Raw genomic sequence first — 54201 nt, 5'->3', positions numbered from 1 at the left:
CAGGCCCATCACGGCGAGGTTCTTCCACTGCGCACCGGTGGGCGCCGGCACGCCGCGCCAGCGCAGGAAGGCGTACATCGCGCCGCCGGCGACCAGGAAGCGCGCGCCGGACACCGCCAGCAGCGGCGGCCAGCCGCCTTCCAGAGCGAAGCGGATCGCCAGGTAGGTCGAGCCCCACACCACGTAGACGATGGCCAGGGCGACGACGACGGCCAGGCCGGCGGCCTGCGCCGGAGCCTGTGCGGGTGCGGACATGGAATAGACGCCGGGGGACGGCCGCAGATTCTAATCCAGAGGACGGGCCGCCCCCGTGCCAGCGGTGGCGCTTCAGCGTTGCGGCGGTGCGCGCCGCGGCCGCCTGAAGGGCCGGCAACGGACGCCTGCGTCCGCTTCACCGCATGGCTTGGGCCGGCGCAGAATCGGGCACGGACCCACCGAGGAACGTGCCATGCGAACCCGTTACCTGCTGCCATTGCTGGCCGCGCTGGTCTTGGCGCCGACGCTGGCCGGCGCGCGCAGCGTGGTCACCGACCCGGCCCTGCCTCGCGCCCTGCCCGCCGACGGGCCGGTGAGCGTCGAGTGGACCGATCCGGCCCAGTTCTCCGACATCCGCTTCAGCAACAACCGCTGGGAAGCACAGCAGGGCAGCTGGGTGGCCGAACTGGCCCGCCACCTCCAGCAACAGGCGGCGCGGCGCCTGCCCGCCGGGCAGCAGATGGAGGTGACCATCACCGACATCCAGCGCGCCGGCCGCTACGAGCCCTGGATGGGCATCAACTACGGCCACGTGCGGGTGATGCGCGACATCTATCCGCCGCGGATGACGCTCAACGTGCGCATCACCGGCGCCGACGGCCAGGTCCTGGCCGAGGGCGAGCGCAAGCTGTCGGACATGAGCTACCTGCAGAATTCCACGCCGGTCGATACCGACAACCTGCGCTTCGAGAAGCGCATGATCGACGACTGGCTGCGGCGCGAACTGCCGGCGCCGCAGGCCTGACCGCCGCGGCCCGCCGGCCTCAGAACTCCGGCGCCAGCGCGCGCTCGATCTGCTCGCGCGGGGCGTTGGTGTAGTTCTTGGGAAGTTCGGCCAGCAGCCGGCTGCGCGCGCCCTCGTGCAGGTGCGGCCGGATCTGGCCCAGCGTCTGCGGATCGGCGGCCAGCACCAGGTGCGCGTAGCGGCCCTCCAGTGCATCCTGGTTGAGCCGGTGCGCCAGCTGCCGGGCGAAGGAGGCCTCGTCGATCTCGCGCGCCGGCACGTCCGCCGGCAGCACCGATGGCATCACGCCTTCGGCCGGGTCGAGGGCCAGGGCCTCCTCCTGGTGCAGCTTCACCGCGCCGTTCTCGCCGCCGAGGTTGCGGAACAGCCGGGCCGACGCACCGTCGGCCACCAGCACCCAGGTTTCGCGTGGGATCCTGCGCATGGCATCTCCTGCCTCCAAGTGAGCGTTGAACCTAGGCGGCCGGGTGTTAGGGCCGCGCGCAGGGATCGTCACGATTCCGTAGACGGGCGGCGCACCCCCGGCCCGGAAGGTGCGCGGGCTTGCAGCGGCCGGCCGTTGCCTCCATCTGTGACCTCATGCCGGCCACGGTCGTGCATCATCCCCGCTGCAACCCAGGAGACGCCATGAGCCGCTTCGACCTCAGCCCGCCCACCCCGCAGCAGCGCGATGCGCTGGTCGCCGGACTCTCCGCCGAGGAAGCGCGGGTGCTGCTCCAGCACGGGACCGAGGCCCCGTTCTGCGGGGTGTTCCTCGACAACAAGCGCGAAGGCACCTACTGCTGCCGGCTGTGCGGACTGCCGCTGTTCCGCTCCAGCACCAAGTTCGATTCGGGGACCGGCTGGCCCAGCTTCTTCGCCCCGTACGACGAGGCCCACCTGGGCCGCATCCGCGATACCAGCCACGGCATGGTCCGCACCGAGATCGTCTGCGCGCGCTGCGGCAGCCACCTGGGCCACGTGTTTCCCGACGGTCCGCCACCGACCGGCGAGCGCCATTGCCTGAACTCGGTATCGCTGGCCTTCGTCGACGCCGCCGACCCGCTCCCCGATCCGCTGCGCCGCGGCGGTGCCGAAGCCGGGCCCGCCTGAACGCAGGGCCGCCTGCACGCGGTTACCATGCACCCTCCGTGTCTGTCCCAGGTGCGTCGCGCATGAAATACCTGCTGCTGGTCTACATCGATCCGGAACTGCTCGACCAGGCCACCGCCGAGCAATACGACGGCGAGATGCGCCACTGCATCCGCCATGCCGACACGCTCGCGTCGCAGGGCACGCTGCTGGGCTTCAACAAGCTCGAGGCGCCGACCCAGGCGCGCACGGTACGGATCCGCGAGGGCCGCACCGCGGTGTTCGACGGGCCGTTCGCCGAGACCAAGGAAGTACTGGCCGGCTACAACCTGGTCGAGGCCGATTCGCTGGAGCAGGCGGTCGAGCTGGCCCGCCAGTTCCCTTGGGCCCGCTACGGCAGCATGGAGGTGCGGCCGGTGGCGGACATGGACGCCGAGCGGGTGCGCGTCGGCGCCTGAGCGTCTGCGGCGACGGCTTCCGCACGGGCGATCCACGCCACCGCGTCGGCGGCCGCACGCCGGCGAGCCGGCTTCACGCCACCTGCGCGCACCGCGCTGCTAGCGTGCGCGCTGGTCCGCACCCCGATGGAGCAACCCGATGCGCGTTGTGGTCCTGCTGTTCGCCCTGGCGATGCCGGTGGTGTCCTGGTGGTCGCAGTCCGGCGCGTTCGGCCCGGACAACGGCACGGTTTCCGACCGCTATCCCACGCTGCTGGTCGCGGCCGGGTACGCGTTCTCGATCTGGGGCGTGATCTTCCTGCTCGGCGTGGTGTACGCGGCATGACAGGCGACGGGGCGGCGTCGCGACGACGCCCTGCTCGGCCGGATCGCGCCGGCCGCTGCCGCCGGTTTCGCCCTGACCGCGGTATGGATGCCGCTGTTCTCGCAGGGGCTGTTCTGGTTGTGCCTGCTGGTGATCTTCGGCGCCCTGGGCTGCCTGGCCTGGGCCGCGCTGCAGCTGTCGCGCGCGCGCGCCGAGGACGGCCGCACCTGGGCCTGGTTGCCACTGTCGCTGCACGCCGGCTGGCTCTCGCTGGCGGCGTTCCTCAACCTGGCGCAGTCGGCGCTGGCCTTCGGATGGACCCGGGAGGATGCGCAGCTGGTGCCGAGCCTGCTGCTGTTCGCGGCCGCGGCCGCGCTGCTGCTCGAGCTCAACCGGCGCATGCGCGGCAACTTCGCCTACGCCGCCGCCGCGCTCTGGGGCCTGGTCGCCGTGGTGGCCGAGCAGTCGCGCTCCGCCCTGCCCGGCGCCGGCGTCGCCACCTGGGTGGCCGCGGCGATCGCGGCGCTGCTGGCGGCGCAGACCTTGTGGCTGCGCGCGCGGCAGACCCGCCGGGCCTGACACCCTCGCCGCGGCAGCCTCAGCCGCAACCGGACGCGTCGTCCTCGCCCACGCACAACCGGAACGCCATGGGCAGGCCTTCGACCTGGCGGCGCTTGCCCACGGTCAGCGCGAACGCGTCCAGCGTCTTGCGCGTGCACGCGCCTGCCTCGTTCGCGGCACCGGCCGCGTCTTCGCAGCGCTCCTCGTAGATGCGGTAGTGGCAACCCCCGCTGCGGCTGGCGAAGCACTCGAAGGTGGCGACGCCGTCCACCGTCGTGGTCTTGCTGAAGAGGGTCTCGGTGCCCTGGTCGACGACGCGGGTGATGCTGGTGGTGCTCGGGCGCGTATCGCAGCCGAACAGCGAGAGCAGGCAGGACAGCAGGGTGGTCAGCAGTCGCATTTCACACCTCGGGAAGCGGGAGGGCCGGCCCCCGCCGGGGGGCGGGACAGGCCGGCGATGGCGGATACGGCGGTCCGGCTCACATGCCCTTGAACAGCGCCATGAACGGCACGCTGACCGGCAACGTTTCGCTGCGCCCCTTCAGCCGCAACGTGCCCTTGCCGCTGTCGTCGCGGACCACCGACGCCACGGCCTTGAGGTTGACGATGGTCGAGCGGTGGACCTGGCGGAACTGGCGCGGGTCCAGCGCCTCGAGCAGTTCCTTCAGCGGCGTGCGCAACAGGGCCTCGCCCTCGGCGGTCACGACCACCGTGTACTTGCTGTCGGCGCGGAAGTAGGCGACCTCGTCGAGCATGATCAGCCTGGTTTCGCGGCCGCTGTTGGCGGTGATCCAGGCCAGCGGCGGCGCGGCTTCCGGCTCGGCCGGCCGCTTGGCGAGGTGCTGCAGCAGCGCCTCGAGCGTGGCCGGGTCCGGCCGTCCGGCGGCCACCCGCGCCTGCAGGCGCTGCACCGTCGCCTGCAGGCGGTCGCGCGCCACCGGCTTGAGCAGGTAGTCGACCGCGCCTTGCTCGAAGGCGTCGATCGCATACTGGTCGTAGGCGGTGACGAACACGACCTGGGTGCGCGGGCTCACCTCCGACAGCGCCGCGGCGACCTCGATCCCGGTCAGGCCCGGCATGCGGATGTCGAGGAAGGCCACGTCCGGCTTGTGCTCGGCGATGGCTTCCAGCGCGCTGGCGCCATCCTCGCATTCGGCCACGATCCGCAGGCCCGGCCAGACCTCGCCCAGCTGCAGCAGCAGCGAGGTGCGCAGCAGCTCCTCGTCCTCGGCGACGACACACTCAAACATCGCGACGCTCCTCGGTGCCGGTGCCGGTGCCGGCGGGCAGCGGCAGGGTCAGGGTGGCGGCCACGCCACTGGGGAAGTTGGACACGATCGAGAACGAGGCGCGCTCGTCGTAGGTCAGGCGCAGGCGTTCGCGCAGGTTCTTCAGGCCGATGCCGGTGCCCGCGGTCGCGCTGCCGAAGCCCTGGCCATCGTCGGCCACGGTCACGGTGGCGTGGTCCTCGAAGCGGCGCGCCAGGATCCAGACGGTGCCGCCGCCGGGCTTGGGCTCGAGCCCGTGCTTGATCGCGTTCTCCACCAGCGTCTGCAGCATCATCGACGGCAGCTGCAGGGCCTTGAGCGATTCGGGCACCTCGACCTTCAGTTCCAGCCGCGCGCCCATCCGGATCTTGAGGATCTCCAGGTAGGCGCGGGTGCGCTCCAGTTCCTCGCCCAGGGTGGACAGGGTGTCGTGCTCGCGCGGCAGCGAACGGCGCAGGTACTGGATCAGGTGGCCGAGCATCTCGTCGGCGCGCGGCGGGTCGGTGCGCGCCAGCACCTGGGCGTTGGCCAGGGTGTTGTAGAGGAAGTGCGGCTCGACCTGTGCCTGCAGCAGGTTCAGCCGGGCCACGGTCAGCGCGTTGTCGGTGGCGCTGCGCTCGGCCTGCGCCTGTTCGTCGCGGCGCTGCTCGGCGACGCGGCGGGTGACCGAGCGCTGCAGCGCCTCGGCGTTCTCGTAGCTGGTGCCCTCGTCCAGGGCGAACAGGTCGACCCAGTGCGGCGCGTCGGGCTCGCACAGCAGGGTGGCGCTGCTGGTGCCCTCGCCCGGCACCACCGTGGCCAGGACGCGGTCGCGGGTGATGGCGAAGCGCGCCAGCACGTTCCATTTCGAGGGCTGGTTGCCGCCGAACGGATCGCTGCGGCGCACCTTCGCCCGCACCTGCAGGCTGCCGCGCGAGGCCTCGATGTCCTCCACCCGCGGCAGCTCGCGCACCGCCGCCTCGACCAGGTCGAAGGCCGCGCCGGCGTCCAGCGGCAGTTCGATCCGCCGTTGCTGGTGGTTGCTCAGCACCGCCGCATCCAGGCGGCCGGCGGCCAGGCGTACCCGGCGCAGGTGGGTGACCGCGCCCAGCACCGCCAGGCCCATCGAACCCCAGGCCAGCAGCCAGAAGATCGCGCCGACATCGCCGAACAGCCCGCCCCAGACGAAACCGGCCAGCAGGATCGCCACGGCCCAGGCGAAGAGGATGCGCAGGATCAGGAACAGGCTGGCGGACACGTGGCACCGGGAAGCGTTTCAGGTGCCGCGGAGCATAGCCGCCGCCCGCGCCGGCGGAAGCCCGCATGCGACGAAGCCGGGAATCGGGCGACGAAACCCCGCCAGGGACCGCTCCGGTTCCGGCCCGCCCGGGCGGGAAGGTCGGGATCGCGCGGCTAGGCGCTGTCTGTGTTCTCGGTGTTGCCGGTCGCGCCGGCCACTTCGTCCAGGCGCGACCAGGCGCGCTCGAACACGGTGCGCGCCTCCTCCTCGGTCAGCAGGCTGGCGCTGACGTCCTCGCGCTGCAGGTACAGGCGCGCCGCTTCGGCCCGCGGCGCGCGCGGATGGTTGAGGAACACGTCGTAGGCCGCGCACACCACCGGCCAGTAGCGGGCGAAGCTGCGCATGGCACGCGCCCGCGGCAGCGCGTGGTAGCGCTGGCGCCAGTGCTCGCGCTCGCGGTCGAGGTCGATCATGACCACCTTCCGTGGTGGTGGTTGCGCGTTGTCCATGGTTGCTGCCCGCTGAGACCGGCGTCGCCGGCATTGGCCACCCTGCGGCGCGAGCATTCCATCGCCGGCGTCGGGAGCGGGTGAAAGCGGGCGCGCGCCTCTGAAGCGTTCAGTCCTCGCGCGTGATCAGGGTGATTTCGCCGCTGGTTTCCAGCACGGCGATCTCGATCCGGCGATCGTCGTCGCAATGGGCCTTGCGCTTAGCCGACTCGAAATCGGCGCGACTCACGTTCTGGCGGCGCAGCGCCTCCCAGAACACTTCGCCCTTGCGCGCCAGCACCACCGGTTCGCCCTCCACCATCCGGTCGGCGGCCTGGCTGCGCGCGGTGACGAAACCCACGCCCCAGTTCAGCCCCAGCAGGGTCGCCGCCAGGATCAGTCCACCGAGGAGCGAGGTGTCCTCGCCGATCAGCGAGTTCTGCACCGCGGTGCCGAGCAGGACCACCAGCAGCAGGTCGAACGGGGTGAACTGCCCGACCGTGCGCTTGCCGGTCAGCCGCACCAGCACCAGGACCACGACATAGACCGCCACCGCGCGCAGGACGAACTCCCACCACGGCATCGCCAGCTCGAACAGGCTGTCCAGCATCGGAACACTCCGCCGTCGCGCCACCGCGACCGTGCGCCATTGGCGTCCCCGCCGCGTAAAACGGCGGTGAATTCGTCCGCGGCGGCCGTGGAGCAGACCGGACCCACGGCCGTCCCCCGTAGAGCGGGGCTTGCCCCGCTACAGGCGCGGCGGCATGGCCGGAAGCAGCGGGGCGAGCCCCGCTCTACGCGGCCAGGGCCATGCCGGCGGCGTGGCCCGATGCCCAGGCCCACTGGAAGTTGTAACCGCCCAGCCAGCCGGTCACGTCCAGCACTTCGCCGACGAAGTACAGGCCGGGCACGTGGCGCGACTGCATGGTGCTGGACGAGACGCCGTCGGTGTCCACGCCGCCCAGGGTGACCTCGGCCGTGCGGTAGCCTTCGGTACCGCTGGCCACCAGGGGCCAGTCGGCCAGCACCGCGGCGACCTCGCGCAGTTGCGGCGGATCGAACTGGCGCATCGGCCGGTTCGGCAACCAGAACTCGCACAGGCGCTGGGCGAAGCGCCGCGGCAGCGCATCGGCCAGCACCGTCTTCAGCTCCGCATCCGGGCGCTGCTTCTGCTGCGCCCGCAGCCACTCGTGCGCGTCGCGCCCCGGCAGCAGGTCCAGCCGCAGTTCGTCGCCGGGCTGCCAGTAGGACGAGATCTGCAGGATCGCCGGACCGCTGACGCCGCGGTGGGTGAACAGCAACGCTTCGGCAAAGGATTGCCCGTTGCAGCGCGCCTCCACCGGCAGCGCCACGCCGGACAGGTCCGCCAGCCGCTCCTGGTGCTTGCCGCTGAGCGTCAGCGGCACCAGCCCGGCGCGCGTGGGCAGCACCGCGTGTCCGAACCGGCGCGCCAGCTCGTAGCCGAACCCGGTGGCGCCCAGGCTGGGAATCGACAGGCCACCGCTGGCCACCACCAGCGCCGGCGCGGCGAACGTGCCCTGCGCGGTGCGCACGCGGAAGCCACCGCCGTCGGCCTGCTCCACCGACTCGATCGCGCAATGGGTGCGGATCTCCACCCCGGCCGTGGCGCATTCGTCCAGCAGCATCTTCACCACCAGCTTGGACGACACGTCGCAGAACAGCTGGCCCAGGGTCTTCTCGTGCCAGGCGATACGGTGCCGGTCGACCAGCTCGATGAAGTGCCACGGCGTGTAGCGGGCCAGTGCCGACTTGCAGAAATGCGGGTTCGCCGACAGGTAGTTGGCCGGCGTGGTCCCGGTGTTGGTGAAGTTGCAGCGTCCGCCGCCGGACATCAGGATCTTCTTGCCGACCTTGTTGGCGTGCTCGACCACCAGCACGCGCAGGCCGCGGCCGCCGGCGGTGAGCGCGGCCATCAGGCCGGCGGCGCCGGCACCGACGACGATCGCGTCGTAGTGCTGCAAGGTCAGGCCGCCGCGGTACCGGTGCGCAGGACCGGGCGCACGACCAGCTCCCTGCCCTCGGCATCGAGCAGGCTGACCTCGCCGTCCTGGACCATCACCGTCCAGCGCAGGCCGCGCGAGTAGAGGGCGGCCAGCGCCTGGACCTGGTCGTCCGGCAGGTCGAGCACCACCAGGTTGTCGTGGCGGGCCAGCGCGCGCGCGTTCTTCTCCCACCACAGGTCGGCGGCGCGGCCGCCGTAGTTGAGCACCACCACCTCGCGCGCACGGCCGCAGGCCTTGCGCACCCGCGACTCGTCCGGCTGGCCCAGCTCGATCCAGCGTTCGACCTCGCCGATGTAGTCGCGCTGCCACAGGTCCGGGTCTTCGTCGGTGCTCAGGCCGCGGCCGAACTCCAGGCGCTCGTCGGCGTACAGCGCGAACGCCAGCAGGCGCACGACCAGGCGCTCGTCGGTCTCGGACGGATGCTGGGCCAGGGTCAGCGGGTGGGTCGCGTAGTAATGGCGATCCATGTCGCTGATCTGCAGTTCGGCACGCACGACGGTGGCTTTCAGTGCCATGGACAGTCCTGGGGTGGCCAGCTCCGGTCGGAGGCGGCGCAGTGGCGGAGGGGAAGCTGCATGATACCGCCCCCGCCCGTCGCTCCCGGCTTCAAGGACCACGCACGGGCATGCCTGCGCCGCGCCGGGCAGGTATGCTTGCGGCCCCGCCGGCGCTGCCGGCACGCCGTGCGGCATTGCGAATGAGCGACACCCCTCCCGATCGACTGGCCCTGGATCCGCGCAGCCCGTTCCACGACGCGGCGATCATCGAGCGCGGCGTGGGCATCCGCTTCAACGGCCAGGAACGCGACAACGTCGAGGAATACTCGGTCAGCGAGGGCTGGATCCGGGTCCAGGTCGGCCGCTCGCGAGACCGCCGCGGCAATCCGATGACGATCAAGGTCAAGGGCACGGTCGAACCGTACTTCATCGAACCGGCCTGACCGGTCCGCACCCGCTCCTCAGCCGGCGCAGGCGGCCGCCATGCGGTCGTCGGCATGCCATAGCGCGCGGCGGGCCAGGTCGTAGGCGCTATTGGCCGCATTGGGCAGCACGTGCTCGGCGCGCACCGGATCGGCGCCGGCCGCCTTGGCGGCCTCGACCTTCTGCAGTTCGTCCAGGTGCAGCAGCAGCGGCTGCATGAGTTTTTCCAGGCGCCCTCGATCGCAACGCCCGTACGCGGCCTCGAGCGCGGCCACCTGTTCGCGGATGCGGCGGCTCGCCGTGCCGTCCAGGCCGGGCGCGGGCTGGTAGCTGATCGGCGCGGCCTTGTACGCATCGCCGGTGGCCTCGCTGCCCAGGTCGGTGCCGCGCTCGTGCCGGGCCGGATTGAAGCGCACGGCGGGCGACGGGCGCGCGGTGGCGTGCTTGATGTCCTTGCCGAACAGGAATTCGGCGATCTTGCGCTGCGCACGCTGGATCTGCTGCTGGACCACGTCGGCCGCATCGCCGTCGCTGATCCAGTCCTTGGCGAATCGGGTCGACCGCACTTCCACCGGGTTGCGTGGTTGCAGCAGGCGCGTGGCGGCGTCCTCGGCCGCTGGCGTCGCCACCCCATCGGCGGCGCTCCACCGGTCGTCCGCCGGCAGGCGCACGCGACCGTCGGCGTCGTACAGCGGCCCGCCGGTCGCCGGCCGCGTCGCTGCCGGCCGCGCGCGGTCCGGCGTACCGGGGCTTGCCGCGGCTTCGGGCACGCGTGGCGGGGGCGAGGCGCCGATGTCGCGCACGGCGGGCACCGGCGGCGAAGCCTCGGGCGGCAAGGCAGACCCTGCCGCGGGTGGGCGCGCGACGAACACCAGCTGCACCCGGGACGGGTCGGCGGGCGCGGCACGCAGCGCACGCGGTGGTCCGAGCAGGAGCTTCGCCGCCAGCACCAGCAACGCGAGCGTGGCCGCGGCCGCCACCAGGCGCGGCAGGAGGTCGTCATCCCGGCGTAGGGTCCACGGGCCGTGCACGGGGGAATGGCGTCTCCGCTTGTCGTAGGCCCCGATGACCGCGGGTGGGTCGCGCGAGTTCCCCGGCGTCCATGACATCGTGCACGCCGTTCATGCACGGGATATGCCAGCATCCCGTCTGCTTCCCCCTCCGCAGTCTTGCATGCCCGATACCGCCACCACCTCGTTCGACGGCATCGAGTTCCTTCGCGGCGGAGGCCTGGTAGCCGGGCGGATCGCCCGCCACGACTGGTCCGCGCATCCGCTGGGCCCGCCGGCCCAGTGGCCTCCCGAATTGAAGACGGTGCTGTCGATCATGCTCGGCTCGCGCTTCGCCATGTGCGTGGGCTGGGGCCCGGACCTGCTGCTCTTCTACAACGATCCGTACATGCAGGTGCTCGGCGCCAAGGAGCCGTCCGCGCTCGGCGAACCGATCCGCGAAGTGTGGTCCGAACTGTGGGAGGACATCCGCCCGCTGGCGGAGACCGCCATGGCCGGCACCGCCACCTGGGTCGAAGACATGTACCTGCGCATGCAGCGGCATGGCTTTGCCGAGGACACCTGGTGGACGTTCACCTACACCCCGGTCCGCGATCCGGACGGGCGCGTGGTGGCGATGCTCAATGTCACCCACGAGACCACCCGCCGGGTGCTCACCGAGCAGCGGCTGGCCGACGAGAACAACCGCCTGGCGCGCATGTTCGAACTCTCGCCGGCGTTCATGGCCCTGCTGAGCGGACCCGGGCACCGCTTCGAGTTCGCCAACTCCAGCTACCTGCGCGTGGTCGGCGACCGCGACGTGATCGGCAGGACCGTGGCCGAGGCGCTGCCGGACGCGACCGCCCAGGGCTGGGTGGACGTGCTCGACCGGGTCTACGCCTCCGGCGTGCCGTTCGTGGCCCAGGGCGCGGTGTTCCGCGAGCAGGCCGAGCCGGACGGACCGGTGACCGAGCGGCAGCTGGATTTCGTCTACCAGCCCATGCGCGCGCCCGACGGCAGCATCGACGGCATCTTCGTCACCGGCATGGACGTGAGCGCGCGCGCGCTCAGCGAAGCCCGGCTGCAGGCGCTCAACCAGGACCTGGAGCGCCAGGTCGCCGAACATGCGCAGGAGCGTTCGCTGACCTGGCAGGTCACGCCGGACATGCTCGGCGTGCTCAATGGCGACGGCGTACTGGAGAAGACCAACCCGGCCTGGGAACGCACGCTCGGCTGGACCAGCGCCGAGCTGGCCCGGCACCCGGTGCGCGAACTGGTCCACCCCGAGGACATGCCGGCGGCGATGGAGGCGCGGGCCCGGCTGCACGCCGGCGAGCCGATGCTCGGCTTCGAGTGCCGGCTGCGCACGCGCGACGGCGACTACCGCACGCTGTCGTGGGTGGCCTCGCCGGAGGGCGGCAAGTTCTACTGCAGCGCACGCGACGTGACCGAGCTCAACGCGGACGCGCGCGCGCTGGCCGATTCGCAGGCGCTGCTGCGCAGCCTGTTCGAGACCAGCCACCAGCTGCAGGGCCGCTGCGCGCTGGACGGCACCCTCGAGGACGCCAACCGGACTGCGCTGGACGCGATCGGGCGCGGGCTCGAGGAGGTGGTCGGCCTGCCGATGTGGGAGACGCCCTGGTTCGCCGGCACGCCCGGCATGGGCGAGCGCATGCGCCAGGCGTTCGCGCGCGCGCGCGCCGGCGAGGTGGTGCGCGAGGAAATCACCCTGAGCCTGCCGGCCGGCCAGCGCACCTTCGACCTGTCGCTGCGGCCGCTGTACGACGCCTCGGGCAGGATCAGCGCGGTGGTGCCGGAGGCGCTGGACATCACCGAGCGCCGCGCGACCGAGGAGGCGCTGCGCCAGTCGCAGAAGCTCGAGGCGATGGGCCAGCTCACCGGTGGCGTGGCCCACGACTTCAACAACCTGCTCACCCCGATCATGGCGGCGCTGGAGCTGGCCGACGACCCGGACGCGCGCCCCGAGCGGCGCGCGCGCACCCTGGCGGTGGCGCGGCAGTCGGCCGAGCGCGCGGCCATGCTGGTGCAGCGCCTGCTGGCCTTCGCCCGGCGGCAGCCGCTGCAGGCGGTGGCGGTGGACATCGGCCTGCTGGTCGACGGCATCGCCGAGCTGCTGCGCAGCAGCTTCGATCCGCGCATCCGCATCGTCGTGGAACGGGGGTCGGCGCCGCTGCGCGCCCATGCCGACGGCAACCAGCTGGAGATGGCGCTGCTCAACCTCGGGGTGAACGCGCGCGACGCGATGCCCGACGGCGGCACGCTCACGCTGTCGGCACGCGGGCTGGCGCTAGAGTCTGGCCGCGACGCTGCGTTGCCGGCCGGGGACTATGTGGTGATCGCCGTGGCCGATACCGGCCGGGGCATGGACGAGGCCACCCGCAGGCGGGCGGTCGAGCCCTTCTTCACCACCAAGGGCCTGGGCAAGGGCACCGGCCTCGGGCTGTCGATGGTCCATGGCCTGGCGTCGCAGCTGGGCGGGGAACTGCGGATCGACAGCCTGCCCGGGCGCGGCACGACGATGGAGCTGTGGCTTCCGGCCACGGCGGCATGATTCCCTTATTCCACCAAGACGACGAACGACAGGAACTCCCGATGGCGACGAGCGAACCGCACAAGGCGGTGGCCCTGGTGGTGGACGACGAGGCGGGAGTGCGGATGTGCACGGCCGACGTCCTGCTCGACATGGGCTACGAGGTGGTGGAGGCCGATTCGGCCGAGGACGCCCTGCGCGAACTGGAACGCGGGCTGGTGCCGTCGCTGCTGATCACCGACCACCTGATGCCGGGCATGTCCGGTTCGGACCTGGCGCGGGAGGTGCGCGGCCGCCATCCGCAGGCGGCGGTGATCGTCGTATCCGGCTACACCGACGTGCAACTGGAGCCGGGCCTGGTGCTGCTCGGCAAGCCGTTCCGGCTGAAGGAGCTGCGCGACTGCGTGGAAGCGGCGACCGCGCGCGGCTGAACTTATCCGGGAGCCGGGCGACGGCGTAATGCATTCCGTCGCCCGGCCCGCCCGTAGAGCGGGGCTTGCCCCGCTGCCGTGGCCTTGCGGTAAAAGGATCAGCGGGGCAAGCCCCGCTCTACGCGATGGCCTCGCGAGGAGGAGCAGGAGCGGGGCGAGCCCCGCTCTACGAGGCGCGACGGGTTATTCGCCGGTCAGGTCGACCACGTCGAACGGGGTGACCGGATCGACGTCGGCGTCGTAGTCCACGTCGTCGCGCTCGAAGCCGAACAGCTTCAGGAAGTCGTGCTTGTAGGTCGCGTAGTCGGTGACCTCGAACAGGTTCTCCGTCGTCACCGTCGGCCACAGGTCGCGGCAGGCCTGCTGCACGTCGTCGCGCAGCTCGCGGTCGTCCAGGCGCAGGCGGTTGGAGTCGTCGGTCGGCGGCGGGTCGGTCGCGTACAGGTGCTCGCGGAAGGTGCGCTCGAGCTGCTCGATCGTGCCTTCGTGCAGGCCCTTGGCCTTCATGATCCGGTAGACGATGGCGATGTACAGCGGCATCACCGGGATGGCGGCGCTGGCCTGGGTCACCACCGACTTGAGCACGGCGACGTTGGCCTGGCCGCCGCCCGGCTTGAGCGCCGCGTCGATCGCGTGCGCGGCGCGGTCCAGGTCTTCCTTGGCCTTGCCCAGCGCGCCGTGCCAGTAGATCGGCCAGGTGATCTCGGTGCCGATGTAGCTGAAGGCCACGGTCTTGGCGTCGGCGGCCAGCACCCCGGCCTTCGACAGCGCATCGATCCACAGCTCCCAGTCCTCGCCGCCCATCACCCGGATGGTGTCGGCGATCTCCTGCTCGCTGGCCGGCTCGACCGTGGCGTGGATGACCTGGTCGCGGTTGGTGTCCACCGCGGTGGCCTCGTACGGCTGGCCGATCGGCTTGAGCGCCGAGCGCTTGAGCTCGCCGGTATCGGGCAGGCGGCGCACCGGCGAGGCCAGCGAATAGACCACCAGGTCGATCGGCCCGCCCATCTCGCGGGCCAGCTCGATCGCCTTCTCCCGCACTTCGTCGGAGAACGCGTCGCCGTTGATCGAGCGGCTCCACAGCCCGGCCTGCTTGGCCAGCTTGTCGAACGCGGCCGAGTTGTACCAGCCGGCGTTGCCGGTCTTCTTCTCGGTGCCGGGCTTCTCGAAGAACACGCCCAGGGTGGCGGCGCCGTAGCCGAACGCGGCGGTGATGCGCGCGGCCAGCCCGTAGCCGGTCGAGGAACCGATCACCAGCACCCGCTTGGGGCCGTCGTGGCGGATGCCCTTCGACTGCACGTACAGGACCTGGTCCAGCACGTTCTTCTCGCAGCCCACGGGATGGGCGGTGGTGCAGATGAAGCCTCGGACCTTGGGATGGATGACCACGCGGACTCTCTCGGATGCGGAGGGGAGCGCGGGCGCGGGGGCGCCTGCGGAGCGGCACAGTCTAATTCCACCGGCCGAAAAACGACCCTTCTGCGGCGTATGGCGGCAATGCGACGGCGACCGCGTCGCGGCCGAACGCGTAGAGCGGGGCTCTGCCCCGCTGCCCTGGCGTGGCGACGGGCGGACCGGCGAGCAGCGGGTCACGGACCCGCTCTACGGGAGCGACACGGCGTCCGGGCATGTGGACACCGTTGCGGCGACCGCCTGGGGCTGCGGACGGATCCGTCTTCCTACACGGTGGGGCAGGTCCGCTGGCGGCGCGACAGGCTGCGCGCGGCCCAGGCATAGATCGCCAGGCCCGCCACCGCGGTGGCGGCGCCGACGTAGCCGGTGGAGGTCCAGCCGAATCCGGCGGTGATCGCCATGCCGCCCAGCCAGGGACCCAGCGCGTTGGCGGTGTTGAACGCGGCGTGGTGCGAGGCCGCGGCCAGGGTCTGCGCGCCATCGGCCACGTCCATCAGGTGCGACTGCAGGATCGGCCCGAGCGCGCCCATCATGCCGATGCACACCGTGGCCAGCAGCAGGCTCCACGGCCAGTGCGCGGCCAGCGGGAACAGCAGCAGCATCGCCACCGCCCAGCCCAGCACCACCGGCACCGCGCGGAACTGCAGCCGGTCGAACAGCCAGCCGCCGAGGATGTTGCCGATGACCCCGCCGAGGCCGAAGCCGGCCACGCCCAGCGGAATCCAGGCCGGGGCCACGCCGGTGACCTGGACCATGGTCGGCGCCAGATAGCTGAAGACCGAGAACATGCCGGCGAAACCGATCGCGCCGATCAGCAGCGCGTGCCATACCGGCAACCGGTTGAAGGCGCGCAGTTCGTCCAGCGGGCGTTCGCGCGCGCCGGTGTCCACCGCATGCGGCAGGGCGAAGGCGATCAGCGAGACGGTCACCAGCGAGACCAGCGACACCGCCGCGAAGGTCCAGCGCCAGCTGGCCAGCTGCCCCATCCAGGTCGCCAGCGGCGTGCCGACCAGGATCGCCAGGGTCAGGCCGAGCATCACCAGGCTCACCGCGCGGCCGCGGGCCTCCGGCCGGCTGATCGATACCGCCGTCAGCGCGGCCACGCCGAAGTAGGCGCCATGCGGCAGGCCGGCGATGAAGCGGAACAGCAGCAGGCTGCCGTAGTCCGGCCCCAGCGCGCTGGCCAGGTTGCCCAGCGCGTAGAAGCCCATCAGCGCCAGCAGCAGGGTCTTGCGCTTCATCGCCCCGCCCAGCACCGCCAGCAGTGGCGCGCCGACCACCACGCCCAGCGCATAGGCGCTGATCAGGTGGCCGACCTGCGGCTCGCTCACGCCCAGCTCGGCGGCCATGTTCGGCATCAGGCCCATGCCGGCGAACTCGCTCGTGCCGATCGCGAAGCCGCCCAGGGTCAGGGCGGCGAGGATCAGCGTGTAGCGGCCACGGCTGATCGGCAACGGCGGCGCGGCCGCGGGCGCGGCAGGGAGGGAAACGGACATGGCCGCCATTATGCTGCGTTGCAGCAAGATCGCCTAGGCCGGCGGGCAGCACGCTGGCGTCCTGTTCATGCAACGACGAGGACCGCCACGCCGGCCTGACGCGCTTCCCGTGGGTGCTCACGACCCTGCGGGCATCGCGGCGTCGCCTCAACCGCATCGGCCATCCATCGCTGTCGGCATCCGCGTCGGAGACCGGTGTGTCGATCGCCTGGCGGCCCGGGCGTCGTCCATGTAGAGGCCGGCGACAAGCAGGCCGACCTGGACTGCATGGGAGCGCCGGATGGGCAGGGTGATCGTCGAACAGATCGTCAGCATCGATGGCTGCGTCGAGGATGCGCAGGGTGGCATCGGCTTCTTCTTCGATGCGCAGGAGCTCCAGGCGACCGACAGGAGCAGCTGCGGATGCTGCGCTCGGTCGGCGCCATCGTCTTCGGCGCGCGTACCTACCGCATGTTCGCCGACTACTGGCCGCAGGCCGACCCGGTGGCCGAACCGGTAGCGGTGCCGATCCGCGAACTGCCCAAGTTCGTGGTCTCCTCCACCCTCGCCGCCGCGCCCTGGGATGCGGACCAGTCGGCCACCGTGCTCCGGGGCGACGGCGTGGCCGCGGTGCGCGGGCTGCGCGAACGCATCGACGGCGACCTCGTCATATGGGGCAGCCTCACCCTGGTCGATGCGCTGCTGGGTGCCGGCGAAGTGGACATGCTGCGCCTGCGTGTCGTGCCGGTGCTGCTGGGCGGGGGGCGTCCGCTCGCGCCGCCGGGCACGGCCACCCGGCGCTGGCGGCTGGCGCGCGTGGAGAGCTTCGGTGGCGGCGTGGCGGTGCTGGAGTACCACGCCTTGGCATGAACGGCCGGGCTGGCGGCGTCGGGGCGTGGCTGCCCTGCGTGCGCCAGATCGCGCCGCGGCTCCTATTCGTACAACCGCTGGCAGCGCTCGCAGAAGAACGCCCGGCGCCTGGCCAGGCCCAGGTGCTTGCGGTACGCCAGGCGCTGGCCGTCACGCGGGCAGACCGTGCGGGTATGCACCTGGTAGTGCTTGCGCAGGACATGGGCCTTCTTCCAGCGCAGGAAGTCGAAACTGTACTCGCGCGCCTGGGCCACCAGTTCGCCGAGCTTGCGCGCCGACAGGGCGCCGACGCGGCTTTCCGGGTGCACGCGGATCCGGTGCAGCACCTCGTTCTTGATGATGTTGCCGACGCCGGAAAACACCTGCTGGTCCAGCAGCGCGTCGGCGGCCAGCGCCTGCGGCCGCGCACGCAGCTTGCGCCGCGCCCGGGCCGGATCCCAGGCGTCGTTCATCACGTCGGCGCTCCAGTCGTAGACCTCGTCCAGCGGCTGATCGATGAATTTCACCGAGCAGGCGTAGAAGTTCAGCTCGCCGCCGCCGTCGAAGCCCAGCGCCAGGCGCGGCGCGGCCTCCCTGCGTTCGTCGATGCGGTAGCTGCCGAACAGCATGAAGTGGAGGCGCACGCTGAAGCCATCGAACTCCAGCAGGAAGTGCTTGCCCCAGCTGCGCAGCGCGCGCAGCCGGCAGCCGGCCATGCGCTGGATCGGCTCGCGGCTGTTGCCGCGCACGTGGACGACGCGCCGGCCCGCGAAACCGGCCGCTTCTTCCCTGAGGATGACGATGGACGGACCTTCGGGCACCGCCCCAGTATCGGCGCCAGCGGTGAGCCCGCCGTCAAGCCGGCCTTGCGCGGCCGGGCACGGCGGACGTGACAGACTGTGCCCGCAACCGCGCCACGCCGCCGCCTGCTGCCATGAACTACCTCGCCCACGTCTATCTCGCCCGCCCGGATCACGAAGCCATGCTCGGCGCGCTGCTGGGCGACTTCGTGTTCGGCACCGCCGCGCTGGCGGACTGGAGCCCGGTGGTGCGCCGCGAGATCCTCGTCCACCGCAGGGTCGACCGCTACACCGACGACCACCCTCAGGTGGTGCAGGCCCGTTCGCTGTTCGGCGAAGGCCGGCGCCGCTACGCCGGCATCGCCCTGGACGTGTACTACGACCACTGCCTGGCCCGCGACTGGGATCGCTGGAGCGAGCTGGCGCTGGACGATTTCACCGCGCCGTTCTACCGCTACCTGCTCTCGCGCCTGGACGAGCTGCCCGGTCGCCTGCACGCGATCGCCCCGCGGATCGCCGCGCACGACTGGCTGGGTTCGTACCGGGACCGGGCCAACGTCGACCTGGCGGTGACCCGGATCGCCACGCGCCTGTCGCGCAACGGCGAACGCCTGGTCGACTGCCTCGACGACCTGCGCACGCACGAAGCGGCCATCGCCGCCGGCTTCGAGGCCTTCTTCCCGCAGCTGGTCGGGCATGTCCAGGCGCTGCGGCGCGAAGGGCCGCTCGCGGGCGGATGACCGCGGCCGCTCGATTCCGCGTTTGTTTCCGCGTCGCCATCAGATCCTGCCGAGCCGGCCATGACCCTCGCCCTCTACGCCCACCCGTTCTCCTCCTACTCGCAGAAGGCGCTGGTCGCCCTCTACGCCAACCACACCGCGTTCGAGTACCGCAGCCTGGAGGAAGCGGCCCACCGCCACGACCTGGAGGTGTTGTGGCCGATCAAGCGCTTCCCGGTGCTGGTCGACGGCGAGCGGACGGTGGTCGAGGCGACCACGATCATCGAATACCTGCAGGTGCGCCGGCCCGGTCCGCTCCAGCTGCTGCCGGAAGACCCGATGGCGGCCGTCGGCGTGCGCATGCTCGATCGCTTCTTCGACAACTACGTCGCCCGGCCGCAGCAGAAGATCGTGTTCGATGCGCTGCGCCCGTCGCACGAGCGCGACGCCTACGGCGTGGTCGAAGCCCGGCGCCTGCTCGACACCGCCTATGCCTGGCTGGAACGGCACCTGGCCGACGGCCGCCGCTGGGCTGCCGGCGATGCGCCCAGCCTGGCCGACTGCGGCGCGGTGCCCTTCCTGTTCTACGCCGACTGGACCCATCGCATCCCGGACGGATTCCGGCGCGTGCACGGCTATCGTGCGCGCCTGCTCGCCTGGCCGCTGTTCGCGCGCGCGGTCGACGAGGCCCGCCCGTTCCGCGGCTACTTCCCGCTGGGCGCCCCCGACCGCGACTGAGCCGCGGCAACGATGGCAAGCGAGCGTGAGAGGCGCGGCGGCATCCGGGGCCCGGGCCGCCGTCGCACCTCGGCGGCGGCCGCCCGATAAGCGTGCGCCGATCACCGGGGCCGCTTCCATCGCGCGCCGGCGCCGGTCCCGCCTCCCACCTGGACCACCGGTCGGGTGATGGCCCACGGACCCGCATCCGTGGTGCGCCCAGCGCCTCCGCCCGTCGTGCTGCACCGCAAGCTGGACCTCGCCGCGTCGGATGTTAGCGTTAACACTGACCACGGGGGATCCAATGAACCGACCGAACCGGCGCAGCCGCCGCATCCGCCACACCGTCCTCGCCGCCGCGCTCCTGTGCGCCGGCCTGACCGCCCACGCCGGCACCGGCCTGCGCCTGGGCGAGGCCGGGTACTTCAGCAAGCCGGGGCTGGACGTGCTGGCCTTCAGCAACGTCTATGACGGCAACTTCAGCGACGCCAAGATCGCCGGCGTCGAACTGATCCACCATGGCGTGCGCACCGCCACCAACGGCGACGTGCGGCTGGCGCCCACGCCGGAACAGTGGGACGCGGCGGCCACCCTGATCGAGCGCAAGGTGGATCCCGCCAGCGGCGCGGTGACCACGCGCATGCGCTTCGACGCGGAGGATTTCGAGTATTCGGTGCGGGTCGCCCCGCGCGGCGACGGGGTCGCGATCCAGGTGCTGCTGGACCGGCCGCTGCCGCAGGCGCTGGCCGGCAAGGCCGGCTTCAACCTCGAGTTCCTGCCCTCGGCCTACTTTGGCAAGGCCTGGCTGGCGGACGGCCGCAGCGGCCAGTTGCCGCTGTACCCGTCCGGCCCGAGCGGACGGGCCCAGGACGGCGGCACCGTGCGCCTGCCGATGGCCAGCGGCCGCCGCCTGGTGCTGGCACCGGAGGATGTGCAGCGGCGGGTGTCGATCGAGTCGCCCGGTGCCGAGCTGCGCCTGTACGACGGCCGCAACCAGGCGCAGAACGGCTGGTACGTGGTGCGCTCGCTGCTGCCTTCGGGGAAGACCGGCACGGTGCTGGAGTGGACCCTGTCGGCCAGCACCGAACCGGGCTGGACGCGGCAGACGGTGATCGGCCACTCGCAGGTGGGCTACCACCCGGCGCAGCGCAAGGTCGCGGTGCTGGAGACCGACCGCAACGCTCCGGCCCCCGGCAGCGCCCGCCTGCTGCGGGTGGACGGCGACGGCGGCGCCCGCGAGGCGCTCGCGGCGGTCCCGCGGCGCTGGGGCCAGTACCTGCGCTACGACTATTACACCTTCGACTTCAGCGACGTGCGCGAGCCTGGCCTGTACCAGATCGAGGCCGCCGGCCAGCGCACCGCGCCTTTCCGCATCGCGGATGACGCCTACGCCACGGCCTGGCACCTGACCCTGGACGTGTTCTTCCCGGTGCAGATGGACCACATGTTCGTCAACGAGGCCTACCGGGTCTGGCACGGCCGCTCGCACATGGACGACGCCCGCCAGGTGGCGCCGGGCAAGGAGCACTTCGACCTGTACGGACAGGGCCCGGAACTGGACTCGCCGTTCCAGCCTGGCGAGCACATCCCGGGCCTGGCGATCGGCGGCTGGTTCGATGCCGGCGACTTCGACCTGCGCACCCAGACCCACTACTCCACGGTGATGTCGCTGGTCGACACCTGGGAGCTGTTCGGGCCGCGGCGCGACGAGACCACGATCGACCAGAAGCGCAGGCACGTGGAGATCCACCGGCCCGACGGCGTGCCCGACCTGCTGCAGCAGATCGAGCACGGCACGCTGATGCTGATCGCCCAGCACCGTGTGTTCGGCCACGCCATCCCCGGGATCGTCGAGCCGGACCTGGGCCAGTACACCCACCTGGGCGACGCGGTGACCAAGACCGACGGCCGGGTCGACGATCCGTCCGACCCGGATTCGCCCCACGACGACCGCCTGGCCTTCACCAGCAATACCACCGCGCTCAACTACGGCTCGGCGGCGGCGCTGGCCGCGGCCAGCCGCGTGCTCGGCGGGCATGACGCCGCGCTGGCGGCCGAGAGCCTGGCCACCGCGCGGAAGGTGTGGGCGTTCGAGCAGGGCCGCGAGCCGAACCTGTTCAAGGTCGGCAACACCACCGGCGGCGACCCGCAGGACGAGCAGCTGCGCGCGGCCGTGCAGCTGCTGCTGGCCACCGGCGAGGCCCAGTACGCGCAGGCCATCGCCGCGCTGTGGCCGGCGATCGACGCGCGCTTCGGCTTCAATGCCGGCGCGGTGGTGCGCGTGCTGCCGGAGATGGACGATGCGTTCCGGGCGAAGTTCCGCGAGCGCGCGGTGAAGTTCAAGGAGGAACGCGCGGCGATGGTCGCCGACAATCCCTATGGCGTCCTGATCACCCGCGGCGGCTGGGCCGGCAACAGCGCGGTGGTGGGCATGGCCACCACCAACTACTGGCTGCATACCGCGTTCCCCGACCTGTTCGACATCGAGGACACGCTGCAGGGGCTCAACTACCTCTACGGCACCCACCCGGACTCGAACCTCTCGTTCGTCTCCGCGGTCGGCGCGCAGTCCAAGACCGTGGCCTACGGCAGCAACCGCGCCGACTTCAGCTTCATCGCCGGCGGCGTGGTCCCGGGCGTGCTGGTGCTCAAGCCCGACTTCCCCGAGAACAAGAACGACTGGCCGTTCCTGTGGGGGCAGAACGAGTACGTGATCGACCTGGGCGCGCGCTACCTGTTCCTGGTGCACGCCGCGCAGGCGCTGCTGCAGGAGCGCTAGCACAAGGCCGCACGGGCGGGCGCGACGCGGGTGCCGCCCCTACGCCACCCGCCGCCGTGGATCGTCCGGCCGCTGGAACAACACCCGCTGCGGCCGGTGCAGCACGAAGCCCTGGCCGTAGTCCACGCCCAGCTCGCGCAGCACCGCCAGGGTGTGCTCGCCATCGACCCACTCGGCCACCACCTTCAGCCCGCGCTGGTGGCCGATCTGGGCCACCGCGTTGACGATCGCGCGGCTCATCGGGTCGCTGCCGAGGTCGCGGACGAAACTGCCGTCGATCTTGATCACGTCCACCGGCAGGTTCTTGAGGTAGCCGAACGAGGACATGCCGGCGCCGAAATCGTCCAGCGCGATGCGGCAGCCGGCCGCACGCAGGCGCTCGATCACCCGTACCACCCGCAGCAGGTTGCGCACCGCCACGGTCTCGGTGATCTCCAGGCAGATCCTCGCGGCAGGTACCTCGAACTCTTCGATGGTGTCGAGGATGAAGTCGGCCAGGCCCTCGTCCTCGATGCTCGCCCCGGACAGGTTGATCGCGCAGGTGCGCAGCGCATCGCCGCAGGGATGCAGCCGGGCGAAGCTCGACACCGCGGTGCGGATCACCCAGCGGTCCACCAGCGGCATCAGCCCGTAGCGCTCGGCCGCCGGGATGAAGGCGCCGGGCAGGAACACGGTGCCGTCCTCCTCGCGCAGGCGCAGCAGCAGCTCGATGTGGATCGCGCCATCCGGCGCAGGCACCAGCGGCACCACCTCCTGGTAGTCGAGCAGCAGGCGGTCCTGCTCCAGCGCCCAGCGCAGCCGGTTGGCCCACTCCATCTCGCTGCGGCGGCGGCTGGTGTCCTCGTCCTCGCGGTACGTGCAGACGCGGTTGCGGCCGCTTTCCTTGGCCTGGTAGCAGGCGCTGTCGGCCCACGCCAGCAGGTCCTTGAGCGTGCAGCCGTCGCGGTCGACCATGACCATGCCGATGCTCGCGCTGACCGCGTAGGTCCGTTCCTGCCAGACGAACATCACCCCTTCGATGCACTGGCGCAGGCCCTCGGCCAATGCCAGCGCCTGCGCGGCATCGACGTCGAACGCCAGCAGCCCGAACTCGTCGCCGCCCAGCCGCGCCAGCAGGTCGCCGGGACGCAGGCGCGCACGCATCGCATGCACCAGCTGCACCAGCAGCTGGTCGCCGGCCATGTGCCCGGAGACGTCGTTGATCAGCTTGAACTGGTCCAGGTCGATGTACAGCAGCGCGAACGGCGCCGCGTCGGCGCGCCCCTGGCGCAGCTCCAGCGCCTCCTGCAGGCGGCGCTCGAACTCGCGCCGGTTGCACAGCTCGGTCAGTCCGTCGTGCGCGGCCTGGTAGCGCAGCCGCTCGGTGAGTTCGCGCTGTTCGCTGGTGTCGCTCGCCACCATCAGCAGGTACGGCGCGCCGTCGACCTCGACCTGCGCCAGCGACGCGCTGGCCCAGAACGCCTCGCCGTCGGCTGCCAGCACCAGTGCCTCCTGGCTGGCCCAGGTGCCGCCGGTGGTGGCTTCGGCCATCGCCTGGCCACCGAGCAGCGGATTGGCGAACAGCGACACCAGCGGCGTACCGGCGACCCGGCCCAGGCGTTCGCGTGCGACCTGGTTGGCGTAGGCGATGCGCCCGTCGCGGGCATCGGCCAGCAGTACCAGCGCCGGCAGCAGTTCGTTGAGCACGCGGAAGCGCGCCTCGCTCTCGCCGAAGCGCGCATACATGCGCCGGCCCAGCTCGACCGCGCGGCGATGCGTGGTGGCCTGCGACAGCAACAGCAGCGACAGCAGCACGCTGATCGCGATGCCGGTGGCGACGATCAGCTGCAACCGGGCGGTGTCGACCGCCGCCGAACGCGGCCAGGTCGTCAGTTCCCAGCGGCGGCCGCCGAAGTCGACCCGGCGGACCTGCAAGGCGCCGCCGGCCGCCGGCACCGGCGCGGTGGCGAACATCTCGTCCTGCCCGGGTTCGGCCCCGAGGTCGCGGATGTGCACGTGCAGGTGGTCGAGGATCCGGCCATGCAACGCCTGCCGCAGCATCGGCTCCAACCGCAGGCTGATCGCCAAGGCGCCTATTTCCCGCGCGCGGCGCTGTTCCAGCGTCAGCGGGCTCGGTCCGCGCGAGTACACCGGCAGGCGCACGGTGACGCCGCGGGCGGCATCAGCACCGCCGCTGAACTGCAGCAGGGGAAAGGGCGCGGAGATCGAGGGCGCATCGGCATCGCGTGCGCGGTGCAGGGCGACCAGGTTGCGGGGCTGGGTGGCGATGTCCAGCCCGACCAGCATCTCGTTGCCGCGCAGCGGCGCGGCGAACTCGTAGCGGTAGCCGACATGGCCGCGCGCGCCGGCCGCCGGGTCGCGCCGCGCGAACACCACGGCCACCAGCCCCGGCACCCGCTCGCGGGTGCGCAGGTTGGCCTGGTACTGGGCGAACAGCGCCTGGTCCATGTGGTCGTTGGACAGGAACACGGTCTGCATGGCCCGCAACGCCTGCGCGGCCGCATCCAGTGGCGCTTGCGCGCGCGCCTGGGCGGCGTCGGCCAGCGACTGCTGCATCACCTCGGCGCGATGCTGCGCGGCGCGCCATTCGCGCCGGGCGAGCTCGGCGGTGAACAGCAGGCCGACCACCAGCACCAGCAACGCCCAGGCCGGGGACGCACGCAGGCGATCGCCGGGGCTTGCCTCCGGCGCGGCCTGGATGTGGTCCTGGAAAGGCATGCGGATCCTCTACGGCCGGGCGGCCGGTGCCGGTCGCACGGGGAGCATCGGCCCCGCGTCGGTCCGGGCGGCTGGCGCCCATTCTGTTACAAGGTCGGTCGCTCCGCTGGATTCTTGAACCGGGCGGGGTTATCGGGCCGGGCCGCGGCGCCACGCGCCACGGTCGCAGCGGGCCTGGCACGGCGAAGCCGGCCCGCCCGCCGCCCCGCCAGCCGGGCACGCCTGCGCGCTCACATGCCGTCCGGGCGGTGGAACGACACGGCCGCGCTCAGGGCGACGACGGCTCGTAGCGGTAGTGCCAGGGCTCGTCCGGCGAACGCAGCGGGCCGCTGAGGCTGGCGCCGGACTCGCGTACCGCCGCGGCCAGGCGCGCGGCCCAGCCGTCGGCGATCCAGCGCGACTGCACGCTGCGGCTGTCGGTGCCGGCGACCAGGGCGTCGCCCTGCACCACCTGGAAATCGTAGGCCAGCGCCTGGCCATGCGACGACAGTCCCGGCGCGGCCAGGTTGACCGCGGCCGGCGGCCGCCAGCTGCGCAGCCAGCGCTCGAACAGCGCTTCGCGGCCAGGCCTGCAGGCGCGGGTCGCGGCCCGCAGCAGCGCGTCGGCGGCAGCGCCCACGGAGGCGTTGCCGTTCCACTTGCGCACCTGCTCGTCCAGGCTGCGCACCTGGAGGTTCACGTGCAGCGCATAGCCGGGATTGGCCGCGGCGAACGCCGCCTGCACCCGGGCCACGTCGGCATGGGCGGCGCGTTGCGCGGCCGATCCCTCGTACGCCTCGATCCGTTCCTGGCTCCAGCTCCACTGCCCGGCGAGGTCGGCGGCACGCAGGTAGCTGCGCACCGCCAGCAACTGGCGGCCCTGCCCGTCGATGCGGGCCAGGGCTTCGCCAGCCTGCACCGGCAGGCTCGCCGCCGCCGCGTCGAAGCAGGCGCCGGGGACGGCGGGCGCGGCATGCGACCACTGCGAGGCCAGCAGCAGGACGATGCCCGCGGTGCCGGGGAGGAATTCCATCGCCACGCCAGCTCCATCGATCCGGTTGCGGCAGCGTAGGCCGGGCGGGATGAAGGCCGCCTCACGGCAGGAGGCGGAGACCGGTCGGTTACGATGCCCGGCCCTGGTTGCCGCCCGCCCCCCGTGCCCCACTACTCCGGCCCACTGCTACTGCGCGAAAGCGCCCGCGCGCTGCTGGCCGCGCGCGAGTCCGGACATCCCGAGCGGACCGGCTCGCTCGACCTGGGCCGCAGCCTGGACACGGCCGCCCTGGGGCCGGACCACTGGCGCTGGCGCGGCGCGACCTATCCGTGGCCGGGCGCGCTCAAGGACCGCACGATCTACTGGTTCGACGGCGAGGACTGGGCGCCGGCTGCCCGCTACGCCGGTTCGCTGATCAAGCTGGTGCCGACGGAATGGGACGTGCCCACGTTCGAGATCGACGGCATCAAGATGCTGCCGACCTCCAGGGAATCGCCGCTGGACGATGCCCGGCGCAAGGTCGCGCTGGTGGAGCCGCGCGGCAAGGTCGTGCTCGATACCTGCGGCGGCCTGGGATACTTCGCCGCCTGCTGCCTGGAGGCGGGCGCGGCGCGGATCGTCTCGTTCGAGAAGAACCCCAGCGTCCTGTGGCTGCGCACGCTCAACCCGTGGTCGCCCGATCCGGACGCGGCGTCGTCGGGCGGACGCCTGGAGTTGCGGCACGGCGATGTCTCCCGGGAGATCGCCGCGCTCGGCGACGGCACGGTCGATGCGCTGCTGCACGACCCACCGCGCTTCGGCATCGCCGGCGAGCTGTACTCGCAGGCCTTCTATGACCAGCTGGCGCGGGTCCTGCGACGCGGCGGCAGGCTGTTCCACTACACCGGCAGCCCCAACCGCCTGACCAGCGGACGCGACGTGCCGCGCGAGGTCGCCCGGCGGCTGGAGAAGGCGGGGTTCCGGGTGCAGCTTGCGCTGGACGGCGTGCTGGGCGTGCGCCGCTGAGCGGCAGGCACTGCGGACCGCCCACGCCACCCGCGCCCGCGCCCCGCCGCGTCGCGACGGGGGCGGACGGCCAGCCCGCTAGAGTTTCAGTTCGCCGTTCTCGACGATCGGCTTGTCGTCCAGGGTCACCGTGCTGCCGGGCAGGAACACGGTCTGGCCGATGCCGGAGTGGTTGTCGCCACCGGCCCAGGCATTGGCGCCGGTGCCCACGGTCACCGCGCCGGCCGGCACCCAGCTGCCGGCACTGCCCTGCCCCAGCTTCACCGCCGGGTTGATGCCGAGGTTGAGGAACGAGAACTCGGCCTTGCGCGGATCGTCGGAGGCGTCGTACATCGCCTTCAGGTCCGCATAGCCCGGGCCGCTGCCTTCCATCGCGGTGACCTTGCCGTCGGCGATGGTGAGGGCGAGCCTGTCGATCTTCTTGCCGCGGAAGCTGCCGCCGGTGTCGACCAGGGTGCCCTGCGCGCTGCCGGGCACCGGCGTGGTGTACACGTCGCCGGCGGGCAGGTAGACCGACACGGCCGCCCCGCCCTCCCTGACGTCCTCCTCGGAAATGATGCCGTCGCTCACGCCGACCTTGCGCCCCTGGATGCGGAACGTCAGGTCGGTGCCGTTGGGATTGGTCACGTGGACCACGTTGCCGGCGGCGAGCGCGGCGCGGATCTGGGCACCACGCTTCTGCAGCTCGGTGTAGTCCATGCTCACGCCCTCCCAGAACATGCGCGCCAGCGCATCCTGGTCCATGCCGAAGCGCTCGGCGCGCCAGGCCGTGGGATAGAGGTTGTTGCCCAGCTCGACCAGGCGCACGCCGCGCTTGAACATCGCCTCGGCCACCGCTTCGTTCGCCTTGGCGCGCGCGGCCACGCGCTTGGGGTCGGCGCCCTCGAACAGGTTCTCGCTGGTGCCGTTGCCGAGGCTGATGACGACGTCGACCGCGTCGACCAGCCTGGCGACGAGCGCGTCCTGGCGCGCGTCGTACTTCTCTGGGACATCGAAGAACAGCCGCTTGCTCAGCCGGTCGCTGCCGTACTCGATCATCGGGAAGCCGCCGACCCTGGCCACTTCCACCGCCAGGTCCTCCATCAGCTCGGCATCCTGCAGGCGCCCGGTGATCAGCACCGAATCGCCCTCCTTCACCCCCGCGCTCTGGGTGACGATGCGCCGGGCCAATGCCTCCAGGTCGACCGGCGGCGTGGCCGCCGTGCTGGCGGGCGCGGCGGCGGCCGCCGGCGCGGTGGCGGTGGCCGCCGGCTCCTCAGCGGACGTCGCCGCCTCCTGCTCCGCGGGGCGCTGGCACGCGGCCAGCGAACAGAACGTCGCCGCCACCAGGGCGGCATGCAATGCGCGCTTCATCAGGGCTTCTCCGTCACTGCCGCGTTGGCAGGTGCCGATCCTACGGTCGCATCGACGGCACGGAACAACCGTTCATCGGCCGCCGTCCGGCAACGGAAGACGCGGAAATTCCGGCCATTCCGCGCCACCTGCGCTGCATCGGAACGGCGCGTCGACGCGCGCGTGGAACCCGCAACGGACGCTGGCAAGTGCCGCAAGCGCCCCGCCTGGGGCGTTCGCCAGGCTCAGTCCGGCACCGCGGGGAGCTCGGGAGCATCGAGCCCATGGAACGGGTCACGCCACGCCTGCAGCGACTCGATGCGCGCGTACCAGCGCGCGATCGCCGGCCAGGCGTCCAGTGGCAACCCTGCCAGCGGGTAGTGCGGCAGGAAACTGGCCATGCGGAAGTCCGCGTACGAGAGGGTGTCGCCCAGCAGCCAGGGCCGCGTGGCCAGTTCGGCGTCGAGCAGCGCGGCGCTGTCGGCGAAGCGCCGCAGGCCTTCGTCGACGTTGGCCGCGTCCACCGGGCCCAGCGCGTAACGCTGCTTGGTCACGCGCTCGAACTGGACCATCTCGCACGCGCGCACGAAATTCTCCTTGCCCCAGCTCAGCCACTGGATCATCGACGGCTCGGCGGCGCCGGTACGCCAGAAGTCCGACCCCGCCGCCTGCGACAACCGGCAGGCGATGGCATCGGCTTCCCACAGGCTGCCGCCGTCGGACAGCACCAGGATCGGCAGGCGCAGGCAGGGATTGAGCGGCCGGTAGCGCTCGGCCTGGCCCGGGGCTAGCGGCGCGGCGAACTCGAACTCCACCGGCGCCGAGACCTGGCGGGCGACGGCGACGGCCAGGCGCGGATTCGGGTTGCGGCTGTAGAGCAGCTTCACGCGACGCGATCGCGGGCGCGGTGGTAGGCCACCAGCGCGTTGGCATGGCCGTGGCCCAGGCCGTGCTCAGCCTTGAGCAGCGCGACCTGTTCGGCGTGCCTGAGTCCGGCCGCGCCGTCCAGCACGGCGAACCAGTGCGACACCGGGTGCCCGTAGGTCTTCTCGATCGAGGGGAAGTAGGAGGCGGGGCCCTTGGGCCTGGCGCTGGTGTCCATGAGCGGTAGTCCGTCGGGAATTCATGTCCACGACGTACCGCGGGCGCGGGTTTCGACATGCGGCCGCACCGCTTCGCGTACCGCGCTCCACGTACCGGCAGGGCCCCGGCCACCGCCGCAGCCGGGGCCCGCCCGCCAAGCCGCGGGTGTCAGTGCGGCCGGGCGACGCCGCGCAGCAGTTCCTGGGAGGCGGCCGGATCGCGGCTGTGGGCGAAGTTGGCCAGCGAAACGATGCCGACCAGGCGCTTGTCGCGATCGACCACCGGCAGCCGGCGCATCTCCAGCGCCGCCATGTTCGCGGCGACGTCGTCGATGTCGTCGTCCTCGAAGCAGTACTTCACGTCCGGCGACATCGCCTGGCGCACGGTCGCCTCCGGTCCGTGCCCGCTGGCGACGGCACGCAGGACGATGTCGCGGTCGGTCAGGAACCCGACCAGGCGATCGCCCTCGCCGACCGGCAGGCTGCCGACATCGTGCGAGGCCATCAGGCCGGCGGCCTCCCGCAGGGTGGTGTCGGGGGCGACCACGCAGACATCGGTACTCATCACTTCACTGATACGCATCGGACTTCTCCTGGTGTGCGGGGGTGGATGGCGCAGGCGGGCATACCGTCGAGGTCAGTGGCGCTTGGCGTGCCAGTCGCCGTCGGCGCCCTTCTCGTACTTCTCCTTCACGGCCGCCCAGGCCACGCGGTGGGCTACCTCCTCGCGCGACGCGTCGCCGCGCCGGTCGTCAGGGTCCTTGTACTGGTCCCAGGCGCTGTTGAAGGCCTCCTTGTAGATTTCCTGGGCGTGCTCGGGCACGTGGTCGCGGACCGACCCGGGCAGTTCGGACACGGTGCGGTAAGGCATGGCGGCGCCTCTTCGATCGAGTGGAATGCCAGCCTGTCCGAGAACGGATTAAGCCGCCGGCAACGCGGTGCATGGCCGAGGTTAAGGCGCGGCCGTTGCAACGGCCGCGCAAGCACGCGAACGGACGTGTCGCGCGGACGACGGGCGTGATGGCCGAAACCGCAGGGGACGCCGGCGCCTGGACGACGCGCCTCGCGCCGCATTCGCCCCGACCGCGGCTATTCCTCTTCGCCCGCGGCCCCGGGCCTGGCTTCGCGCTGGTAACGCCGCTCCAGGAACCACCACATCGCCGCGCCCCACAGCACGCCGCCGATGGGGAAGATCACCATCGACAGCGGAAGCAGGACGCGCAGGTCCGCGCCCGCGACGGCCCACATCACCAGCGAGTAGACCAACGCGACCACCAGCCCCCAGCCCAGTACCCCGCACAGCAGGATGAAGCGTAAAGGCCCCTTGCGGCGGATCCTGGCCCAGCGGGCCAGCGGATCGGAATCTGCAGCCATCGTCCACGTCCTGTGTCCGGTTCCCCGCCGGCATCTTGCCATCCGGGCGCCCCTCCTGCACGGCGGTTTGACAGCCAGGCAGCCCCGCCGCCAGCATCGACCGCTCATCTGCACGGGGGCTGGCGTGGATCGACGGAATTTCCTGGCCGCAGGCGGACTGGCGATGGCCGCGCCGATGTGGCCGGCCAACGGTGCTGCGGCGAGGCCGCCCGGATCGACCGACCCGCTGCACGATCCGCTCCTGCGCATCGACCTGGTATCCGACGGCCTGGACCTGGATCCAGGCGAGTACGCCGCGCAGCTGCGGCAGGTCGTCGCTGCCGGGGCGGTCGATGCCGACAACTACTCGCGCGGCGGCGTCATCGGCCGGCTCGAGACCCTGTTCGCCGAGCTGCTCGGCAAGCCGGCGGCGATGTACGTGCCCACCGGCACGCTCGCCAACCACCTGGCCGTGCGCCGCCTCGCCGGCGATGACCGGCGCGTGCTGGTCCAGGCCGAAAGCCACCTTTACAACGACAGCGGCGATGGCGCGCAGGCGCTCAGCGGACTGAACCTGGTGCCGCTGGCGCCGGGACAGGCCACGCTGCGGCTGGCCGACGTACAGCCCTGGGTGGAGCGTTCGCGCGGCGGCCGCGTGCGCAACGAGGTGGGCGTGATCGCGATCGAAACCCCGGTCCGACGCCGCGACCACGCCATGGCCGATTTCAGCGAACTGGAGCGGATCAGCGCCTACGCCCGCGAGCAGGGCATCCGCCTGCACCTGGACGGCGCCCGCCTGTTCACCCTGCCGCTGCACTCGGGGCGACCGGTGACGGCGTACGCGGCGCTGTTCGACAGCGTCTACGTCTCGCTGTGGAAGAACTTCAACGGCGCCGGCGGCGCGATCCTCGCCGGCAGCGAGGCGTTCATCGATGGCCTGTTCCACCAGCGGCGGATGTTCGGTGGCGCCCTGCCCTCGGCCTGGCCCCAGGTGGCGCTGGTGGAGACGTACGCGACGCGCTTCGAGGACGACTACGCACGCGCCTGGCGCGCGGCGGACGAACTGGTCGCCCACCTCGAGGCCAGCGGCAGGTTCCGCGCACGCCGGCTGCCCGACGGCAGCAGCCGCTTCTTCCTTTCGGTCGCCGGCACCGCACCGGACCTGCTGGCCGAGCGCGCGCGCGGACGCGGCATCGTGCTGGCGTCGCCGCATCCGGATACCGGCGAGTTCCCGGTGCAGGTGAACCCGACCCTGCTGCGGCTGCCTCCAGCCGAGCTGGCCCGGCGCATGCTGGGTTCGCTCGACGGCTGACCGGCCGTCGTCCGGCCACGGCGACCGCGCCGCCGGCATCCTGCGCTGCCGATGGAACGGTCAGGGGCCGGCGCTTAGCCCTTCCGGTGCGACACGGACACCTCGATGTCCAGCCCGAGCTGCATCGACTTCCAGTCGCCGTGGTCGCCCACGTTGACCACCACCCGCGCCACCTTCTTCGGCGGTGGCTTGGGCACGCTGGTGCCACTCAGCACAGGCTTGACGTCGACATCGATGTAGACGCCGTCGCCCAGTTCGATCGAGACGCGCTTCTTCTGCACCCGCGTTGCCGTGGTGGTTCTCCTGCTGCTGTTGCCCGGGCAATTTCGCGCACGCGCCGGTCAGCTGCGATAGTTGAGATCGAACGTGAACTCGACTTCGAACGACTTCGTCTCGTCGGTCGGATCGCCGATGTCCAGGGTCAGCACTCCGATCCGCCTGGGAACGGGGCGCGGCTTGGGCACCGACACGCCCGTGGCCTTGGGCTGGATCGACACGTCGATGACGACGCCCTCTCCAATCTGGAAGTGGTGTTTCTGCACCGAAGGTTCGCCTGTCATGTTCGTGCTCCTCGTTGTGGCGCCGGGGACGGATCGGACGCCGGCGGGGCGGGCGCGGGCCCCGACGGTGGTGCGACCAGGCCCGTCCGCCGGAACACGGCCTGGGTATCGATGCGTGCATCGGGAATGCCGGCCTCCCGCGCGCCCTTCAGGGCGAGGCGCGCCTCGTCGAGCCGGCCGAGCACGGCCAGCGCCTGCGCGTTGTACAGGGCGACCTCGCCGGGTTCGTGGCCCAGGGCCAGCGCCTGCCGCGCCAGCCGCAGGGCGCTGTCGCCATCGCCCAGCTGCGCGCGGTACCAGCCCAGCGCGGCCAGCGCCTTGGCGTCGTCGGGCTTGGCGTCGATGAAGCGCTGCGCCTGGCGCGCAGCCCGCTCGTAGGCCGGCCGCGCCTGCGCGGCCGTGCGCGGGTCGGCATCCAGCGCATCGCCCAGGAAGCCGACGTAGAAGAAGTCGCCCGGATTGAGTTCGGCGGCCCGGCGGTACATGTCCGCGGCACCGGCGTAGTCGCCCTTCTGGTAACGCAGGGTGCCGAGGTTGCTCAGCGAGCTCTCGTTCGGCTCGATCGCCAGCGAGCGTTGCATCGCCTGCTCGGCCGCGTCGTTCTCGCCGACCGACAGCAGCAACGCGCCGTAGATCGTCCAGTAGTCGACGTTGTCCGGGCGCAGCGCCACGGCGGTGCGGTAGGAATCGATCGCTTCCCGGTATTGCCCGAGCCGGAACTGCTGGTAGCCGAGTTCGGCATGCACCTGCGCGTTGCCCGGGCTGGCCTGCATGGCCTGGCGGAAGTCGGCCATCGCCTCGTCCTCGCGGCCGTGGTCGATGTGCACCTGGGCGCGGCCGACCAGCGCCTGCCAGCGCATCGCCGGGTCGTCGACGATGGCGTCGTAGTACTGCAACGCCTGCGATTCGTCGCCCTGCACCCGGTACAGGTCGCCCAGCGCCAGCTTCACCTCGCCCAGCCCGCCATCCATGTTGAGCGCGCGCAGGCAGGCCAGGCGCGCGTCGTCGAAGGCATCGGTGTTGCGATGCGACTCGAAGCTCCACAGCCCCATCCGGCACAGCGCGGCCTGCGCACGCGCGAAGCCAGCGTCGACGGCCAGGGCCTTGCGGAACTGGGCTTCCGCTTGCTCGCGGGCGTCGCCGCCGCGCGCAGCCGCCAAGCGGTCGATGCCGAGCAGGTACGCATCGAACGCGGCCGCGCTGTGGGTGGGCGTCAGCCGCTTGCGCAGGCTCTCGCGCTCCTCGGGCAGGATCTCCAGCAAGGCGTCGACCACCGCGTTGGCGATCTCGGTCTGGGTGTCGAAGATCGCGTCGGCGTCGCCGTCGAAGTTGCGCGACCACAGGGTATAGCCGGAACGGGTGTCCGACAGCCGGGTGCTGATCCGCAGGCGCTGGCCGTCGCGACGGACGCTGGCGTCCAGCAGCGTGGCCACGCCCAGCAACCGGCCCAGCGCCTGGATGTCCTGGCCACGGTCGATCGCCTCGGCCGGGCGCCACGCGGCGACCTTCAGGCCATGCACGCCGGCCAGCGCACCGAGCATCTCCACCGACAGCCCTTCGGCGAAGTAGCGGTCGTCGCGCGCATCGCTCAGCGTGGTGAAGGGCAGGACGGCGATCGACGCCTCCGCCGGCGCCGCCACCGGCCCGGCATCACGCCCGCGCCACCACCAGGCGCCGATCGACAGGACCAGCGCGGCCAGCAGCCAGAGCGCCCAGGAGCTGCGCGACATGGGAGGCGCCAGGGCATCGCCCGGGCCACCCTCCACGCCCAGGGGCGCATCGCCCGGCGGCTCGACGGGCGTCGCTGGTGCCGGCACGGACGGCACCGCCGCGGGCGCTTCCGGTGGCGGCGCGGCGGCCGGCGGCATCGCCCCGGCCGCTTCCGGTGGCGCTTGCAGCGTGCCGATGAAGCTGTAGCCCAGCGCATGCCGGGTCTGGATGTAGCGCGGCTTCTGCGAATCGTCGTCCAGCGCCGCGCGCAGCTGGGCGATGGCGCGGGTCAGCACGCCCGGGGTGACATGGCGATGCCCCCACACCTGGTCGAGCAGCTCGTCGCGCCCCAGCAGTTCGCCCGGCCGGCGCAGCAGCGCCAGCAGCACCGCGAACGCCTTGGGCTCCAGCGGCTGCGGTTCGCCGTCGCGCAGCAGGGTATGGGCGGCCGCGTCGACCACGATGCGATCGAACCGGAAGCGCGTATTCAGGCCGTCGTCGCCGGGGGCGGGCGGTCCGGTCCCGGGCTTCATCGCCACTTCCTCATCATTGCCTCATGAATTCAGCGAACACGCATGGAACGATCGCAACGGCCTCATGACCCGCGTTGGCGTCCCCGGGATGCTGGCCCGGCGCCGGCGATGCCGCGCCCACCCACCTTCTGGAGACGCACCATGAACGCTGTGATGACAAACCGTTCCCTGGCCCAGCCGCTGCCTGCCGTCCTGGACACCCCCCTGGCCTTCAACCTGCTGCATCGCCGCCGGAACATCGGCGAGTACCGACCGACCTCGTTCGACCTGTCGCGCTTCAACCGGCTGCTGGCGCGGCTGGGCCGGACCCAGGGCCCGATGGACGTCGACCAGCTGGCGACGGCCGCCCGGCAGCTGTCCGCCACCGGAGATGACGAGGCGCCCGGATGTATCGCCCAACGGATTGCGTGGATCGAATCGGTCGCCGCCATGGCCGCCGACCGCGCCTGGGCGGCCGCCAACGAGGTCGTCGAATGCGCGCGCCTGGTGGTCGATTACGCCAACGACAGCCAGGACCTGATCCCGGACTGGCTGCCGCGGATCGGCCGCCTGGACGATGCGATCGTGCTCGAGGCCGCCTGGCCGACCCTGGGCCGCGAGGCCGCCGGCTACCGCGAGTTCGTCCGCCTGCGTGCGCTGGAGGCCGGGCTGCGCGGTTGCGAGCCGGAAGAACTGCCGTTCGACCGCGGCGCCTGGCAGGCCGCGCGCGTGCACGAGGCGGCCCTGTCGGCGCACCGCCGGCGGGTCCGCGAAAGCACCTACGTGCCCGCACCCTCGGCGATGTTCCGCGTGCATTGAATGCACGCCGGCCGCCGCGGAGCCAGCAGCGGATGCCGCCCCACCGGGCGGCATCCGCGTTTGCGGGGTCGCGCCGGACGCGGGCATCCGCACCCGCACGCCGGAGGGCCGCCAGCGACACCCTTCGCGGGGTCGCCAGCAAGCTGTGCTCCTACCGAAGACCGCGCGATCAGCGATAACCGAGGCGGGGCGTCGGCAAGCTGTGCCCACGAGCAGGCGATCAGCCTTGTACTTCGATATTGGCGTAGCGATCGTGCGAGTCCTTCACCTCCGGACGGCGGCGCGGGGCCGGCACGGGCTTCGGCGGCTTGCGCGGTGTGCCGGATGGCGGCTGCCTGGCGGTGTTGCGTGGCCCGGCCACGCCACTGGCGGTGCCTTTCCCCTTCGCACCCGTGGCCGGCTTCTTTCCCGGCCTGGATCCCACGCTGGTCATGACGCCCGCTCCCGGTGTCCCTTCCATGGCAACGCGGCACGGCGTCGGAGCCGGCCAGGAGTTACCGGTTCCGACGGGGAAACCATCGCTGAACGACGCGCCGTTCCGCGCGTTCGCCGGTCCGCGCGAGGCGTAGTGTCGATCCCGGGGCAACCGGCCCCGCGGCAGGGAGCGACGCATGGCGTTCAGTACCGCAGGAAGATCCGGACCGTTGGCCGACATCAACATCACCCCGCTGGTCGACGTGATGCTGGTGCTGCTGATCATCTTCATCGTGACCGCGCCGATCCTGGCCCGGCCGATCGACATCGCCTTGCCGCAGCGCGTCGATCGCGCGCCCGACCGGGTCGAACCGCCGCCGATCGAACTGCGGCTGGATGCCGCGAGCCAGCTCACCTGGAATGGCGTTCCGGTCGCGGCCGCGGTGCTGCCGGCACGCCTGCAGGCGGAGGCCGACGCGCACGCCGGCCAGGTGCCGGAGCTGCGCATCGCCAGCGATCCGGCGGCCGACTACCAGGCCCTGGTCAGGGTGCTCGCGGCGGCCGACGCCGCCGGCATGCAGCGCATCCGGTTCGTGCAGCGGTAACCGCGAGCGGGGCTCCGCCCATCGCAAGGACGGAGCCCCGCCAAGGTGGTGGAACTGCGCGCCGGCCGGCGCTCGCAGTGCGCGGAATGCGCGTACCCCGCCCCCACCGCTGGCCTCAGGCCAGCGCGCCGCGGTGGCGGGCCGGCGGCGGGCGCAGGTACGACCACTCGCGCCAGGCGTAGTACAGCCCGACCAGCAGCATCATGCCGCCGAGGCCCAGGAAGATCGGCGCCGCCACCGCATTGGCGTGCGCCAAGGCGAACACCTGGAAGGGCGTGCCATCGAGCGTGGCCATCGGCGAGGCGTGGATGACGAACAGCAGGCCCAGGGCCAGGTTCACCGCGACTCCGCAGCGGCGAAGCCACGCCGGCTGGCGGCCCAGCACCAGCGCGATCGCATGGCCCAGGGCCAGGCCCACCAGCAACGCCATCGTCAGCAGGCGAATGCCGCTGGTGGCGAACACCGGATCCAGCGCCAGCCCCTCCACCGACAGCGTCGACGGCAGCAGCATCCGCGCGAACGGCTGCGGCGCGGCGTACATCCATACCGGGAACAGCAGCGTGGCGACCAGCGACAACGCGGACAGGCCGCGCGGCATCCACTCCGGCCCGTGGCTGGGCTTCCAGCGGAACACGCCGGGCCGGCGGCGGCGGATCCAGCCGGCCAGCGCGAACCACAGCAGCAGCAGGCCCAGCCACTGCAGGAACAACCCGTCCAGGTCGACGTGCTGCTGCGGGTTCAGCGCCGCATGCATCACCAGCACCACCGCGCCGCCGGTCGCCCAGATCAGGAAATGGTGGTTGTCGGCGCCTTCCACCAGCGCCGGCCGCGCGTGGTAGCGCTGCGCGTACTCGGCCGGCCGGCCGAAGGCCTGCAGCATCGCCATCGCCATCGCCCGGTCGGGCGGGCGGCCGGACTCCTGGGCACGCCCGGCCAGCTCCTCGGCCAGCAGCGAGCGCAGCTCGGAGGCGACATCGTCGCGACGCGCGCGCGGCAGGCAATCGGCCACGTCGCGGACATAGGACTCCAGGATCTCGTTGGCATCCATCACTTCGTCTCCTCGCGCAGGAACCCGTCCATCACCCTGACCTGGTCGCGCCAGGCCGCGGACAAGGCAGCGAACGCGCGCTTTCCTTCGCGGCTCAGGCGGTAGTAGCGCCGCGGCGGCGCGTAGTCCTCGTCCCACTCGCTGGCCAACAGGCCCTGGGCCTCCAGCCGTCGCAGCAGCGGGTACAGCGTCCCTTCCTCGACCGGCATGCCGCCTTCGGCCAGCGCCTGCTTCAGCGAATAGCCGTACTGCGGCACCTGCAGCCGCGACAGCACCGCCAGCACCAGCACGCCGCGGCGCAGTTCCACCAGTCCGCTGCTGTCCCGCTCCACCATGGCCGGTACCCGTTACTGTTTCGCGCACAGTAGACCTGGCCCCTCTACTGTGTCAAGCACAGTAGAGGGCTCGAAGCGGTGGTCGCGGGCATCATCCGCCATGCCCGGCGCGCGGCGAGACCCTTCACATCGACCTGATCAAAGGGTCACGGCCGCCTTACCCCCGCCACGGCACGCTTGGCACGAACCACGAGGAGACCGGCCATGCACCTGATCCTGAAGACCGCTGCTGCCGCCGCCATCGGCGTCGTCGCCTGGCGAGCCTGGCAGCGGCATCGCGCAGATGGCCACCGCAGCGACATCCGCGACGAAGCCGACATCACGCCACCGCGCGGCGACCCCCGAGTGCCGGCGGTCGAGCCCGAACCGGAGGCGGCACCACGCGCGGCGGCCCATTTCAGCCGCGGGTTCGGCGAAGAGGTCTGAGTCCGCCCACGACTGGACGCGTTCGCATCGTTGCCGCCGCGGCTTGCAGCGGCGCGAACGGCCGCCGCCTGTGTCGGCGGCGGGGTCCGGGGGCGTAGCGCGCGCGGCGGCGCGCGTGGCCTGCGTCCGTTTCGGTGCATGCACGGATGATGCCCCGCACGTCCGGCCGCTCCCCCTTCCCCGACCTGTGCAGTCGGCCACATGGCAAGACGGTCGCGCTACCCTGTGCTCCGACACCGGATTGCGTAATCCGCATGGACCTGGACCTGCTGCCGGCCCTGCTGGGCCTCGCCCTGCTCGGGCGATGCGGTCAGCCGCTGGATCGAGTTGCGGCGGGAACACGCCGCGGTCGCCATGCAGCCGTTACCCGCCTGGCCCAAGGGCGAACCGCCCACGGACCGTCCGGCGGGTTGACGCGCGCCGCGCGGCCGCTTCGTCGCACCCTCAGCCCAGGTCCACCTTGGCGACCTTGTCCTGGTAATCCTTCTTCGGGTCGATGCCCATCAGCATCTTCACCCCGGCGAGCAGGTTGTTCTCGTTGAGCCACACCTCGCCCTGGTCCGGATCCAGGCGCAGCAGGGCGAGCTTCGGGTCGTCCTTGCCTTCGTACCAGGCGGCGACGAACGGATTCCAGAGGCGCTCGACCACCGCCCGGTCGGTATCCACCACCAGCTGGCCGCCGATGCTGGCGAACAGGGAATGGCCCTTGGCGGCGAAGGCCGCCACCGCGCGCCGCGGCGCGTCGAGCTGGCGCACCAGGCCGTTGTCGGTCGAGGTGAAGAACCAGATCGGCCCGCGCTCCTCGTGCTCCAGTTGCGCGGTCATCGGCCGGGTATGGCCATCCTCCAGCCCGTCCACGCCCAGCATCAGGGTCATGTCGGACTTCAGGGCTTTCCAGAATTTCTTTTCGAGATCGGCGGGTGAGGTCATGGCGCGCAGCTCCATCGGGAGCTGCCACCGTAGCGCCGCAGGTGGTCGCGCCTGCGTGAAGCGGACGCGCATCGACGCCGCGTCCGGCGCCAACGATGCCGGTCGTTCAGGCTAGCGCCACCGGACGATGGCCTCCGATCACGCCGATGCGCTGCGCAGGCGACGCGGCTTTCCGTGGGCCCTCTGTGCGCACCGCAGCACGCCGCGCTTGTTGCCCGGCAGGGGGCTCCCCTGCCGGAGGATCCGCTTTCGCGCCTGCCGGCTCACTGCACCGGGCGGCGGTAGACCAGCACCGGGATTTCCGAATGGGTCAGCACCTTGGCGGTCACGCTGCCCAGCACCAGGGCCTTGACCCCGCGGCGCCCGTGCGAGGCCATCGCGATCAGGTCGCACCCTTGTGTACGCGCGGCGGCGATGATCGCCTCGTGCGGATCTTCGTCCATGGCCACCTCCGTCCGGTGGGCCACGCCGGCGGCCGCGGCCCGGGCCGCAGCGTCCTGCAGGCGCCGGTCGGCGGCCGCGCGGGCGTGGGCTTCGTAGCTGCTGGCCGATTCCACGACCTGCTCGGGCGTGTAGGCGATGGCATGGAACGGCTCGACCACGGTGAACAGGGTGACCCGGGCGCCCAGCGCCCGGGCGAGCGCGAGCGCCTGGTCCAGCGCATGGTCGGACAGCGGCGAACCGTCCGTCGGAACCAGAAGATGCGTGTACATGGCATGGCCTCCTTCGGGGAACCGGCGCCAGTCTCCCTCCCGGTCCGTGCCGCTTCATTGATCCTGGTCAAGCCGGGTGGGATACCCCGCGCGGGCATGGAATGCGCGCGAGCGGGCTCGCGGATTGATCCCGGACCGCCAATCCCTACACTGGTGCCTGAGCTGCCCGCTGGGCAGCTGCGCACGGGGGCGCGACGCATGATTCTCACACTCCAGGAACTGATTACGCCCGACGAGCTGGCGCTGATCAGGCAGAAGATCGCCACGGTGGCGTTCACCGACGGCAGGGCCACGGCCGGCGAGCTGCTGCACAAGGCCAAGAACAACCAGCAGATCCCCGGCAACCATCCGGTGATGAAGGACATCGCCCACGTCGTGATGCAGGCGCTCGGGTGCTGCGATCCGTTCATGAGCCTGGCCCAGCCGCGGCGGCTGGCGACGATGCTGGTGAGCCGCTACGAGCCGGGCATGGCCTACGGCTTGCACGTGGATGCGCCGATCATGGGCGAGCCCAACCACGTGCGCAGCGACGTCTCGTTCACCCTGTTCCTCAGCGACCCCGACAGCTACGACGGCGGCGAGCTGGCGTTCGACAGCGGCAGCGGCGAGACCGCGTTCAAGCTGCCGGCGCGTTCGGCGATCTGCTATCCCACCGGCCAGCTGCACCGCGTGCGCCCGGTCGAGCGCGGTGAACGCCTGGCCGTGGTCGGCTGGGTGCAGAGCCTGGTGCGCGAGCCGGCCATCCGCGAACTGCTGCACGACCTGTCCGAGGCGCGCGAACTGCTGGCAGGGCAGGAAGGTTCGGCGCGCGCGCTCGAGCTGATCAACAAGTCCTACAACAACCTGTTGCGGCGCAACGCCGAACCTTGAACGGCGCCCCGACGACGGTCGGCGCGGGTATCGGGGGTAGCGTCCACCGGATCGCGCCAGGACCCGCGCGACACCGGCCACCAAGGACGGCACGCCGTGGCTGCCATACCGGAACGGTTATCCCCCGCGGCGCGATCGCCATCGGTCGCGGCGCGGCGTGATGGCACCCTGTGCGGCGTCCGACTTGCCGGCCAGGTGGAGCCCGCCCATGAACTTCCGACCCTTCCGACCGATCGCGCTGCTCGCCGGGCTGCTGTGGCTGCTGGCGACCGTCGCGCACGCCGCACCGGCGGCGCAGAAGCAGACCTTCGTCCTCGTCCACGGCGCCACCGCCGGCGGCTGGGAGTGGAAGCGCACCGGGCAGTTCCTCGCCGACGACGGCCACACCGTGTACCGCGCCACCCTCACCGGGCTGGGCGAGCGCATGCACCTCAACGGCCCCGACATCGACCTGCAGACGCACATCGACGACGTGGTCAACCTGATCCTGTTCGAGGACCTGCACGACGTGGTGCTCACCGGCCACAGCTACGGCGGCATGGTCGTCACCGGGGTGATGGACCGGATACCCGAGCGCATCCGCCACGTGGTGTTCCTCGACGCGGCCGTGCCACAGGACGGGCAGGCGCTGTGGGACCTGTTCGGCAGCCGCGGGCCGCTACCGGCCGACCGCTTCAAGGACGGTTTCATGCAGGTGCCGTGGGTCAAGCCCGGCGATGCGCCGCCGCACAGCGTCAAGCAGTCGATCCGGTGCTTCGAGCAGCCGGTGTCGTACCGCAACCCGGCGGCGCTCGCGTTGCCGGTGACCTACGTCGCCTTCGTGCCCAAGGACCAGAAGATCGAGGAGCGCGCGAAGACCGACCGCAGCTGGCAGAACGCACAGGCCCGCGGCTGGACGATGCGCACCTTCCCCGGCGGCCACGTCGCCCAGCAGGAAGACCCGCGCGGCGTGGCGAGCCTGATCGAGGCAGCGGTCGAAGACCGCAACCGGGCGCCGCGCGACGCCATGCCCTGAGCGGGAGGAGTCGCGCCGCAAGTTTGCGGGGGCCGGGGCGCACGCGGCATCGCTCCGCCGCGAGACGGCGCCTGTGGAACGCGTCCGCCGTGTTGCCGCTGGTTCAATGCACCGTCAGCACGATCGGTTCGTCGCGGGTGATGACCATCGTGTGTTCGTACTGCGCCGAACGGTTGCCGCGCGCACCGACCAGGGTCCAGCCGTCGCCGGCTTCCTCGACCAGGCGGCTGCGGGTGGAGACGAACGGCTCGATGGTGATCACCAGGCCTTCGTGCAGCACGCGGGTGTCCTCGGGATCGTAGTAGCCGGAAATCTGCTCGGGCTCCTCGTGCAGGGCGCGGCCGACGCCGTGGCTGGCCAGGTTCTCGATCACGCGGAAGCCGAAGCGGCGCGCGGTCGCCTCGATCGCCGCGCCGATGCGGTTGAGCGGCTGGCCGGCGCGGGCCACCTTCATCGCCTCGGCCAGCGCGGTACGCGCGGCGTGGCACAGGCGGGTGTCGCGCGCCGAGGCTGCCGGCAGCACGCGGGTGCCGCCGGTATCGGCGAAGTAGCCGCCGAGTTCGGCGGACACGTCGACGTTGAGCACGTCGCCGGCGCGCAGCACGCGCGCGCCGGGTACGCCGTGCGCGGCCTCCTCGTTGACGCTGATGCAGGTCGCGCCGGGAAAGCCGTACACCAGCCTCGGCGCCGGTTGTGCGCCGGTTTCGGCCAGCAACCGTTCGCCGATGGCGTCCAGCTCGGCGGTGGTCATGCCCGGCTGCGCTGCAGCGAGCATCGCCTCGCGCACGCGGGCGACGATGCCGCCGATGCGGCGCAGGGCTTCGAGGTCGGCGGGGGATTCGATGGTCATGGGTGGACTCTAGCGCGTTCGCCGCCGCAATGGTCCGGCTTCCACAGGCGCAGCAGCGCGCCGGCCATGCCCAGCGCGGCCAACCCGGCCCACTGCAGCAGCGGCGCGAACACGAACACCAGCCCGCCCTGCGCATCCAGGTGCACGAACGCCGCGTCGACATAGGCGACCAATCCCGGAATCGCCACGATGAGTGCGCCGCCGGCGAAGACCCGTGATGCCACCCGCGAACCGCGCAGCAGCCGTAGTCCGAGTGCGAGCCCGGCATATGGCGAGACCGCCCAGAGCAGCATCAGCGCCAGCACGCCGTAGCCCGACGCGTCCCGGTAGGCGTAGTTGTCGCCCCATGGCCGGGCCATGTGGATGCCAATCGCCACGGTGGCGACGGTGCACAGGAGCAGGAACAGGTAGAGGGAGGTTTCGAGGCGGTTCGGGGCCATTGGGCTGGCGTACCGGTACTGGGTCGGACGCTCTTCGTACCACAGGCGTGTCGCACAGCGCGTCCGTCCACACCGCGACGACGCCACCGGGCGCAGGCTGCGCACTCAGTCCCGCCAGGAGACCCGCATGTCCGTCCTGCTCGCCACCGCCACCACCGCCTCGACCGCCGCCACCGCAGGCATGAGCCTGTTCATGATCATCGGCGCGATCTTCGGCCTGATCCTGACCGTGCTGTGGATCCTGGTGCCGTTCGCCCTGTTCGGGATCAAGCCGCTGCTGCGCGAGCTCATCGCCGAACAGCGCCGGGCCAACGAACTGTCCGCCCGCATCGCCGCCGCGCCGGCACCGGTGGTCGTCGCCGATCCGCGCGACCTGCGCCCCGACCCGCGCACCGAACCCTATATCCGCTGACGCCGCCGTCGCGCCGGGGCACCCTGGCTCGCACGCCCGGGCACCCGGCAGGCGCAACCGCCGTGTCCGTGCCGCGGCGTGGAGCCCGGGCCCCGTCCGACTACTCGACGCTCCCGCTACGCCGACAGCACCCAGCGGTAGCCCACGCGGTAGATCGCCCCTTCGCCGGTGATGTCGCCGGTGCGCATCTTTGGCCCGATCGGGCCGCCGAACGGGTCGCCATTCTCGAACGTGAGCCGGATGCCGTAGTGGCGCAGCGCATCCGGCCCGAAGAACGAATCGATCAGGCCGCTGATCGCCTCGGCCACCGCATAGGCCGCGCCCGCGGCCAGGCCGCCGCTGAAGTAGGCCGCCGCCACTACCGCGATGACGCTCATGGTGGTGGTGAGGGCGTTGGCCACCTCGCGGTCGTCGCTGTCGGACTCCACCAGCATGAAGATCGCATAGAGGTGGCCCGGATAGTTCTCGATGAGCTTGAGGTTGTAGCGGCCGATCGGCTTGGCGCCGAAATCGGCATAGGTGCCCGAGTCGAAGTCGCCGGCATCGAACGCATCGATCGGATTGCTGTTGCCGGTCGCGCCGATCAGCATGCCGCCGAACACGATCTCGTCCGCGCCACCGCCACCGGTCTCCTGCACGCAGTGGATCGCGCGCAGTTCCAGGATCGCCTTGGTGTAGCGCGGGGGCGCCGGTACCGGGGGTGGGTCGCGGTCGCGATCGACCACCTTGATCACCGGGCGGTCGATGCCGTCGCGCTCCACCGGCCGCAGCAGCGGACGCGCCTTGCGGAACCCCTGCACGTCCATGTCCTTGAGCAGCGCCGGCATCCGCGTGCCGTCGCCGATCGCCACGATCCGCGGCCGGATCCGCCGAAGCGCCTTCGGCGGCAGCGCTGCGATCGCGCGGGCGATCCGCATGTCCCCGCTGTCGGCCGCGGCCTCCATCGGATAGCGCGCCGGGTCGATCGCGTGCAACGCCCCTTTTACCGCGGCGGCCACCACGTCCCGGGCGACGGCCTTCGCGGCCTGGCGCTGCGGGGGCGACAGCCCGGCGGCGAAGTCGACAGGCGCAGCCACCTGTCCCATATCGGTCGCGCGATCGATGCGAGTCACTTTCCTGGCCAGGGTGTCCATGGCGCATCCTTTGTTTGCGGGCAGTTCCCCTGCCAACGGCAGACGCGCGCGCCTGCGGCCAGCCATCGAAGGTGGCCGGCGCCGCTGTCCGGACCGCCCGCCCGCTAACGCGTACTCGCGACCCGCCCGTCCTGCGTGGCCAGGCGCTGGAGCACTTCCGCGCATGCGCCCGGGTCGAGCGGCGGGTAGTACACGTAGCCCTGGACGATGTGGCAGCCCAGTCCGCGCAGCAGCTGCACGTGCGCGGCCGACTCGACGCCCTCGGCGACGATGTTCTTGTCCAGCGCGCGGGCCAGGGCGATGATCGAGCGCACCACCGCCAGCGACGCCCCGTCTTCGGCCAGGTCGGCCATGAACGCACGGTCGATCTTCAACGTGTCGACCGGCAGGCGCGTCAGGTACGCGAGCGAGGAATAGCCGGTGCCGAAATCGTCGATGGCCACCGTGGCGCCCGCCTCGCGGAGGGCCTGGAGTTGCTGCAGGGCGGCGCCGCTGCCGCTCACCAGCAGCGATTCGGTGACCTCGATCTCCAGGTCGCGCCATTGGATCCCGCTGGCGGCCACCGCGCGTCCCACCGTGTCGGCCAGGTGGCCCGAGCGCAGCTGGTAGCTGGAGACGTTGATCGCCAAGAGCCCGGGATCGATGCCACCGGATTTCCAGGCCGCCAGCTGGTGGCACGCCTTGCGCAGCACCAGCTCGCCCAGCTCCTCGATCAGGCCGCACTCCTCGGCCACGCCGATGAAGGTATCGGGAGCGATGCGGCCGCGGACCGGATGGGTCCACCGCGCCAGCGCCTCGGTCCCGACGATCCGGCCGCTGCGGCTGTCCACCCGCGGCTGGTAGTGCACCTCGAGCAGGCCCGCGCGGATGGCCGCGCGCAGGTCGTTCTCCAGCTGTACGCGGTTGAGCGCAGCCGCGTTCATTTCCTCGTCGAAGAACGCCATGCGCCCGCCACCGGCCTTCTTGGCGCGGTACATGGCCACGTCGGAGTTGTGGATCAGTTCGTGCGCCTGCGAACCATGCTCGGGATACAGGGCCACGCCGGCACTGAACCCGACCACCAGTTCGGTGCCGTTGGACACCAGCGGCGTGGCGAACGAAGCCGCCAGCCCCGACGTGATGCGCGCGGCGTCGGCCGGCGACTGCACGTTGCGCAGGATCACGAAGAACTCGTCGCCGCCGAAGCGCGCCAGGAAGCTGTCGGGTCCGATCCCCTGGCGGATCAGCTCGCCGGCGCGCACCAGGACCGTATCGCCCTGCGCGTGGCCGAGGCCATCGTTGATCGACTTGAAGCGGTCGAGGTCGATGAACACCGTCGCGAACGTCTCGCCGCTCGCCTTCGCGCCCTCGATGGCCAGGTCCAGCGCCTCCAGCGCGGCCAGCCGGTTGGCCAGGCCGGTCAGCGGATCGTGCCTTGCCTGGAACAGGAGCAGGTTCTCGTGCTCTTCCACCGCCAGCGCGACGGCGACGCGTTCGGCCAGGTCGCGCACCTCGAGCAGCACCTCCTCGCCCGGCGTGCCCCCGTCCCCGCAGGCCAGCGCGATCCAGGCGCGCGACTGCTCGCGATGGCCGACCGCCAGCACCAGCACCTCCTGCACCCCGCGCGCGGCGAAGCCTTCGCCGACCTCCCGCATCGGCGTCCACTGCCCTGGTTCCAGCGCATAGGCGGCCTCGTGCAGCGTGTCCGGCAGGGCGCTGCCCGCTTCCACCTGGCGTTGGCCGCGCATGCGCAGGAAGTGCCGCTTCGGCTGCTGCGGATCCACGCCGGCCAGGCTCACGCCGATGCCGTCCACGCGGCTGATCTCGTGGATGCGCGCGATGACCACGTCCACCACCGCCGCCGCGGGTACGCGCTCGAGGATCAGCCGGTCGATCTCCGACAGGATGCGCAGGGTGTCCATCTGCCGGCGGATGCGGCCTTCCATGTCGTCGAAGGTCCGCGCCAGGGTCTCGAACTCGTCGTCCATGCGGGTGTCGGCCTGCGTCGTGGCACCCTGCCCCACCGCGCGGATCCGGCCCACCAGCCGCTCCAGCGGCACCAGGATCCTGCGGATCTCCATGGAGCTGAGCATCAGCACCAGCAGCAGCAGGCCCAGTGCCAGCGGCGCCAGGAACCCGAGGTAGCTGGCCAGCACCGGCGCGCGCTCGGCGACGGCGGTCACCCGCCAGGATCCGGCGCCGAAAGCCGGCTCCAGGAACAGCTCCCATTCGTCGCGGATGGCCGTCCTCGTCTGCGCTGCTTCCGGCAGGTCGCCGTGGCATCGCAGCACGCGGTCACCGGCCAGCACGCAGAGCCGGCCATTGAACGCCTGGTCGTCGCTTTCCCCCCACAGGAAGCCGGGTCGGACGACGCCCGCCAGCAGGCCGTCGCCGCGTTCGCTGCGGTTGGGGACCAGGATCACCACCTGGGCTTCCTCTCCGTCCTGGCGCGCGGGCAGCACCACCAGCGCGGTGGACAGCGCCTGGTCGCCCGCATGCCGCGCCAGCCATCCGCCCAGCCCGGCACCGCCGGCCGCCCCGTCCAGCGGCAACGGCAAGGTTTCGACGCTCGAGAAGAACGGCGCCAGCAAGGCCGCGTCGGCCTCGGTGGACCGGTCGTTGGCGCCCACCTGCCGCAGCAGCGCGTGTGCCGACTCCAGGCGCTCGAACAGGTTCAATGCGTAATGCTTGATCTCGGTGCGCAGTGCGGCCTGGCTGGTCTCGAGCGCATCGGCCGACGCCGTGCGCCAGGCCAGCCAGGACACCGCCGCCGCAGGCACCACCACGGCCACGCAGAAGGTCAGGAAGATCCGGCGCCCCAGGCGGCTGCGCAGGAAAGTACCTTCGATCCAGGGAGGCAGCTGCATGCCGGCGGGTCAGAAATCTTCGGCAGGGCCGATGTAGGCGCCGTCGCGGGCACGGATCACGTCGTCGAGGCTGTCCTTCTGGCTGACCTGCGCCTTGAACACGCCGTCCTTGCCGGCGCTGAAGAGGTCGTAGTCGCTGTTGAGCGGATTGAGCCGCTTGTCCTTGCGCGCCGCACCCTTGCTGCCCTTCACCCCGGCCAGCTTGGTGTAGTGGTACGGACGCTGCCAGGGGTCGAGCAGCGCGCCCTTGCCGATCTGCGCCAGCGAGTCGGGCAGCTGCCCGCCGTTGTCGGTGCGGTAGCGCAGGATCAGCATTTCCATCAGCGCGATGTCGGCCTGCGCGGCCGCGCTCTTGGAGCGATCGACCTGCTTGGTGAACTGTCCGACCGCCAGCACCGTCAGGACCGCGGCCACGCCGACGGCGAACATCAGCTCCAGCAGGGTGAAACCCCACACCCGGCGCGCGCTGCTGGACCGGGCCCAAGGGAACCGGGTTCGGGATTTCGGTACTGGCATGTCGGTCCCGCATTCGAGCGGGCCCGGGCAGTCCTGCGCCTGGCGATCCCGTAGTTCGTCGGAAGGCGCGTCCCTGGCCCCCATAGCACGGCGTGAAGCCGCTGGGCGCAGCACACCCGCGCAGTTCTACGTGCAACCGTGACAAGGCTCCGTGATGTGCCGACCCTTGCCGTATCAAGATCGGCTCGGACGGCCAGAGCTTGATCGCCCGGCTGGCTGCCGGCTTAACGGGTCAGGTTCGGTGCCCGCCAGACAGGGCGCGTGGCAGCCACCGCTGCCACGCCTCCGGCGCAGGTCACGCCACGAAGGCCACCCCGCCCGCAGACCGGGCCGCTCGCCGCCTCAACCGAAATCGGCGTCCAGCACGATCCGGTAGCGCGCCTTGCCGGCGCGCAGGTGGTCCAGCGCCTCGTTGACCCGGCGCATCGGGAAGTGTTCGGTCTTCGGCGCCACGCCGTGGCGGGCGGCGAAGCCGAGCATGGCGTCGAGCGCGCCGCGCGAGCCGGTGGGCGAACCCGACAGCGACTTCTGGCCCATGATCAGCGAGAACGCCGGCACCGGGATCGGTTCGAGCACCGCGCCGACCACGTGCAGCCGGCCCTTCGGCGCCAGCGCGGCGAGCAGGCCGTTCCAGTCCAGCGGCACGTTCACCGTGTCGATGACCAGGTCGAACGTGCCGGCCAGTTTCTCCAGTGCGGCGGCATCGCCGGTGGTGACCACGTGGTGCGCGCCGAACGCGCGCGCCTCCTCTTCCTTCGAGGCGCTGGTGGTGAACGCGGTGACCTCGCAGCCCCAGGCGCGGCAGAACTTCAGCGCCATGTGGCCCAGGCCGCCGATGCCGACCACCGCCACGCGCGCGGTTGGCGGGATGCCCAGCTCGCGCAGCGGCGCGAACACGGTGATGCCGCCGCACAGCAGCGGCCCGCACTCGGCCGGGTCCAGGCCGTCGGGAATCGGCATCACCCAGACCCAGTGCGCGCGCACCTTGTCGGCGAATCCGCCGTGGCGTCCGCCGATCGTCGGTTGCACCTCGCGGCACAGCTGCTGGTTGCCGGCCAGGCAGGCGTCGCAATGCAGGCAGCTGCGCGCGTTCCAGCCCAGGCCCACGCGCTGGCCCACGACGACGCCCCTGGCGTTCGGCCCGAGCGCCGTGACCCGCCCGACCACCTCATGGCCCGGCACGAACGGGTACCGGGTGAAGCCCCACTCGTTGTCGAGCATCGACAGGTCCGAGTGGCAGATGCCGCAGTGCTCGACCGTGATCTCGACCTCGTCGGCCCCGAGCGGGCCCGGGTCGTACTCGAAGGGTTCGAGGGCGGCACCGGGCTTCGGTGCGGCCCATGCGCGGTAGGTGGCCATGGCGGGAATCCTTCGGATCGCGGGGGACGAGGCCGGACGATACTCCGGCCCGGCGACGTGCGCTGCCATCGGCAGCGGCATCTTCCGCGCTTCAGGCCTGGCGACCCGGGGCCGCCTGGCGGCGGCGATGCCGGTACAGGCCCAGCGCGGCGACCAGCGGCCCGATCCAGCCCGCAACGAGGGCAAGCTCGCCCGCCGAGCGCACGGGCACGTCCAGCCGGCCGATCCGCAGCGACGCGACGCCGGCCACAAGCCAGACCAGGCTGACCGCCATCAACAGCGCCACGATTCCGACCGGTCTGGAGAAGGCCACTTTGCGCTCCTGTGCGTGGGATGGGACGACTGCTGCCGGTCGGTCCGGGAGCGGGTACTCCTGCCGCAGGACTGCGTCGAACATCGGCACAGTGTACGTCCCGGCCCGCACGCCCCTGCCACCGTTCACGGGCGCAAGACGGCCGGGTGCCTAGGTTCTCCCCCAGCATCGTCCGATGCCATCACCACCCGGTCCGCCGCCCGGCGGCACCCGACAGGAGAACACCATGATCAAGTGGGCCATCATCTTCGCCGTCATCGGCCTGGTCGCCGGCGTGCTCGGCTTCGGCGGCATCGCCGGCGGCGCCATGGGCATCGCCAAGTTCCTGTTCATCGCCGCGCTCGTCATCGCCGCCGTGCTGTTCCTGCTCGGCGTGACCGTCTTCAAGAAGGTGACATAGCGCGACGCGGCAGGGTCAGGGTGCACTTTCCGCGACGCACAGCGGGGCCGGCGAGGATCGGCCGGCCGCGTGCGCCGGGAAGTCGAGAGGAAAGTGCACTCCGGCCCTGTTTCGCCTGTTTCGACCTCTCAACCGGGAGGCGAACCAGGCCCCGGTGGCTGCGCCACCTCCGAGATCCATGCGTGGATCAGGCCGGCTTGGAAGAACCGCACCGGGCCACGGAAACCGCCGGCACGAAGGATCGCTTCGACCTGGTCCGGCGGCAGTACGGCGACATCGTGTGCATACGCGTGGCGCATGCGCTCCAGCGCCTCGGCCGGCACCTCGGCGCCGGCCATCATCGCCATCCACCCGCGCAGCAGCACCGCGTACTCGGGCGAGGCCGTGTCGGCGCACAGGTCCGAGCTGGCCAGGCGCCCGCCCGGCTGCAGCCGCGAGGCGATGCCGCGGAAGAAGGCCGCGCGCGCGTCCACGTCGAGGATGAACTGCGACACCAGGAAGCAGGTGGCGGCATCGAACGCCGCCTCCTCTGGCAGGTCCTCGACATAGCCCTCGTGGAAGCGGCAGCGCGCAGCGAAGCCCCCTGTCCGGGCGCGCTGGCGACTCACCTCCAGCATCGCGCCGGAGGGATCGAGCGCGGTGAAGCGCCAGCCCGGGAAGCGCCGCGCCAGGTGCGCCATCTCCACGCCGGTGCCCACGCCCACGCATAGCACGTGCGCCTGCTCGGGAAGCCCGGCGAACAACGGCTCCAGCAGCAACTGCAGGCATTGCCGGATCGGCGCGGTCTTTTCCCACTGCCGGTCGTAGCCGGCGGCCTGCTGGTCGAACAGGGATTTCAGATCGTCGGGATGCATGGAGGGGCAACAGGTCGGGTCACGGTGGCTACTGTAGCGGCCAGGGAATACGCGCCTCCTGTCGCCCTGCCCCGCGCTGCCGTCACCCGCCCGATTCCAGCCGCACCGGCGGCGGTGCGTCGGGCGGACCGACCTGGTGGATCACGTTCACCAGCGATTCCGGGCCCGACGCGAACAGGACCAGGGCGAGGCGGGTGCCGTCCACTTCCCATTCGCGGCGGCGGCGCTCGAAAGGCTCATCCTGCTGCCCGGCGTGGGCCGGCGCGCCATGGCGGGCCACCAGCGCGCGGGTCACATCCTCGAACACCTGCAGGTCGACGCGCCCCTCGCGCGGTGCCCGCAGCGAGAGCGTCACCTGCGCCAGCGCGTCGCCGTCGAAGAAGAACGCGGCCGTGAAGCGGTGGCCGGCCAGGTCCACATCCTGCAGGCGCAGGCCCTCGATTTCGCCGCCGGCCAGTTCGTCGGCATCGCCGGGCACCCGCGCCTGTGGAAACCGCGCCTGCACCTCTGCCGGGCTCATGCCGTAGCGCGCGTCCTTCCAGAGCGTCTGCGCGCCAGCCGGCGCGGCCTGCAGGGCCAGGGCCAGTAGCACCGCTGCGATGAAGTTGTTCATGCTCCCTCCGTGGAAACGCACGCCCCGGCAGGACATGAGGCGCGGGACAAGAGTGTCACCCGACCACGGTTCTGTCAGCCAGTCGCGCGCACGCGCAAAGGCCAGCTGCCCCCTGCTTTCGCGGAAGGGTCCAGAGGCCAACGAGAGGGATGCGGGACTGGCGGGAACCGCCAGCCCCGGCACGCCGGGACGCACGGCGGACGGGCGCTTCGCCCCGTTCCGCCCGGTTCCACTACCACACGGGCATGAAACCGGCTCCCCACGTCAGTGCCACGTTGCAGATCATCGCGCCCCCGTAGCCTGCGATGAATTTTTTCCGCCGCTCCGGCGCGACCGCGTCCAGGACCGCGGCAGCCAGAAAGAGCAGCCCGACGAGTCCCGTCGAGACAATCCAAGCCATACCCAACATGGTGTGCGCCCCCCTTGCGCGCAGGATTTCTATACCAGAGAGCAGCGTGTGAATGCCCGCTGCGCTGCAACGAACCGGGAACGGGGTCGGGAACGGGGTCAGGTTGGAGCGACCCGGGTTCTTCGGACAGTGGACCTAGGGCACATACCCCAGGCGATTGAACCGCTCCTCGTATTGGGCGGGTGATTGGTAACCCAGCGCCGAGTGCATGCGCGTGCGATTGTAGAAGGCCTCGATGTAGTCGAACACCGCCAGCCGTGCGGCTTCACGCGAGGCGAAGACCCGGTCCGGCATCAGCTCGAGTTTCAGTGTGCCGAAGAAGCTTTCCGCCATGGCGTTGTCGTAGGGCATACCGGGTCGGCTCATGCTCAGCAGCATATGGGCTGCCTCCGCTTTTGCCCGATAGCTGGCGCTGGTGTACTGGCTGCCGCGGTCGTGGTGAAGGATCACCTGGGGTGGCGGGCGCCGCTGGACGATCGCCATGTGCAGTGCGCGTTCGGCCAGGTCGAAGGTCTGCCGCGACGCCATTGCCCAGCCGACGATTCTTCTGCTGCAGACGTCGAGTACGGTGGCCAGGTACAGCCAACCTTCGCGCGTGGGGACGTGGGTGATGTCGCCGGCCCAGACCCTGTTGGGAGCGGGGCTCGCAAACGGCCAGGCCAGTCGATTGGGCGCGGCGGGCGCGCACTGGTACGAAGAACGCCCCCGCAGGAAGCGCCGGCGTCGCTTCGTGATTACCCCGTGCTGGCGCCGCAGACGCGCGACCCGGTGCCGCCCACAGGACTCGCCGCGACTGACCAGCACCCGCCACAGCCGGCGTGCGCCGTAGGCCTGCCGGTGTTCTTCGTGGGCGGCCCGGATAACCGCCACTAGCCGTGCATCGGACTGCGAGCGGGCACAGGGGGTGCGGCTTTGCCAGGCATGGAAGCCGCTGCGCGACACGCCCAGCGCCCGGCACAGCGCGCTCACCGGATAGGCCGCTTGCTGGGCCTGGATCCAGGCGTACCGCGCGTCGGTGCGCTCGCGAAGTACGCCTCGGCTTTTTTTAGGACCTCAAGCTCCTGCTCGGCCCGCGCCAGGGCGCGTCGCAATCGCATCAGTTCGGCCTGCTCGAGCGATCGTCGGCCAGAGCCCGGAAATGCCTCCTGCTCGCCGTGGGTCTGTACCGCCTGGCTCCACTTGTACAGGCGGTTGCGGGGCACGCCCAGTTCCCGCGACAGCTGCGCGATCGGCTTGTCCCCGACCTGCATCTGCCGCACCGCTTCCCGCTTGAACTCGGCCGTGAACTGCTGACGCTTGACCATCGAACACCTCCGGGACCATTGTCCCCTTTATCGGGTGTCCGAATTAGCCGGGGCACTCCAGGTTCACTTCCTACGCCGCGCGGCGCCGAGTCCCGACGGCAATGGCGGATGGCGCGGGCAGACACGCTGCGACACCGGCGGCACCCTGCCTGCATGGCCCGCCTGCCGAGAATCGACCTGCCTGGCATCCCGCAGCACGTGGTACAGCGCGGCAACAACCGGCTGCCCTGCTTCCTGGATGACGGCGACCGGCTGCGCTACCTGCACCTGCTTGCCGACGCGCTGCTCGCCACGCGGTGCCGCCTGCACGCCTACGTCCTGATGGACAACCACGTCCATCTGCTGGTCACGCCGCAGGACGCCGGTGCCATCGGGAAAATGATGCAGCGGCTGGGCCGCAACTACGTCGCATTGTTCAACGGACGCCATGGGCGCACGGGCACGCTCTGGGAGGGACGCTACAAGGCCTGCCTGGTCGACAGCGAGCGCTACGTGCTGCGCTGCTACCGCTACATCGAGCTCAACCCGGTGCGCGCCCGGCTCGTCGACGATCCGGTGGCCTACCGCTGGTCCAGTTGCGCCGCCAACACCGGCCAACGCCCGGGTTCCGGGCTGGTGCCCCATGCCGGCTGGCTGGCGCTGGGAAGCACCGACGCCGAACGCGCGTCGGCCTACCGGACACTGCTGGACGAAACGCTGGACGACGACACGCTCGCCGAGATCCGCTCCTACCTGCAGCAGCAGCGCGCCCTCGGCCACGACGCCTTTCGCGCCATCGTCGAAGCCAAGACCCGGCGCTTCGCCGGAACCCGCCCAGCCCACCGGCCGCCAAGGCCGACACCCACTACAGGGAAGTGAACCTGGAGTGCCCCGGCTAATTCGGACACCCGATAAAGGGGACAATGGTCCCGGAGGTGTTCGATGGTCAAGCGTCAGCAGTTCACGGCCGAGTTCAAGCGGGAAGCGGTGCGGCAGATGCAGGTA

Annotated in this window: 61 protein-coding genes (1 of these 61 only partly in view); 22 read left to right on the top strand and 39 right to left on the bottom strand. The window is 71.4% G+C overall.

What is annotated here, in order from left to right; all coding sequences use genetic code 11:
- Positions 1-255, bottom strand: partial view of a drug/metabolite exporter YedA gene (yedA, locus tag CSC66_RS15240; protein WP_162378269.1) — the start only. It extends 645 nt beyond the left edge of the window; only the first 255 of its 900 coding nucleotides appear in the window; its start codon is at positions 253-255; its stop codon lies off the left edge, out of view.
- 193 nt (positions 256-448) lie between these two features.
- Here yedA and CSC66_RS15235 point away from each other — a divergent pair, with 193 nt between their 5' ends.
- Positions 449-1000, top strand: coding sequence for a DUF3016 domain-containing protein (locus CSC66_RS15235; RefSeq protein WP_162378268.1), 552 nt, complete (start codon positions 449-451; stop codon positions 998-1000).
- A 19-nt stretch (positions 1001-1019) separates the two neighbouring features.
- Here the strand turns inward: CSC66_RS15235 and CSC66_RS15230 are convergent, their stop codons facing one another.
- Positions 1020-1424: a host attachment family protein gene (locus CSC66_RS15230; RefSeq protein ID WP_162378267.1), complete on the bottom strand. Its 405-nt coding sequence runs from the start codon at positions 1422-1424 to the stop codon at positions 1020-1022.
- Between the two features lie 203 nt (positions 1425-1627).
- Here CSC66_RS15230 and msrB point away from each other — a divergent pair, with 203 nt between their 5' ends.
- The 4 genes from msrB to CSC66_RS17745 all read left to right on the top strand — a co-directional run bounded on the left by msrB (position 1628) and on the right by CSC66_RS17745 (position 3412).
- Positions 1628-2092, top strand: a complete 465-nt coding sequence (gene msrB / locus CSC66_RS15225) for a peptide-methionine (R)-S-oxide reductase MsrB (RefSeq protein WP_162378266.1) — start codon at positions 1628-1630, stop codon at positions 2090-2092.
- Positions 2093-2154: 62 nt separating this feature from the next.
- Positions 2155-2529, top strand: coding sequence for a YciI family protein (locus CSC66_RS15220; RefSeq protein ID WP_162378265.1), 375 nt, complete (start codon positions 2155-2157; stop codon positions 2527-2529).
- A 139-nt stretch (positions 2530-2668) separates the two neighbouring features.
- Positions 2669-2854, top strand: coding sequence for a hypothetical protein (locus CSC66_RS17750; protein WP_338016031.1), 186 nt, complete (start codon positions 2669-2671; stop codon positions 2852-2854).
- Between the two features lie 87 nt (positions 2855-2941).
- Positions 2942-3412 carry a hypothetical protein gene (locus CSC66_RS17745; protein ID WP_338016030.1) on the top strand — a complete coding sequence of 157 codons (471 nt, stop codon included), beginning with the start codon at positions 2942-2944 and terminating at the stop codon, positions 3410-3412.
- A 19-nt stretch (positions 3413-3431) separates the two neighbouring features.
- Here the strand turns inward: CSC66_RS17745 and CSC66_RS15210 are convergent, their stop codons facing one another.
- The 7 genes from CSC66_RS15210 to CSC66_RS15180 form a co-directional block, all read right to left on the bottom strand.
- Positions 3432-3794 (bottom strand): hypothetical protein, encoded by a 363-nt coding sequence (locus tag CSC66_RS15210; RefSeq protein WP_162378264.1) that lies wholly within the window; start codon positions 3792-3794, stop codon positions 3432-3434.
- 79 nt (positions 3795-3873) lie between these two features.
- Positions 3874-4644, bottom strand: coding sequence for a LytR/AlgR family response regulator transcription factor (locus CSC66_RS15205; RefSeq protein ID WP_162378263.1), 771 nt, complete (start codon positions 4642-4644; stop codon positions 3874-3876).
- Positions 4637-5899, bottom strand: a complete 1263-nt coding sequence (locus CSC66_RS15200; RefSeq protein ID WP_162378262.1) for a histidine kinase — start codon at positions 5897-5899, stop codon at positions 4637-4639. The genes CSC66_RS15205 and CSC66_RS15200 overlap by 8 nt, the downstream gene beginning before the upstream one ends.
- 155 nt (positions 5900-6054) lie before the next feature.
- Positions 6055-6354: a hypothetical protein gene (locus CSC66_RS15195; protein WP_162378261.1), complete on the bottom strand. Its 300-nt coding sequence runs from the start codon at positions 6352-6354 to the stop codon at positions 6055-6057.
- 145 nt (positions 6355-6499) lie between these two features.
- A complete protein-coding gene (locus CSC66_RS15190) occupies positions 6500-6976 on the bottom strand; it encodes a DUF421 domain-containing protein (RefSeq protein ID WP_162378299.1) in 477 nt (158 codons plus the stop codon).
- 187 nt (positions 6977-7163) lie between these two features.
- The gene (locus tag CSC66_RS15185) at positions 7164-8351 is read right to left on the bottom strand and encodes a BaiN/RdsA family NAD(P)/FAD-dependent oxidoreductase (RefSeq protein WP_379655910.1); all 1188 of its coding nucleotides are present in this window, start codon (positions 8349-8351) and stop codon (positions 7164-7166) included.
- A 2-nt stretch (positions 8352-8353) separates the two neighbouring features.
- Positions 8354-8908 carry a YaeQ family protein gene (locus CSC66_RS15180; protein WP_162378260.1) on the bottom strand — a complete coding sequence of 185 codons (555 nt, stop codon included), beginning with the start codon at positions 8906-8908 and terminating at the stop codon, positions 8354-8356.
- Positions 8909-9090: 182 nt separating this feature from the next.
- Here CSC66_RS15180 and CSC66_RS15175 point away from each other — a divergent pair, with 182 nt between their 5' ends.
- Positions 9091-9333: a DUF3297 family protein gene (locus CSC66_RS15175; RefSeq protein ID WP_162378259.1), complete on the top strand. Its 243-nt coding sequence runs from the start codon at positions 9091-9093 to the stop codon at positions 9331-9333.
- Positions 9334-9351: 18 nt separating this feature from the next.
- On the opposite strand, the gene CSC66_RS15170 is transcribed toward CSC66_RS15175, so the two are convergent.
- Positions 9352-10344 carry a hypothetical protein gene (locus CSC66_RS15170; protein WP_162378258.1) on the bottom strand — a complete coding sequence of 331 codons (993 nt, stop codon included), beginning with the start codon at positions 10342-10344 and terminating at the stop codon, positions 9352-9354.
- A 142-nt stretch (positions 10345-10486) separates the two neighbouring features.
- Here CSC66_RS15170 and CSC66_RS15165 point away from each other — a divergent pair, with 142 nt between their 5' ends.
- On the top strand, positions 10487-12874 hold the full coding sequence (locus tag CSC66_RS15165) for a PAS domain-containing protein (protein ID WP_162378257.1): 2388 nt from the start codon (positions 10487-10489) through the stop codon (positions 12872-12874).
- Positions 12875-12915: 41 nt separating this feature from the next.
- Complete coding sequence (locus tag CSC66_RS15160; protein WP_162378256.1) at positions 12916-13284, top strand: response regulator; 369 nt, start codon at positions 12916-12918, stop codon at positions 13282-13284.
- A 183-nt stretch (positions 13285-13467) separates the two neighbouring features.
- Here the strand turns inward: CSC66_RS15160 and fabV are convergent, their stop codons facing one another.
- Both fabV and CSC66_RS15150 read right to left on the bottom strand, forming a co-directional pair.
- Complete coding sequence (gene fabV, locus CSC66_RS15155; RefSeq protein ID WP_162378255.1) at positions 13468-14673, bottom strand: enoyl-ACP reductase FabV; 1206 nt, start codon at positions 14671-14673, stop codon at positions 13468-13470.
- A 290-nt stretch (positions 14674-14963) separates the two neighbouring features.
- A complete protein-coding gene (locus tag CSC66_RS15150) occupies positions 14964-16193 on the bottom strand; it encodes an MFS transporter (protein ID WP_162378254.1) in 1230 nt (409 codons plus the stop codon).
- A 267-nt stretch (positions 16194-16460) separates the two neighbouring features.
- On the opposite strand from CSC66_RS15150, the gene CSC66_RS15145 reads away from it, so the two are divergent.
- Positions 16461-17042, top strand: a complete 582-nt coding sequence (locus CSC66_RS15145) for a dihydrofolate reductase family protein (RefSeq protein ID WP_274381876.1) — start codon at positions 16461-16463, stop codon at positions 17040-17042.
- 62 nt (positions 17043-17104) lie between these two features.
- On the opposite strand, the gene CSC66_RS15140 is transcribed toward CSC66_RS15145, so the two are convergent.
- Positions 17105-17842, bottom strand: a complete 738-nt coding sequence (locus CSC66_RS15140; protein WP_162378252.1) for a DNA-formamidopyrimidine glycosylase family protein — start codon at positions 17840-17842, stop codon at positions 17105-17107.
- A gap of 113 nt (positions 17843-17955) precedes the next feature.
- On the opposite strand from CSC66_RS15140, the gene CSC66_RS15135 reads away from it, so the two are divergent.
- The 3 genes from CSC66_RS15135 to CSC66_RS15125 all read left to right on the top strand — a co-directional run bounded on the left by CSC66_RS15135 (position 17956) and on the right by CSC66_RS15125 (position 22036).
- Complete coding sequence (locus CSC66_RS15135; RefSeq protein ID WP_162378251.1) at positions 17956-18561, top strand: acyl carrier protein phosphodiesterase; 606 nt, start codon at positions 17956-17958, stop codon at positions 18559-18561.
- A gap of 60 nt (positions 18562-18621) precedes the next feature.
- Complete coding sequence (locus tag CSC66_RS15130; protein ID WP_162378250.1) at positions 18622-19278, top strand: glutathione S-transferase family protein; 657 nt, start codon at positions 18622-18624, stop codon at positions 19276-19278.
- A 283-nt stretch (positions 19279-19561) separates the two neighbouring features.
- A complete protein-coding gene (locus CSC66_RS15125) occupies positions 19562-22036 on the top strand; it encodes a glycoside hydrolase family 9 protein (RefSeq protein ID WP_162378249.1) in 2475 nt (824 codons plus the stop codon).
- 39 nt (positions 22037-22075) lie between these two features.
- Here CSC66_RS15125 and CSC66_RS15120 read toward each other — a convergent pair whose 3' ends face one another.
- The gene (locus tag CSC66_RS15120; RefSeq protein WP_162378248.1) at positions 22076-24754 is read right to left on the bottom strand and encodes a bifunctional diguanylate cyclase/phosphodiesterase; all 2679 of its coding nucleotides are present in this window, start codon (positions 24752-24754) and stop codon (positions 22076-22078) included.
- Between the two features lie 268 nt (positions 24755-25022).
- Entirely contained in the window at positions 25023-25766 is a 744-nt protein-coding gene (locus CSC66_RS15115) for a hypothetical protein (protein WP_162378247.1), read from the bottom strand.
- Positions 25767-25859: 93 nt separating this feature from the next.
- Between CSC66_RS15115 and CSC66_RS15110 the strand changes: the two genes are divergently transcribed.
- Positions 25860-26732, top strand: coding sequence for a class I SAM-dependent methyltransferase (locus tag CSC66_RS15110; protein WP_202935669.1), 873 nt, complete (start codon positions 25860-25862; stop codon positions 26730-26732).
- A gap of 78 nt (positions 26733-26810) precedes the next feature.
- Here CSC66_RS15110 and CSC66_RS15105 read toward each other — a convergent pair whose 3' ends face one another.
- From CSC66_RS15105 to CSC66_RS15080, 6 genes are all read right to left on the bottom strand, one after another.
- Positions 26811-28085 (bottom strand): aminopeptidase, encoded by a 1275-nt coding sequence (locus CSC66_RS15105; RefSeq protein WP_162378245.1) that lies wholly within the window; start codon positions 28083-28085, stop codon positions 26811-26813.
- Positions 28086-28309: 224 nt separating this feature from the next.
- Complete coding sequence (locus tag CSC66_RS15100) at positions 28310-28951, bottom strand: glutathione S-transferase family protein (protein WP_162378244.1); 642 nt, start codon at positions 28949-28951, stop codon at positions 28310-28312.
- Positions 28948-29166: a DUF4287 domain-containing protein gene (locus tag CSC66_RS15095; RefSeq protein ID WP_162378243.1), complete on the bottom strand. Its 219-nt coding sequence runs from the start codon at positions 29164-29166 to the stop codon at positions 28948-28950. Before CSC66_RS15095 ends, CSC66_RS15100 begins: the two co-directional genes overlap by 4 nt.
- A gap of 149 nt (positions 29167-29315) precedes the next feature.
- Entirely contained in the window at positions 29316-29729 is a 414-nt protein-coding gene (locus CSC66_RS15090) for a CBS domain-containing protein (protein ID WP_162378242.1), read from the bottom strand.
- Positions 29730-29783: 54 nt separating this feature from the next.
- Positions 29784-30017: a putative cation transport regulator ChaB gene (gene chaB / locus CSC66_RS15085; protein ID WP_162378241.1), complete on the bottom strand. Its 234-nt coding sequence runs from the start codon at positions 30015-30017 to the stop codon at positions 29784-29786.
- A gap of 218 nt (positions 30018-30235) precedes the next feature.
- Positions 30236-30520 (bottom strand): hypothetical protein, encoded by a 285-nt coding sequence (locus CSC66_RS15080; RefSeq protein WP_162378240.1) that lies wholly within the window; start codon positions 30518-30520, stop codon positions 30236-30238.
- Between the two features lie 124 nt (positions 30521-30644).
- Between CSC66_RS15080 and CSC66_RS15075 the strand changes: the two genes are divergently transcribed.
- Positions 30645-31811 carry a threonine aldolase family protein gene (locus tag CSC66_RS15075; RefSeq protein ID WP_162378239.1) on the top strand — a complete coding sequence of 389 codons (1167 nt, stop codon included), beginning with the start codon at positions 30645-30647 and terminating at the stop codon, positions 31809-31811.
- A 74-nt stretch (positions 31812-31885) separates the two neighbouring features.
- Here the strand turns inward: CSC66_RS15075 and CSC66_RS15070 are convergent, their stop codons facing one another.
- The 3 genes from CSC66_RS15070 to CSC66_RS15060 are packed head-to-tail and all read right to left on the bottom strand — an operon-like array spanning position 31886 to position 34614.
- Positions 31886-32092 (bottom strand): hypothetical protein, encoded by a 207-nt coding sequence (locus tag CSC66_RS15070; RefSeq protein WP_162378238.1) that lies wholly within the window; start codon positions 32090-32092, stop codon positions 31886-31888.
- A gap of 60 nt (positions 32093-32152) precedes the next feature.
- Positions 32153-32371: a hypothetical protein gene (locus tag CSC66_RS15065; protein WP_162378237.1), complete on the bottom strand. Its 219-nt coding sequence runs from the start codon at positions 32369-32371 to the stop codon at positions 32153-32155.
- On the bottom strand, positions 32368-34614 hold the full coding sequence (locus CSC66_RS15060) for a tetratricopeptide repeat protein (protein WP_162378236.1): 2247 nt from the start codon (positions 34612-34614) through the stop codon (positions 32368-32370). The genes CSC66_RS15065 and CSC66_RS15060 overlap by 4 nt, the downstream gene beginning before the upstream one ends.
- A 153-nt stretch (positions 34615-34767) precedes the next feature.
- Between CSC66_RS15060 and CSC66_RS15055 the strand changes: the two genes are divergently transcribed.
- Together CSC66_RS15055 and CSC66_RS15050 are read left to right on the top strand one after the other, a co-directional pair.
- Positions 34768-35412, top strand: a complete 645-nt coding sequence (locus CSC66_RS15055) for a DUF1232 domain-containing protein (RefSeq protein WP_162378235.1) — start codon at positions 34768-34770, stop codon at positions 35410-35412.
- Between the two features lie 611 nt (positions 35413-36023).
- Positions 36024-36431 (top strand): ExbD/TolR family protein, encoded by a 408-nt coding sequence (locus CSC66_RS15050; RefSeq protein ID WP_162378234.1) that lies wholly within the window; start codon positions 36024-36026, stop codon positions 36429-36431.
- A gap of 115 nt (positions 36432-36546) precedes the next feature.
- Here the strand turns inward: CSC66_RS15050 and CSC66_RS15045 are convergent, their stop codons facing one another.
- Together CSC66_RS15045 and CSC66_RS15040 are read right to left on the bottom strand one after the other, a co-directional pair.
- Positions 36547-37479: a hypothetical protein gene (locus tag CSC66_RS15045; protein WP_162378233.1), complete on the bottom strand. Its 933-nt coding sequence runs from the start codon at positions 37477-37479 to the stop codon at positions 36547-36549.
- Positions 37479-37814 carry a PadR family transcriptional regulator gene (locus tag CSC66_RS15040; protein WP_162378232.1) on the bottom strand — a complete coding sequence of 112 codons (336 nt, stop codon included), beginning with the start codon at positions 37812-37814 and terminating at the stop codon, positions 37479-37481. Before CSC66_RS15040 ends, CSC66_RS15045 begins: the two co-directional genes overlap by 1 nt.
- Before the next feature lie 204 nt (positions 37815-38018).
- On the opposite strand from CSC66_RS15040, the gene CSC66_RS15035 reads away from it, so the two are divergent.
- On the top strand, positions 38019-38240 hold the full coding sequence (locus CSC66_RS15035; RefSeq protein WP_162378231.1) for a hypothetical protein: 222 nt from the start codon (positions 38019-38021) through the stop codon (positions 38238-38240).
- A 444-nt stretch (positions 38241-38684) separates the two neighbouring features.
- On the opposite strand, the gene CSC66_RS15030 is transcribed toward CSC66_RS15035, so the two are convergent.
- A complete protein-coding gene (locus CSC66_RS15030; RefSeq protein ID WP_162378230.1) occupies positions 38685-39170 on the bottom strand; it encodes a pyridoxamine 5'-phosphate oxidase family protein in 486 nt (161 codons plus the stop codon).
- 263 nt (positions 39171-39433) lie between these two features.
- A complete protein-coding gene (locus tag CSC66_RS15025) occupies positions 39434-39883 on the bottom strand; it encodes a universal stress protein (RefSeq protein ID WP_162378229.1) in 450 nt (149 codons plus the stop codon).
- Positions 39884-40081: 198 nt separating this feature from the next.
- Here CSC66_RS15025 and CSC66_RS15020 point away from each other — a divergent pair, with 198 nt between their 5' ends.
- A complete protein-coding gene (locus tag CSC66_RS15020) occupies positions 40082-40753 on the top strand; it encodes a Fe2+-dependent dioxygenase (protein ID WP_162378228.1) in 672 nt (223 codons plus the stop codon).
- 208 nt (positions 40754-40961) lie between these two features.
- The gene (locus CSC66_RS15015) at positions 40962-41768 is read left to right on the top strand and encodes an alpha/beta fold hydrolase (RefSeq protein WP_162378227.1); all 807 of its coding nucleotides are present in this window, start codon (positions 40962-40964) and stop codon (positions 41766-41768) included.
- A gap of 103 nt (positions 41769-41871) precedes the next feature.
- On the opposite strand, the gene map is transcribed toward CSC66_RS15015, so the two are convergent.
- Positions 41872-42618 carry a type I methionyl aminopeptidase gene (gene map, locus CSC66_RS15010; RefSeq protein WP_162378226.1) on the bottom strand — a complete coding sequence of 249 codons (747 nt, stop codon included), beginning with the start codon at positions 42616-42618 and terminating at the stop codon, positions 41872-41874.
- Positions 42615-43058 (bottom strand): hypothetical protein, encoded by a 444-nt coding sequence (locus CSC66_RS15005; RefSeq protein ID WP_162378225.1) that lies wholly within the window; start codon positions 43056-43058, stop codon positions 42615-42617. The genes map and CSC66_RS15005 overlap by 4 nt, the downstream gene beginning before the upstream one ends.
- Before the next feature lie 127 nt (positions 43059-43185).
- Here CSC66_RS15005 and CSC66_RS15000 point away from each other — a divergent pair, with 127 nt between their 5' ends.
- Entirely contained in the window at positions 43186-43470 is a 285-nt protein-coding gene (locus CSC66_RS15000) for a hypothetical protein (protein WP_162378214.1), read from the top strand.
- Between the two features lie 116 nt (positions 43471-43586).
- Here CSC66_RS15000 and CSC66_RS14995 read toward each other — a convergent pair whose 3' ends face one another.
- The 5 genes from CSC66_RS14995 to CSC66_RS14975 all read right to left on the bottom strand — a co-directional run bounded on the left by CSC66_RS14995 (position 43587) and on the right by CSC66_RS14975 (position 49637).
- Positions 43587-44603: a hypothetical protein gene (locus CSC66_RS14995; protein ID WP_162378224.1), complete on the bottom strand. Its 1017-nt coding sequence runs from the start codon at positions 44601-44603 to the stop codon at positions 43587-43589.
- A gap of 104 nt (positions 44604-44707) precedes the next feature.
- Positions 44708-47449 (bottom strand): putative bifunctional diguanylate cyclase/phosphodiesterase, encoded by a 2742-nt coding sequence (locus CSC66_RS14990; RefSeq protein ID WP_162378223.1) that lies wholly within the window; start codon positions 47447-47449, stop codon positions 44708-44710.
- 9 nt (positions 47450-47458) lie between these two features.
- A complete protein-coding gene (locus tag CSC66_RS14985) occupies positions 47459-47905 on the bottom strand; it encodes a type IV pilin protein (RefSeq protein ID WP_162378222.1) in 447 nt (148 codons plus the stop codon).
- Between the two features lie 402 nt (positions 47906-48307).
- Positions 48308-49324, bottom strand: a complete 1017-nt coding sequence (gene ahr / locus CSC66_RS14980) for an NADPH-dependent aldehyde reductase Ahr (protein ID WP_162378221.1) — start codon at positions 49322-49324, stop codon at positions 48308-48310.
- 91 nt (positions 49325-49415) lie between these two features.
- Positions 49416-49637 carry a hypothetical protein gene (locus tag CSC66_RS14975; RefSeq protein ID WP_162378220.1) on the bottom strand — a complete coding sequence of 74 codons (222 nt, stop codon included), beginning with the start codon at positions 49635-49637 and terminating at the stop codon, positions 49416-49418.
- Between the two features lie 226 nt (positions 49638-49863).
- Between CSC66_RS14975 and CSC66_RS14970 the strand changes: the two genes are divergently transcribed.
- Positions 49864-50037 carry a DUF1328 family protein gene (locus CSC66_RS14970; protein WP_162378219.1) on the top strand — a complete coding sequence of 58 codons (174 nt, stop codon included), beginning with the start codon at positions 49864-49866 and terminating at the stop codon, positions 50035-50037.
- Positions 50038-50165: 128 nt separating this feature from the next.
- Here the strand turns inward: CSC66_RS14970 and CSC66_RS14965 are convergent, their stop codons facing one another.
- The 4 genes from CSC66_RS14965 to CSC66_RS14950 form a co-directional block, all read right to left on the bottom strand.
- On the bottom strand, positions 50166-50891 hold the full coding sequence (locus tag CSC66_RS14965; protein ID WP_162378218.1) for a class I SAM-dependent methyltransferase: 726 nt from the start codon (positions 50889-50891) through the stop codon (positions 50166-50168).
- An 82-nt stretch (positions 50892-50973) separates the two neighbouring features.
- Complete coding sequence (locus CSC66_RS14960; protein ID WP_162378217.1) at positions 50974-51504, bottom strand: hypothetical protein; 531 nt, start codon at positions 51502-51504, stop codon at positions 50974-50976.
- Between the two features lie 544 nt (positions 51505-52048).
- Positions 52049-52909, bottom strand: coding sequence for an IS3 family transposase (locus tag CSC66_RS14955; protein WP_238394420.1), 861 nt, complete (start codon positions 52907-52909; stop codon positions 52049-52051).
- Complete coding sequence (locus tag CSC66_RS14950; protein WP_162378216.1) at positions 52879-53217, bottom strand: transposase; 339 nt, start codon at positions 53215-53217, stop codon at positions 52879-52881. Before CSC66_RS14950 ends, CSC66_RS14955 begins: the two co-directional genes overlap by 31 nt.
- Positions 53218-53370: 153 nt before the next feature.
- Here CSC66_RS14950 and CSC66_RS14945 point away from each other — a divergent pair, with 153 nt between their 5' ends.
- Positions 53371-54075 (top strand): transposase, encoded by a 705-nt coding sequence (locus CSC66_RS14945; protein ID WP_162378215.1) that lies wholly within the window; start codon positions 53371-53373, stop codon positions 54073-54075.
- The last annotated feature ends 126 nt before the right edge of the window (positions 54076-54201 follow it).

The organism is Pseudoxanthomonas kaohsiungensis, from assembly GCF_010211765.1.
Lineage (GTDB): Bacteria > Pseudomonadota > Gammaproteobacteria > Xanthomonadales > Xanthomonadaceae > Pseudoxanthomonas > Pseudoxanthomonas kaohsiungensis.
The sequence above is the reverse complement of the archived record's forward strand: the minus strand, read 5'-3'. Positions and strand labels throughout refer to the sequence as shown.

Coding starts and splice junctions, on each gene's coding strand:
- CSC66_RS15235 (WP_162378268.1), top strand. CDS start 449: ATGCGAACCCGTTACCTGCTGCCATTGCTGGCCGCGCTGGTCTTGGCG.
- CSC66_RS15230 (WP_162378267.1), bottom strand. CDS start 1,424: ATGCGCAGGATCCCACGCGAAACCTGGGTGCTGGTGGCCGACGGTGCG.
- msrB (WP_162378266.1), top strand. CDS start 1,628: ATGAGCCGCTTCGACCTCAGCCCGCCCACCCCGCAGCAGCGCGATGCG.
- CSC66_RS15220 (WP_162378265.1), top strand. CDS start 2,155: ATGAAATACCTGCTGCTGGTCTACATCGATCCGGAACTGCTCGACCAG.
- CSC66_RS17750 (WP_338016031.1), top strand. CDS start 2,669: ATGCGCGTTGTGGTCCTGCTGTTCGCCCTGGCGATGCCGGTGGTGTCC.
- CSC66_RS17745 (WP_338016030.1), top strand. CDS start 2,942: ATGCCGCTGTTCTCGCAGGGGCTGTTCTGGTTGTGCCTGCTGGTGATC.
- CSC66_RS15210 (WP_162378264.1), bottom strand. CDS start 3,794: ATGCGACTGCTGACCACCCTGCTGTCCTGCCTGCTCTCGCTGTTCGGC.
- CSC66_RS15205 (WP_162378263.1), bottom strand. CDS start 4,644: ATGTTTGAGTGTGTCGTCGCCGAGGACGAGGAGCTGCTGCGCACCTCG.
- CSC66_RS15195 (WP_162378261.1), bottom strand. CDS start 6,354: ATGATCGACCTCGACCGCGAGCGCGAGCACTGGCGCCAGCGCTACCAC.
- CSC66_RS15180 (WP_162378260.1), bottom strand. CDS start 8,908: ATGGCACTGAAAGCCACCGTCGTGCGTGCCGAACTGCAGATCAGCGAC.
- CSC66_RS15175 (WP_162378259.1), top strand. CDS start 9,091: ATGAGCGACACCCCTCCCGATCGACTGGCCCTGGATCCGCGCAGCCCG.
- CSC66_RS15165 (WP_162378257.1), top strand. CDS start 10,487: ATGCCCGATACCGCCACCACCTCGTTCGACGGCATCGAGTTCCTTCGC.
- CSC66_RS15160 (WP_162378256.1), top strand. CDS start 12,916: ATGGCGACGAGCGAACCGCACAAGGCGGTGGCCCTGGTGGTGGACGAC.
- CSC66_RS15150 (WP_162378254.1), bottom strand. CDS start 16,193: ATGTCCGTTTCCCTCCCTGCCGCGCCCGCGGCCGCGCCGCCGTTGCCG.
- CSC66_RS15145 (WP_274381876.1), top strand. CDS start 16,461: ATGGGAGCGCCGGATGGGCAGGGTGATCGTCGAACAGATCGTCAGCAT.
- CSC66_RS15135 (WP_162378251.1), top strand. CDS start 17,956: ATGAACTACCTCGCCCACGTCTATCTCGCCCGCCCGGATCACGAAGCC.
- CSC66_RS15130 (WP_162378250.1), top strand. CDS start 18,622: ATGACCCTCGCCCTCTACGCCCACCCGTTCTCCTCCTACTCGCAGAAG.
- CSC66_RS15125 (WP_162378249.1), top strand. CDS start 19,562: ATGAACCGACCGAACCGGCGCAGCCGCCGCATCCGCCACACCGTCCTC.
- CSC66_RS15120 (WP_162378248.1), bottom strand. CDS start 24,754: ATGCCTTTCCAGGACCACATCCAGGCCGCGCCGGAGGCAAGCCCCGGC.
- CSC66_RS15115 (WP_162378247.1), bottom strand. CDS start 25,766: ATGGAATTCCTCCCCGGCACCGCGGGCATCGTCCTGCTGCTGGCCTCG.
- CSC66_RS15110 (WP_202935669.1), top strand. CDS start 25,860: ATGCCCGGCCCTGGTTGCCGCCCGCCCCCCGTGCCCCACTACTCCGGC.
- CSC66_RS15105 (WP_162378245.1), bottom strand. CDS start 28,085: ATGAAGCGCGCATTGCATGCCGCCCTGGTGGCGGCGACGTTCTGTTCG.
- CSC66_RS15095 (WP_162378243.1), bottom strand. CDS start 29,166: ATGGACACCAGCGCCAGGCCCAAGGGCCCCGCCTCCTACTTCCCCTCG.
- CSC66_RS15090 (WP_162378242.1), bottom strand. CDS start 29,729: ATGCGTATCAGTGAAGTGATGAGTACCGATGTCTGCGTGGTCGCCCCC.
- chaB (WP_162378241.1), bottom strand. CDS start 30,017: ATGCCTTACCGCACCGTGTCCGAACTGCCCGGGTCGGTCCGCGACCAC.
- CSC66_RS15080 (WP_162378240.1), bottom strand. CDS start 30,520: ATGGCTGCAGATTCCGATCCGCTGGCCCGCTGGGCCAGGATCCGCCGC.
- CSC66_RS15065 (WP_162378237.1), bottom strand. CDS start 32,371: ATGACAGGCGAACCTTCGGTGCAGAAACACCACTTCCAGATTGGAGAG.
- CSC66_RS15060 (WP_162378236.1), bottom strand. CDS start 34,614: ATGAAGCCCGGGACCGGACCGCCCGCCCCCGGCGACGACGGCCTGAAT.
- CSC66_RS15055 (WP_162378235.1), top strand. CDS start 34,768: ATGACAAACCGTTCCCTGGCCCAGCCGCTGCCTGCCGTCCTGGACACC.
- CSC66_RS15050 (WP_162378234.1), top strand. CDS start 36,024: ATGGCGTTCAGTACCGCAGGAAGATCCGGACCGTTGGCCGACATCAAC.
- CSC66_RS15045 (WP_162378233.1), bottom strand. CDS start 37,479: ATGGATGCCAACGAGATCCTGGAGTCCTATGTCCGCGACGTGGCCGAT.
- CSC66_RS15040 (WP_162378232.1), bottom strand. CDS start 37,814: ATGGTGGAGCGGGACAGCAGCGGACTGGTGGAACTGCGCCGCGGCGTG.
- CSC66_RS15035 (WP_162378231.1), top strand. CDS start 38,019: ATGCACCTGATCCTGAAGACCGCTGCTGCCGCCGCCATCGGCGTCGTC.
- CSC66_RS15030 (WP_162378230.1), bottom strand. CDS start 39,170: ATGACCTCACCCGCCGATCTCGAAAAGAAATTCTGGAAAGCCCTGAAG.
- CSC66_RS15025 (WP_162378229.1), bottom strand. CDS start 39,883: ATGTACACGCATCTTCTGGTTCCGACGGACGGTTCGCCGCTGTCCGAC.
- CSC66_RS15020 (WP_162378228.1), top strand. CDS start 40,082: ATGATTCTCACACTCCAGGAACTGATTACGCCCGACGAGCTGGCGCTG.
- CSC66_RS15015 (WP_162378227.1), top strand. CDS start 40,962: ATGAACTTCCGACCCTTCCGACCGATCGCGCTGCTCGCCGGGCTGCTG.
- map (WP_162378226.1), bottom strand. CDS start 42,618: ATGACCATCGAATCCCCCGCCGACCTCGAAGCCCTGCGCCGCATCGGC.
- CSC66_RS15005 (WP_162378225.1), bottom strand. CDS start 43,058: ATGGCCCCGAACCGCCTCGAAACCTCCCTCTACCTGTTCCTGCTCCTG.
- CSC66_RS15000 (WP_162378214.1), top strand. CDS start 43,186: ATGTCCGTCCTGCTCGCCACCGCCACCACCGCCTCGACCGCCGCCACC.
- CSC66_RS14995 (WP_162378224.1), bottom strand. CDS start 44,603: ATGGACACCCTGGCCAGGAAAGTGACTCGCATCGATCGCGCGACCGAT.
- CSC66_RS14990 (WP_162378223.1), bottom strand. CDS start 47,449: ATGCAGCTGCCTCCCTGGATCGAAGGTACTTTCCTGCGCAGCCGCCTG.
- ahr (WP_162378221.1), bottom strand. CDS start 49,324: ATGGCCACCTACCGCGCATGGGCCGCACCGAAGCCCGGTGCCGCCCTC.
- CSC66_RS14970 (WP_162378219.1), top strand. CDS start 49,864: ATGATCAAGTGGGCCATCATCTTCGCCGTCATCGGCCTGGTCGCCGGC.
- CSC66_RS14965 (WP_162378218.1), bottom strand. CDS start 50,891: ATGCATCCCGACGATCTGAAATCCCTGTTCGACCAGCAGGCCGCCGGC.
- CSC66_RS14960 (WP_162378217.1), bottom strand. CDS start 51,504: ATGAACAACTTCATCGCAGCGGTGCTACTGGCCCTGGCCCTGCAGGCC.
- CSC66_RS14950 (WP_162378216.1), bottom strand. CDS start 53,217: ATGGTCAAGCGTCAGCAGTTCACGGCCGAGTTCAAGCGGGAAGCGGTG.
- CSC66_RS14945 (WP_162378215.1), top strand. CDS start 53,371: ATGGCCCGCCTGCCGAGAATCGACCTGCCTGGCATCCCGCAGCACGTG.